Raw genomic sequence first — 54,620 nt, forward strand, 5'->3', positions numbered from 1 at the left:
TCATCCCCCACGGCACGGCGCTCAACAACACGCTGCGCCAGGTGGCCGGCTCCGTCGGGACCGCGGTGCTCGTCACCGTGATGTCCGGCGCCGCCCGCGACCCCGAGGTCTACGGGCCGTCGGGAGCCATCCACGGTGCGAACGTCGCGTTCGCGGTGGCCGGGGCGATCGGCGCACTCGGCGTCGTCGGATCGTTCTTCGTCCGGGACTCACGGCCGGGCGCGAGCGTGGCCCGACTCAGGCACCCGAGCGGTAGCGCGCCCGGGCCCCGCCACGCGACGACGGTCCCGTCGGCCGACGAACGTGTCGTCGGCCGACGGGACCAGACGTCGCCGTCGGTCGGCCGTCAGCGCGGGTCGTCGATGTCGACGGCCCGGCCGTACTCCTTCGGCGCGCTGCCCGTGCGGGCCGACAGCGTCCGCCCCTTCTCGCGGCGCCACCGCCTCGATGGCCGCTCGACGTACGGGTCGCGCATCTCGGGCGCCTCCTCCGCGGCCTCGGGGGTGACGACCACGTCGGTCGTGTCGTGCTCGTCCTCGTCGTGCCGGCGCTCGAGCTCCTCCGGGGGCAGGACCTTCTTCCAGCGCCTCGTCCGGATCGGCGGGAGCTCGCCCGCGTCCTCCCGCAGCGCGCGCATGAGGGCGTACATCTGGAAGTACGCGATGACGAAGAACGGGAGTCCGACGAGGATGATCGTCGACTCGAGCGCCTTGAGCCCGCCCTGCCCGGAGAACACGAGCAGGGTGGCGGTGATGAGGCCGACGGCGATCGCCCAGAAGATGCGCTGACCGAGCGGGTTGAAGTCCTCGTGCCCGTTCGCCATCGTGTCGGTCACGAGCGCGGCGGAGTCCACCGAGGTGACGAAGAAGATCACCACGAGGATGATCGCGATGACCGAGATGACCCCGGCCCCCGGGTAGTGCTCGAGGAACGCGAACAGGGCGCCCGGGACGTCCTCCTGGTCGACGACTCGTTCGACGAGTCCCCCCTCGCCGTTCAGCTCGATGTCGAAGGCAGAGAAGCCGAAGATGCCGAACCAGATCACCGAGAACCCCGCCGGGATCGCGAGCACGCCGGAGACGAACTGGCGGATCGTGCGGCCCTTGGAGATGCGGGCGATGAAGATCCCGACGAACGGCGACCACGTGATCGTCCAGGCCCAGTAGAAGACGGTCCACGTGTTCTGCCACCCGGTGTCCGCGAACGTGTCGTTCCAGAAGGCGAGCTCGGGCAGGTTGACGAGGTAGGACCCGAGGGACTCGATCGTGCCCTTGAGGACGAACAGGGTGGACCCCGCGAACAGGACGAAGAGGAGCAGGGCCACGGCCATGACGATGTTGGCGTTCGAGAGGACCTTGATGCCCTTCTCCAGGCCGAGCGCCACCGAGATGAGGGCGACGCCGCACACCACCGAGATGATGATGAGCTGCCAGGCGGCGTTCTCGGGCACGCCCCACAGCTGGGACAGACCGCCGTTGATCTGCAGCGTGCCGAGGCCGACCGAGACGGCGATGCCGAAGACGGTGCCGACGATGGCGACGATGTCGATGAGCTTGCCGATCGGCCCGTGGATCCGCTCACCCAGCAGCGGCTGGAAGATCGAGCTCACGCGCGGGGGCAGGTTGCGCTTGTGGATGAAGTACGCGAAGCACAGGGCGGGCAGCGTGAAGATCGTCCAGGTGTGAAGCGTGAAGTGGTAGAAGGTGAAGTTCATGGCGTCGGCCGCAGCAGCCGTCGTCGACGGCTCGATGCCGAGGGACGCCCCGCGCGGCGGATCCCCGAAGTGGCTGATCGGCTCGGCCACCCCCCAGAACATGAGGATGCTGCCGATCCCCGCGGCGAACAGCATGGCGAACCAGGCGGGCCCCGAGTGCTCGGGGGGTTCGTCGTCGGGCCCCAGCTTGACCCGGCCGAACCGGCCGACGGCGATGAAGATGAGGAACGCGAGGAAGACCGTCACGCCGAGGATGTAGAACCAGCCGAGGTTCGTCATCAGCCAGCTCGAGGCGGCGCCCACGGCGGAGTCGAGGGGGCCCGTGAAGACGATCGTGATGATGACGAAGCCGATGAGGATCGCCGCCGAGCCGAAGAAGATCGCGGGCGATGTCCGGAGGCGCAGGAGGTCGTGCAGTCGATTGAGCATCGGTGGTCGGCTCCTTCGATCGTGGAGTCGCCGGCCACGATCCGTTTGCGACCGACTCGTGTGGTGCACCTGACAGTCGCGCCTACGTTACTCAGCAGACAGTGACGTGCAAACCGGGAGTCGCTCCGGTCGCACGGGAACGGGCGGGTGACGCCACACGTGCTGCCGCCTCTGAGACGACGAAGCGGTGCGCCATGCTGGCAGGCATGGACGACCTGCGCGTGCCGCCGGGGCCGGGTGCCCCGCGGGGCCTCGTCGTGCCCTCCGGCGAGCTGGTGGAGCAGTTCTCCCACGCGTCCGGTCCAGGTGGACAGGGCGTGAACACGGCGGACTCGCGGGTCCAGCTGAGCCTCGACCTCTCGACGACGACCGCGCTGACAGACGCCCAGCGGCCACGGGTGCTCGAGGCGCTGGCGACGCGCCTCGACGGAGCGGTGCTCACCGTGACGGCGGCAGAGCACCGCTCCCAGTACCGAAATCGCGGCGCCGCCCGCCTGCGCCTCGCGGCGCTCCTGCGGGACGCCGTCATGCCGCCCACCGTGCGTCGACCGACCAGACCGACCCGCGGATCCCAGCGGCGCCGCCTGGCCGCGAAGAAGGTCCGGTCGGAGATCAAACGCAACCGGAGGCGGCCGATCGACTGACGGGGGCCGTCGGACCGCGTATGGTGCCGGGCTCGGCGGACCGCGTACGGTGCCGAGCCCGGCGCCCGGGGCCGCCGGCGGCCGGCGGCACCGGGGCTGCCGACGGTCGCCCGGCACCGCGGCACCGGGCGGCCCCCTCACGCCTCGGCGAGCTGCGCGAGTCGTCCGCGCAGGTGGGCGAGCTCGGCGTCGTTGCGGCACAACGTGATCGCGTCCGCGTAGGCGGCGCGGGCCGCTCCCGTGCGGCCGAGCCTGGCGAGCAGCTCGGCCCGGACAGCGGCGGGCCGGTGGCTGCCGGGCATGTCCACACCGTCGACGGCGCGCAGCCCGTCCTCCGGGCCCGAGGCCTCGGCGACCGCGACGGCGCGGGCGAGCTCGGCAGCCGGCGACGGCGTCACGCGCAGCAGCAGGTCGTAGTACCCGACGATGCGCGTCCACCTCACGTCGACCGGTGTCGGTGCCGTGGCGTGCTCCGCGGCGATCCGTGCCTGGAGGAGGTACCCGGCCGCCGCCGGGGACATGGGGCGCGGCTCCGCGAGGGTCTCGAGCAGGTCGAGCCCCTCGTCGATCTCGGCCCGGCGCCAGAGCGCGCGGTCCTGGTCGGCGAGCAGGACGAGCTCACCGCCGGGCCCCACCCGGGCGTCGCGCCGCGAGTGCTGCAGGAGCACGAGGGCGAGGAGCGCGGTGAGGACGGGCTCGTCGGGGCGCAGCGCCCGGGTCACGCGGACGAGGCGGACCGCCTCGCCCGCGAGGTCCGTGCGCAGCAGGTCAGGACCGCTGCCGGGCGCGTACCCGGCGGTGAAGGCGAGGTAGGCGGTCTGCGCCACCGAGTCGAGGCGCTCGGGCAACAGGCTCGCGTCGGGGACGGCGAACGGGATGCCGGCGGCCACGATCTTCTTCTTCGCCCTGGTGATCCGGGCCGCCATCGTCGGTTCGGGCACGAGGAAGAGCTTCGCGACGTCGTGCGTGGTGATGCCGAGGACGAGTCGCAGGGCGAGTGCGGCAGCGACCTCCGGGGCAAGGGCCGGGTGCGTGCACATGAGGACGAGGCGCAGGACGTCGTCCTCGACGAGGTCGCCCGTGTCCGCCCGCACGCCCGCCCGGTCGGCGCGGTGCTCGGCCTCGGTCACGAGGAGCGGTGCACGGCGCTGCCGCATCGCCTCGGCCCGGAGCTGGTCGAGGACGCGCCGGCCGGCCGCGCGGTGGAGCCACGCGGCCGGGCTGTCCGGCACGCCGCCGTCAGGCCACGTGCGCGCGGCGGCCTCGACGGCGTCGGCGAGGGCGTCCTCGACGAGGTCGAGGCGCCGGTAGCGCGCGAGGAGCAGGGCCACGAGCCGGCCCCACTCCTCGCGCACCACGCGCGCCAGCACGTCCTGGGTCACGCGACGTCGACGACCGGTCGGATCTCGAGGGAGTAGCTCGGCGGCAGGAGGGACACGGCGGCGATCGCCGTGTCGAGGTCCGGCAGCTCGAGCTCGTAGTAGCCGCCGATCATCTCGGCGGTCTCGGCGAACGGGCCGTCGGTGACGACGACCTGCCCGTCGACGTGGCGCACCGTGGTCGCGGTCTCCGCGTCCCCGAGCGCCGCACTCGCGATCTCCCGGCCGTGCTCGGCGACGAACGCGGAGAACGCACCGTGCTGGGCGAAGAACGCGTCCCGCTGCTCCTCGGTGGCCGTGGACCAGTCCCACGGCTCGTAGGCGATGAGCACGAGGTAGCGGCGCACCCTCACATCTCCTGCACCGGGTTGATCTGCATGTCGTACGCCGGCAGCACGGCGAGGAGCTCGACGACGGTCTCCCGGTCAGGTGCCTCGAGGAGGTAGAAGCCGCCGAGCTGCTCGACGGCCTCGGCGAACGGGCCGTCGGTGTGGGTGAGGCGCCCGTCGCGCGTGCGCACCGTGCTGGCGGCGTCGCCGTCGGCGAGGGCCTCCCCGGAGAGGATCTCCACCCCGTCGCGCGCGGCGCAGGCCTCGCCGAAGGCGCCGAACTTCTCCATCAGCGCCCCCTGCTCCTCGGGGGTCTGCGTGTCCCACGCCTTCTCGTCGCCGTCGGCCATCAGTAGAACCACGAACTTGGGCATCGTTCCCACCTCCTGTGCTGGGGCCGGCGCGGTCCGCCGGCCGGGCCGCGGTCGCGACCTCATGAGCATGACGGACGAGGATGTGCGGAATCGACAACCGGATGGGAGAGATTCTCAGACGTCCTCCCTCGGCGCCCCTTCCCACCGGATCTCCCCGTCGACGACGACGTCCGTGCGGGTGAGGCCGAGGCGTTCGGCGATCCGGGCGGAGGCGTGGTGGTCCGGGTGGACGTGGGCGACGAGGGCGGTCACTCCGCGCTCCGCGAGCTCGGCCACGAGGAGCTGCGCCGCGTGCCCCGCGTACCCGCGCCGCTGCCAGGGCGCGCCGATCACCCAGGCGATCTCGGCCGTCGCGCCGTCGTCGGTGATCGTGGCCTGGACGTAGCCGGCGGGCTCCCGCTCCGGGCCGACGAGCACGACGCGGTTGAGCCAGACCTCGCTCCCGTCCGCCGGACCGCCGCGCACCTGCGCCGTGTACCGCCGTCGGAGCTCGTCGGCCGACGGCGGCTCGCCACCGGTGAACTCGTACAGCCCGGGGTCGGCGAGGACGCTCGCCATCGGCGATGCGTCCTCGACGGCGAGCGGGCGAAGCGTGACTGTCATCCGGCACTCCATGGGTCGACCAGGTTGATTCCGGTATGCGCGAAGTCCTTGACGTTCCGGGTCGCACACGTGGCTCCGCGCGACCGACAGATCGACGCGATCTGGGCGTCAGCCGTGCTGATCGGCATCGCCCGCGCCGCTCGCTCATGGAGCACCTCGGCGTACTGCTCGGCAGCCGCGTCGTCGAAGGCGAGGATCGCCGATGTCTCGCGGTACGGCCGCAGGGCCAGGTCGATCCTCAGACCGAGGTCTGTGCGGCGCCTACCGGGAGAAAGCCTCCGCACACCCGCCAACAGCTCGGCGATGGTGATCGCTGTGACGGCAACGTCGCCCGAGAGCGACTCGAGCCAGCCCAGGACACGATCGTCGGGCCGGAGCCGGAACACCTCGGAGATGACGTTGGTGTCCAGCACGATCACGACAGATCCACCGACCGTGCGACGTCGCTCCGCTCGGGCACGGGGAGCTCGTCCACTCCGCCGGCAAGGCGAGCGGCCTCCATCAGGGCGCGGCCGATATGGGGGCGGCGGGCCTCACGAGTGAGAATCTCTCGCACTTCTGCCTCCATCGAGCGGCCGTGCTCCTTGGCCTGAGCTGCCAGCTGATCCTTCACAGACTCGTCGAGCCCGCGGACGACGATGGATGCCACGCGACCACCTCCAGGTGCTATCACAGACGCTAGCACTCGAGGAGCCTCTCGTCGTGCCGACCGCCCCCACCCTGAAAGCGAGTCGTGTGAGTCGAGTTCCTGCGACACAGCTGCCACGACGACGTGCCGTTCACCCGATGAGGTAGGCGAACCCACGACCGTCCCTCACCACACCGTCGACGAACTCGTGCGCGGCGTCGAGGTGCGCACCGACGTAGTCGGCCCACTTCTCGATCTCTCCGCCGGCTGTCACAGCCGGGTCGGAGTGCACGGGCACGTAGGAATCGACCAGCCGGCGCAGGTCCGGCAGGATCATGTCCGCCTCGCTGGGGGTGATCGCGCGAACCCATGCGTCCCAACCGAGCTCGGTCCACCGGACCGCACCCTCAAACATCCGGTAGGCGGGCCGAGCACCCGACGAACTACCGCCGGGACCCGCGGTCATGGCCTGCAGCTCGGACCATGCCTTGTCCAGGCACAGCAGGTCTCGCTTGGGCACGGACCGTTGAAAGTTCGTCGATCCGCCGCCCGCGAACGGCACCAGGCCCCACGCGTCGGCGAGGGGGTCCGCGCCGATGACCGAGTACGGGTCGGCGAGCGCACGCTGAGTGCGTGAGGCGTCGAATGCGTAGGCGTAGTAGCGAATTCCCATGACGTGATCGTTGCGGAGCGACGACTCCCGGTACGGGGCACGGGAGGAGGGCTGTGGACGGCGTCGTCATCCGGGGACGTGTGGAACGGCGTGCGCGCGGCGACGACGGCATCATTGCTGCGCTCAATGCCAGCGCGAGCTCGCCAGACGCCCTGGGACGATGACCGCATGCCACCGACCTACGAGCTCGACGCGACCCCCGAGGGGGACGAGCTCACCGAGCTGTACGACGCCGTCGGGTGGACCGCCTACACGCGGGACCCGGACCGGCTGGCGGCCGCCGTCGCCGGCTCGGCCTCCGTGGCGACGGCACGGGAGGACGGACGCCTCGTCGGGCTCGCGCGAGTGGTCGGCGACGGGCACACGATCGCCTACCTGCAGGACGTCCTCGTCGATCCGGGTCACCGCCGCGGGGGCATCGGCCGCGAGCTGGTCCGGCTCGCGTTCTCCCCGTTCGCGCACGTGCGCCAGCAGGTGCTCATCACCGACGACGAGCCCGGGCAGCACGCCTTCTACACGTCGCTGGGATTCACCGCCGCCCACGAGCTCGAACACCCGGTGCGCGCGTTCGTCCGGTTCTCCTGACGAGGGCACGGGCACGGGCACGGGCACGGGCACGGGCACGGGAGTCACGGTCGGTCGCGCACGACGCGGAACGTGCGAGTGCCCACGGGCCGACACTCACGCTGCCGGAGCACGCACCCGCATGCCCAGCTCCTCGGCCGCCCCTGCGAGGCGGTTGTCGTAGGTGACCAGGGCTTCGACGTCCAGGCGGATCGCGGCGGCCAGGTGCAGGGCGTCGAGGGAGCGCAGCATCGTGCCGGCCAGCAATCCCGCCTCACGGAAAAGGCTCGGTGGCAGGTCATGAAGGTCGACCCGTTCGAGGATCGCCGACACTGCGGCCTGCGGCAGAACATGGCGATTCGCGAACCGACGCATCTCGGTCTCGAGAAGGTGCGTGGCTACCAGGATGACGTCGGCATCGTCGGCCCAGGCGGCAAGCGGCGCGCTCTCGTGCTCTTCGACCAGCAACTTGGCCGCTGCCGACGTATCGAGGTAATACTTCGTCAACGCTCGCCCCGCAGGTCGTCGATCGTCTCGGCGCTCGTCGTCCCGACCGAGTACCGGAGCAGGTCGGAGAACCCTCCGCGCGTCGATGCGGGCCGGTGCAGCGGCAGGTCATCAGCAGTCCCGGTGATCGGGACCAGCCGAGCGACGGGTTTCCCCCGGCTCGTCACCGTGTACGACTCACCGGCAGCGACGGCATGCAGGACCTCGCCGCTGCGGTTGCGGAACTCCCGGTGCGAGACGTCGGTGGCCACGTGTCAACCGTAGCACCCGTCGCACCTGGGGTCGTCCTATCGACCACGCAAGCCGACGCAACGGCGGAGACGGCCCGCGTCGGCCGCAGCGGCGAGCAGGGGCGACGCCAAGAGATGACGCGGCAGGAGGGTCCCGATCACTCGCGCTCGACGGGAAGCCACAGCTCGCAGGTAGCTGTGCTGAAGTCGTCGGCGCGCTCGAGGACCGCGACGATCGACGGGCCGGGTCGCAGGCGCCACGGGTTGGAAGGGAACCACTCGGTGGCCGTCGCGGCCCATGCCGCCTGTAGCGCAGCCGGGTGTTCGCCTGAGGTCCGGAAGACGGCCCACGCGCCGGCGGGCATGTCCAGCGCGTCGAGGTCGTCGGGGACCTCCGTCCCGGCGTCGATGGCCACACCGTGCAGGTAGGTGAGCTCGGTGCCCTCCGTGTAGTCGGGATCGACGTCCGCACTGACCTGGAGCAACCCCGCCGGTTCACCGGTGCCGAGGGCCTTGAGCCGGGCGTGCTCGGCTGACGGGATGGCCTCGACGTGCTCGACGATGTGCGGGTTGACGCCCTCGTGGATGAGGGGCACGCGAGCGGCGTGGCCGACGAGTCGGAAGGCGGGTCGTTCGGTGATGCGGGCGTCCATGGGGGTGCTCCCTTCGACGGTCAGGCGGAACCTGAGCTGTGGCTGGCTGCGGAGGGGGCCGCCGTGCCGACGCACCTCGCCGTGGCTCACGCCGTGCACGGCACGGAAGGCGCGGCCGAAGGCCTCGGTCGATCCGTACCCGTGGCGCACGGCGATCGTCAGGAGATCGTCGTCCCCGATCAGGTCCGACGCGGCGAGCGTCATCCGCCGTCGACGCACGTACTCGCTCACCGGCATGCCGGCGAGCGAGGAGAACATGCGCCTCAGGTGGTACCCGGTCGTGCCGTGGCGACGGGCGAGCCCGTCGACGTCGGGATCAGTACCGAGGTCCGACTCGATCGCGTCGACGAGGCGGTTGAGATGGTCGATCACGGGTGCTCCCTCCGACCACCAGCATCGTCGGCCGGACCGAGTAGCGCCCGACCGTGCCGATCCGATCCGATCGGATCGTCCCTACCGACGCTCGGCGACCAGGCCGTCGAGCTGCTGCGCGGAGCCGAGCTCAAGGTCGACCGGCGGGCGGCCGGCGGCCGCCTCCCGGCCCTACCCCTGCAGCACGTATCGCAGGGTCTCCACGACCTGGTCGGTGGTCGTGCACCAGGCCTTCGCCTCTGCGTCGACCTCCTTGAGCGCGTGGATGATGTCCTCGTCGTGGAGGGTGACGTAGGGCTTGCCGAGCGCGGCGCAGTAGCCGGCGTCGAAGGCCGCGTTCCACTGCTTGTACTTGTCCCCGAAACGCACGACGACCAGGTCGCTCTGCTCGATGAGGGTGCGCGTGCGGATGGCGTTGACCTTCGCGGACTGGTGGTCGCGCCAGAACTGGCTCGGGGTCTCGCCGAGGTGGTCGCCAGCCGCGTCGCTCGCGGGGTGGTCGGTCACCGGCGCGCTGAACGTGACGTCTAGGCCGGCGGCCTCCGCGCCACGCCGGATTTCGTCGCGCCAGTCGGTGTGGATCTCGCCGGACAGGTAGACGGAAAAGCTCATCGCCGAAGACTCCTCGAGGCCGTGTGGACTGCTCTGGTCTGCTCTCGTCCTCACCATGCCACCGGTTCGGCGAGTAGGGCCAGCGCGGCGCCTATGCCCTCCGCGGACCGTACGGGAGTGCCGGGCAGGCGATCTCGAGAACCGACCTGGCGGAAATCTCACGCGCGGGTCGGTCCGGCGCGGTCAGCTCCGCGGCGAGGCTCTGCCGACTCGAGTCCCACATCGCCGTCCCGACGTCGGCCCACCGACCCTCGACCCGAGCCCTCACGCGCCAGTTCGACCGCGGAGCGATCCGGAGGAACGGCTCGACCACGAGGCTGAGAACGTCCGAGAGCATCGCGTCCGCGGGGACCTCGACCCGGCGGTCCAGGTCCAGCTGGTCACCGGGGTGCGCGTCGACCCGGCGGATGTCGACCACGAGGGCGCCCCGGACGGAGGGATCATCGTCGGACGTGGAGGTCGTGGGCACGCGCCATTGTGGCGCGGGATCGCCCCGGACGAGCCGACGACGACGCCCGTCCGGCTCTGTCGCACCAGCCCTCCGGGGCAGACTGGGTCGATGACGGGGAGCGACGCGGGGCCGCCCACCGACGGCGACAGCCTCGGGGCTCGCCGCGCGAAGGCGGCAGCGAATCTGGTGGAGGTCGAGGACACGCTCGACGCGCTCCGGAACGCGCGCCGGGGCGGGTCCGACGACGACGAGCACGACCCCGAGGGCGAGCCGTTGTCCGTCCAGTGGTCGCGGCTCGAGGGACTGCGGCGGATGCGGCTCGAGGCGCTCGAGGAGATCGACGGGGCTATCGCCCGGCGCGACCGGGGCGAGGGCGGACTCTGCGCGGTGTGCGGCCGCCCGATCCCGTCGGCACGGCTCGCGGTCCGGCCGGAGGCGACCACCTGCGTCGGGTGCGCGGGACGCCCCGGGCCGGCGTGAAGATCAGGGAGGGCTGAGCGGGGGCGCCCGGAGTCAGTCCAGACCGAGGAAGTCGGCCAGGTACCGCAGGATCATCCTGAGACACGCGACATCGACCAGGCCGATGACTTCGCCGCACCGGTCACGACTCACGGTCCGCGGCTGCTCCGTCATCGCGAAGCCTGTCAGCCCGCCCAGACTGCCGACCAGCTCGACGTGATTGGGCCACCCGCGTCCGACACGCGTCACCGGCACGACGACGAGCAGCCCGGTCACCAGGGAGTTGTAGTCCTCCGAGGACACGACGACGAGCGGGCGACGCCCGGACTGCTCCTTCCCGACCGTGGGGTCGAGGTACCCCCACAGCACAGTCCCCTGAACGACGGGGCTCACGCGCCAAGATCAGCGTCGAGCCACTCGCGACTCTCCCGCCAGTAGCTCTCCATCATCTCGGGCGAGGTCGAGTCGTGCGCCGCGCGGATCTCGGCAAAGCGAGCGTCCCGATCCGCCTTGTCCGCAAGGTGCGCCACGTACTCGCCGAGAGTGCGACCGGACGCGGCGGCCTGCCCCTTCAACCGGTCACGAGTCTCCGCGGTGACCTTGATCGTCGTCACTGTCATACCAAGAGTATACGCGCCCAGTCGCGGACGGCGTCGCCGACCAGCTCCGGCTGCTCGAGATGGACGTTGTGCCCCGCCGCGTCGACCGCGAGGTAGGTCGCGCGCAGATACAGAGCAGCGAGCTCGGCCTGGTCGAGATGGCCGACGACGTGGTCCTGCCGCCCGGCCACGATGAGGGTCGGCCAGTCGCGGGTGTTCGTCGTCGTCCCCGGCGTCTCGGGCGTCGCCGTGAGGACGTAGCGCCGTGAGAGTCGCTCCATCGCGCGCGGATCGGCCGCGCGGATCCCCGGCAGCGCATGCTCCGCGTACGACTCCCACACGGCGGGAACCTGGCGGACCGTCACGCCGGCGAACTCCTCCCGGTCGTCCGCGGTCAGCGTCGCCAGGAGGTCGTCGTCGCGCTCGAGCACGATGTGTTCAGGCGTGGTCCGGTGTGACGGTTCCGGGTCCACGACGGGCGCGAGGAGAGCGAGCCCGAGCACCTGGTCGGGCAGCTGGGCGGCGACGTGCCGGGCGAGGAGCCCGCCGAGCGAGTTGCCGAGCAGCGCGAAACGATCGGAGCCGACGAGCTCGCGCACCGTCGCGACCAGCCAGTCGGCGAGCTCCGGGAGCCCGCCGTCGCCGTCGAGCGCCGGTGTCCCGCCGAAGCCCGGCAGGTCGAGGTAGATGCGCTCGACGGACCCCGCGGCCGCCAGGTCGTCGTCGAGCGCGAGCAGCAGGCGGTGATCGACGCCGTTGCCGTGGACGGCGACGATCGGGACGCCCTCGCCCCGGCGGACCACGTGCGGTGTCACGGTCATGTCGTCCCGTCTCCAGATCGGTCGGGGCAGCCGGAGGTCCGGCACGCCCCGGGCGACGCTACATTGACGCGACAACGGCGTTTCGGGCCGGGCACGGACAACGGGGAGCAGCATGCAGATCGCCTTCAAGGAGATCGTCGCGGGGGACGTCGACGCCGTCCGGGCGCGACTGGCAAAGAACCCGGACATGGTCACGCTCGCCGCCTCCGCGCCACCGAAGAAGTACCAGGGGCAGTCACCCCTTCAGGTCGCGTACCGCACCGGTGAGTTCGAGATCGGCGCCCTGCTCCTCGACCACGGCGCCGACCCGAACTACATCGAGCACGGCGAACGAGAGCCGTGGGCGATGCCGGTCCTCCACGACGCGATCATGGCGGCCGTCATGCGGTCGCGCTGGCTGCGTCCCACCTGGCGCGAGGAGAACCCCTGGCAGCTGCGCAACTCGGCCGAGACGTCCGATGCCGCGTTCGCCGCGCTCGAGCTGCTGCTCGACTCCGGCGCCGACGTACAGGCCCTCGACTCCTACGGCAACTCCTCACTGGCACGCGCCGTGCTCGACGCGCGGCAGATTCTCCCGTCCTACCGCCACAGCGACCCGGACTGGGTGGACCCCAAGCCGCTCAACCCCGAGCTCGTCGACGACCTCACCCGGATCTTTCGTGCCCTCATCAGCCGCGGCGCCGACCCGAGCCGCCCCGACCCCCACCTCGGCAAGCCGCTCGCCGAGCACTACCAGGCCGAGCCCGTCGCCCAGTTCCTGGTCGCCTGACGCCGGAACCGCCGGAGCTGGCGGCACCGGCGCCCTAGGGTCGAGCCATGGCTAGCTCGCCGACGACGGCGCAGGACCTCGTCGCCTCGCTGCAGGACGCGGCCGACCCCGGAGAGGTCGCTCGGACACGGACACGGGTCTCGCCGGACGAGCCCGTCCTCGGCGTCCGGATGGGGACGCTGTTCGACATCGCCAAGCGCGCGACCGGACTTCCGCAGGACGAGCTCGAACGACTGCTCGCGCACCCGGCGTACGAGCCACGGCTCGCCGCCTTCTGCATCCTCGACTTCCGCGCCCGGCGCCGGCTCACCGACGACGAGCGCGCGAACCTTGCCGCCGTCTACCTCGATCACCACGACGCGATCACGACGTGGGACATGGTCGATCGCGCGGCGCCCCGCGTGCTGGGGTGGCCGATCCTCGTCGGCGCATGCGCGTTCTCGATCCTCGAGGACCTCGCCCGCTCGGAGGACCCCCTCCGCCGGCGATCCGCCGTCACCGCCCCGCTCTGGTTCATCAAGAAGGGGTCGGATGCCGACGTGGCACGTGGCCTCGGTATCGCCGACCTGCTCGACGACGACACGCACCCGCGAGTGGCCTCCGCCGTGACGATCTACCGCAAGCACGCAGCGCGGCGCGGGGTGCTCTGACCTCACGCCCCGAGCCTCGCTCGTCCTCGGCGCAGGAGAATCAGTTGTCGGACCGGAACTCCACCGCATTCCGTCGTCGAACAACGTCCCCCTTCCTTAAGTGAGCTGCCCTTCGGACTGCAGCCTGAAACACGTCGGGGAATCACACGAACACCCGTCAATGCGTGGACAGTCGCCGGCCGTGCGGATCACGCCTCCCTCCCCGAACCCGCTCATGGATTCCGGCGAACGGACGAGGCTAGAATTCCCACAGCTGAGAGGATGGCGGAGACATGGCCACTATCACCGACCACGATGCATACATCGCCGCAGCACCTGAGGCGTTCCGCCCCGTTCTCGCTCACCTGCGGGATCTGCTGCGCGGGGCCCTGCCGGAAGCAGAGGAGATGACGGCGTACAACATGCCGGGGTTCAGGATCCAAGGCACGGTCGTCGCGAGCTACGCGGCGTTCAGCAAGCAGGTCGGGCTGTACTTCCTTGCCCCCGCGATCTCAGATCACGCCGAAGAGATAGCAGAAGCAGGCCTCAAGGCGAGCAAGACCGGAATCACCTTCGCACCGCGCAAGCCGGTCCCGGATGATCTCGTGGCACGGATAGCACGCGCATCGAGAACCTACGTCGACGATTGATGCCCTCGGCTCCTGGTACCGCGCCCCAGCCGCACGGGTCGTGACGCGCTCCTCCGCGGCGTCATCAACGCCAGACGTTCAACCGGAACTCCACCACGTCCCGACACGTAGGGCTATTTCTTCAGGAGCGACGGCGCTGCCGCCTCGACCGGGAGATCAGCGCTGCGCGCCAGCAATGACGGAGAGCGACTGGAGCTTCTCGTGGCTCTCACTGCCGGGCTTCGCGGTGTAGACCAGGAGAAGGTGCGACTGCTCGGGGTCCGCGAGAGTCTGACAAGCCAGATCCAGGAGCCCAACCTCAGGGTGGATGAAGCGCTTCCCGGGCGCGGGGCGGAGCCCCACCTCATGGAGATCCCAGAGAGCGCGGAACTCCTCAGACTCACCGGCGAGGGCCCCGGCAAGGTATGCGGCGTAGGAATCAGGGCCGCGTCTTGCGGTGGCTTCGCGCAAGCCGGCGACGAACACGCGAGAGAGTCGACCATGGTCTTCACTCGCATAGCGCGACCGGGCGGTGGGGTCGGTGAACCACCGATAACCGATGCTGCGTGAGGGGCCGGTGTAGGCAGTGAGGTCGCCGGTGAGCGCGACGCCCATCCGCGTCTGCCGGAGGGTCTCGCCGAGTTCGGTGACGATCTCGGCAGGGCTGTCGTCGAGTCGGTCGAGGATCCGAAGGAGGCCCGGCGCGATGTGTTGCTCATTCGCTGTGCCACTCGGCGGAGGCGTATGGCCGGCGAGACGGAAGAGATGATCACGCTCGTGATGAGTCAGGTGAAGGCCCTGCGCCATCGATGCGATCATCTGCTCTGAAGGGTGCGGACCACGTGCTCGCTCGAGTCTTGCGTAGTAGTCGGGCGACATGTGGCACAACGCCGCTACCTCCTCGCGGCGCAAACCGCCGGTACGGCGACGCACCCCGCGGGGCATTCCCACGTCTTCGGGCTGTAGAACTCCTCGGCGGTGGCGTAAGAACTCTGCCAGCGCGACCCGATCTATCTCCATGCGCGTCCTTTCCTCCTCTCCAGTCTCCCGCCCACGGTGGGCCCGTAGCCAGGGTCCGCCGGTCCACCCCTGCGCGAATGAACGACCGACGCGGCTCAGCCACTGATCGGGAGGTCCTGGATCTGGACGTGTTACCTGCTCAGGCTTGAGACACCTCGACACGCGGGCAGACCAGCCCCACAGGCAAGAGAAGGTGACCCTCATGGCCCGTACCCCCATTGATCTCTCCGTCCCCGAGCTCACCGGCAAACGGGTCGTCCTCACCGGCGGCAGCGACGGTATGGGCGTGGTCATTGCGACTCGACTCGCCGCAGCCGGAGCAGACCTCGTCCTCCCGGTGCGCAATCCACGCAAGGGGGAAGCCGCGCTCGCGACGATCCGTGAACGGACCCCCACGGCCAGAGTGTCGCTGCGAGACCTGGACCTGTCTTCGCTGGACTCCACGGCAGCGCTTGGCGAAACCCTCAGGAACGAGGGCCACCCGATCCACATGTTCATCGGAAACGCCGGCATCATGCACCCGCCCGAACGACAGGTCACCCAGGACGGATTCGAGATTCAATTCGGCACGAACCACCTCGGCCACGCGGCCCTCATCAGCCATCTACTGCCGCTCCTGCGCGAGGGTGAAGCGCGAGTCACGCTGCAGATCAGCATCGCTGCGAATCAGGGAGCTGTGAACTGGGATGACCCGAACTGGGAGCGCTCCTACGACAGCATGGGCGCGTACTCCCACTCCAAGATCGCCTACGGCCTCTTCGGGCTCGAGCTCGACCGGCGCAGCAAGGCGAACGGCTGGGGCATCACCGCAAACCTCTCCCACCCCGGTGTCGCCCCCACCAGTCTGCTCGACGTGCGCCCCGAGATCGGACGCACCCAGGCGGTGCGCGCACGCGGGCTGATCACCTTCCTGTCCAGGGTCGGCATCATGGGAACGGTTGCCACCGCAGGTCTGCCCGCGCTCATGGCCGCCACCACCCCCGGGGAACAAGGAGGGAAGCTCTTCGGACCCAACGGCATACGCGGCCTCGGTGGGCGACCCGCCGAGCAGAAGCTCTACTCGCGCCTGCGCAGCACCGACGACGCCAGGCGAATGTGGGAGTTGACCCAGAACCTCACAAAGGTCCCGTTCCCAACCGACTGAACGAATGCGCAGACCGACTCACTGAGTTCTCCCCGCGCATGTCGACGTACACGCGGCCGGGCCCGGTGGACCAAGCCGAAGCGACCGCGCCACGGGCGAATCATGGCCGCCGCATCATCGAGACTCTGGGAGCTGACGTCGACCTCCATGACCGTCCCGTTGGACGGACGCGTGATCACACGTTGAAGCGGAACTCCACGACGTCCCCGTCCTGCATGACGTAGTCCTTGCCCTCCATACGGGCCCGGCCGCGGGAGCGCGCCTCGGTCACGGAGCCGGCCTCGACGAGGTCGTCGAAGCTGATGATCTCCGCCTTGATGAAGCCCTTCTCGAAGTCGGTGTGGATGACACCGGCGGCCTGCGGGGCCTTCCAGCCCTTGCCGATCGTCCACGCGCGGGCCTCCTTCGGCCCGGCCGTGAGGTACGTCTGCAGCCCGAGGGTGTCGAAGCCGACGCGGGCGAGCTGGTCGAGGCCCGCCTCGTCCTGTCCGGACTCCGCGAGCATCTCCGCGGCCTCGTCGGGCTCGAGCTCGACGAGCTCGGACTCGAACTTCGCGTCGAGGAAGATCGCCTCCGCGGGGGCCACGAGCTCGCGCAGCCGGGCCTGCATGTCGGCGTCGGCCAGCCCGTCGTCGTCGGTGTTGAAGACGTAGATGAACGGCTTGGTCGTCATCAGCTGGAAGGTCGCGAGGATCTCCTGGTCGAGCCCCTTCGAGGCGCCGGCGGCGGACAGCGTCTCGCCGCGCTCGAGGATCTCGACGGCGGCCTTGGCCGTCGCGAGCACCTCGGGCTCCCCCTTCTTCACCCGGGCCTCCTTCTCGAGGCGCGGGATCGCCTTCTCGAGGGTCTGCAGGTCGGCGAGGACGAGCTCGGTGGTGATGGTCTCGATGTCGGCGGCCGGGTCGACCTGGCCGTCGACGTGCACGACGTCGGGGTCGCTGAACGCGCGCGTGACCTGGCAGATCGCCTCGGCCTCACGGATGTTGGCGAGGAACTGGTTGCCCAGCCCCTCCCCCTCGCTCGCGCCCTTGACGATGCCCGCGATGTCGACGAACGAGACCGTCGCCGGGAGGGTCCGCTCGCTGCCGAAGATGTCGGAGAGCACCTGCAGGCGCGGGTCGGGCAGCGGGACCACGCCGACGTTCGGCTCGATCGTCGCGAACGGGTAGTTCGCGGCGAGCACGCTCGCGCGGGTCAGGGCGTTGAAGAGGGTCGACTTGCCGACGTTGGGCAGGCCGGCGATTCCGATGGTGAGTGCCACCCGGGGAGTCTAGGCGTCCTCGTCGGTCGGAAACCGGTACGCGTCGGCCACGGACGGGAGCCGTTCGCCACGGTCCGGGGCGGACAGGGCGACCCCGAGGTGCAGGTCCCGGGCAGCGTTGACGAGGATCGCGACCTCGCGTGCGGACATGCCGACGACGCCGGGCAGGTCGATCGCCGGGGGCTGCCCGGTCCACGAGGGCCGCACCCGCGCCCGGAGCCGGAACCAGTCACGCCCCGTGAGCTCACCCTCGACGAGCTGGATCCCGAGACCGGTGAGCGGGACGCTCCCCCGCCTGCCGCGCGCCTCGCCGTCGGCCCCGCGCCAGGTCGAGATCCGCGCCGGCCCGAGCGCGTGCCAGGGCAACGGGCCCACGCCCCGCATGGCGAGCCCGCGGTCGTCGAGCACCACGGGCTCCGCCTCGCTCGCCCGCAGGCGAGCGCTCCGGGTACCGACGACGGCGAGCGCGACGATGCCGGCCACGCACAGCACGATCACGCCGCCGAGCATCTGGACCACGGAGAGGAAGCCGAACTCCATGAATGCCGCCACGAGTGCGAGGGCGTGCAGCAGCACGCCCCCGATGAGCACGACGAGCACGATCGCGACGGTCTCGACCACCGGCGCCCTCGTCGCCGATCCCCGCAGCACGAGGGTGCCGGTGGCCCGGAGCCGAGCGACCCCCTCCGCCAGGTACGAGTGCATGCCGCGAAACTATCGACGACCGTGCGAGCCGTCCCCCGGTGATCCGGGGTACCCCGCCCCTGGTACAACTACGGGACAGGACCACCGGCGCGGACCGGCCGGGCGGAGGAGCGATGCACCACGACGTGCTGATGATCGACGACGAGGAACCCCTCGCCGCCTCGACCACCGAGTACCTCGCGAGCTTCGACGTCCGCTCCACCTACGTCACCACCGCCGAGGCCGCCCTCGACCTCCTCGCGACCGACACCGCGACCGTCCTGCTGCTCGACATCAACCTCCCCGGCATGTCCGGGTTCGAGCTGTGCCGCCGGGTCCGCGCCACGTCCGACGCGTCGATCGTCTTCCTCTCCGCCCGCGGCTCCGACGACGACCAGGTCCACGCCCTGACGATCGGCGGCGACGACTACGTCCGCAAGCCGTTCTCCCTCGCGGTCCTCCTCGCCAAGGTCCGCCGCATCCTCGACCGCAGGACCGGCCCGACGCCGCAGGGCACCTCGGGCGCGGACGCGGGCTACGCGGACGATCACCTGAGGGTCGACGCGGCCACGGGCCGCGTCCACGTGGCCGGCGCCGAGGTCTCCCTCACCGCGATGGAGGACCGACTGCTGCGCCACCTGGTGGCCAACCGCGGGCGCGTGGTGCCCAAGGCCGAGCTGCTCGAGCAGGTGTGGGGCTCGACGTTCACCGGCGAGTCCACCCTGTCCGTCCACGTGCGCCGCCTGCGGACGAAGATCGAGCCCGACGCCGACGCCCCCACCTACGTCCGCACCGTGTGGGGCCGCGGCTACCTGTTCGAGGGCCGCACGCCGTGACGAGGCGGCGGTTCGTCGTCGTCGCCGTGCTCCTCCTCCTCGCGGCTGGCGCGTGGCTCCTCCTCGCACCGGCGCCGACCACGCCCGACGGCGACCCGGTCGCCGCCAACGACGTCCGCGCCCGCACCGAGGCCTCCTGGGGCGACCTCGATCTCGCCGACTACCCGCCGGGGCCGGACTTCACGGTGCTCGACGACGACGGCACCGTCCTCCTGGCCCGCGGCGAGCCCGTGGCCGACGAGCTCGACGCGGTCCGCGCACGCGCCTCCTCGCTCGGGGTCGTCGTCGACGGCCGGCGCGTGGGGACGGTCCTCGTGCGCGACGCGGAGGCGGACGCCCTGGCCGACGCCGCTCGCGCGGACCGGGTGCGGGCCGGCGTCCTCGTCCTCGCGGCCGCCGCCCTCGTCATGCTGGTGTGGGTGTCGGTCGAGCGGGGCGTCCTGCGGCCGTTCGCGCGGCTGCGCCGGCACGCCACCGCCGTGGCCGCGGGCGACCTCGACGTGCCGCTGGCGATGGACCGCGGACGCCCGTTCGGGGAGTTCACCGAATCGTTCGACCTGCTGCGCACCGAGCTCGCCCGGGCGCGCGCCGCGGAGGCCGAGGCCGTCGCCGCGCGCCACGAGCTGGTCGCCGAGCTGAGCCACGACCTTCGCACGCCGATCGCGTCGATCGTTGCCACGACCGAGCTGCTCGCCCTGCGCACCGACGACCCTGCGGTACGCGAGCGGCTCGACGTGGTCCTCGCCAAGGCCGCGCAGATCGGCGAGCTCGCCGACGACCTCACCGCCGCCGGCGCCGACGCCGCCACCGACCTCGCGGTCGAGCCCCGCACGCTCACGCCCGACGACCTCACCGCCCTCGTGCGCGGGGCGGACACGGCGGGCCTCGTCACCGAGGCGTCGGTACCGGAGGTCCTCGTGCGCGCCGACCCGCGCCGCCTCGCGCAGGTGCTCGACAACGTCCTGCTCAACGCCGCCAAGTACGCGCGCGGCCCGGTGACCGTGACCGGCCGGGTGGACGCCGACGGGATCACGGCCGCCGGCGGGGACGCGGCCGGGGACGTCGACGGGGAGGCGACCGCGGACACGGTCACGCTTACCGTCACCGACTCAGGTCCGGGCCTGCCCGCCGAGGAGCTGACCGCCGTGCTCGGCAGAGGCGTGCGCGGGACGGGGTCCGCCGGCATCCCCGGCCAGGGCCTCGGGCTCTACACCGCCGCCCGGCTCATGGAGCGGATGGGCGGGCACCTCGAGCTGCGGGGAACCACCGCCGGGCTCGCCGTCGACCTCACCCTGCCGCTCGACCGCTGAGCGGGGGGCCGCCGGGGGTTCGTCGTCGGGCGGGGTTCTACCGGAGGTGAGGAGAAGAGTTCAGGAACTCGTCGGAACTCGGCAAGGACCCTCGCGCCTCCCCGCTCCTACGTTGAGGTCATGAGCCACGACACCGCCACCCGGGCCCCCGCCGGGACGCACCGCACCGACGCCACGCCGCCAGGGAGCGAGGACGTCATCGTGGCCCGGCGCCTCTCGACCACGTTCTCGCGCGACGGCGTCCAGCAGCACGTGCTGAAGAACCTCGACCTGACGATCCGGCGCGGGGACCTCACGGTGATCATGGGCCCGTCCGGGGCGGGCAAGTCGACACTGCTCTACGCGCTGTCCGGGATGGACCGCCCCTCGCTCGGCACGGTGACGATGGCCGGCACCGAGATCTCGTCGCTCGGCCAGGACCGGCTCGCCCGGTTCCGGCGCCGCCACTGCGGGTTCGTGTTCCAGCAGGTCCACCTCCTCGACGGCCTGTCGGTGCTCGACAACGTCCTCGCCGTCGGGCTGCTCGTCGACCGCGACCGGCGCCGGGTGACCGCGCGCGCCCGCGAGCTGCTCGAGCAGGTCGGCCTCGCGCCGGCGGACCACGACAAGCTCCCGTCGATGCTCTCCGGCGGGGAGGCGCAGCGCGCCGCCGTCGTCCGTGCGCTCGTCAACTCGCCCGACGTCGTCTTCGCGGACGAACCCACCGGCGCGCTCAACACCGCGCTCGGCGGCCGCGTGCTCGATCAGCTCACCGAGGTCAACGCGGGCGGCCAGACGATCGTCATGGTCACGCACGACACCCGGTCCGCCCTGCGCGGCAACCGGATCCTCTACCTGCGCGACGGCACGATCGACGGCGAGCTCGAGCTCGGCCGGTGGACCGGCGACGACGACGCCCGCCGCGAGCGCCTCACCGCCTTCCTCACCGATCTGGGGTGGTGAGGATGTCCCCGGTCCGGCTGCTGCTGCGCCGCCAGCTGAGGCGCCACCGCCGCCAGACGGTCGCCCTCGCCCTGCTCGCCGTGCTCGCCGGCCTGCTCGGCACGGTCGCCGCGGTGATGACCCTCGACTACCCCGGCCTCGTCGAGAGCCGCACCGAGGCCCTGGACGGCGCCGACGTCGTCTCCGTCGTCCCGGCCGGCGAGGCGACCGACGTGGCCGTGGCGGCGGCCACGGGCAGCGCCGGGGTCGAGGCGCACAGCGTCGAGCCCGTGCTCACCGCGCCGGCCGAGTACGCGTACGGGGACACGACGCAGACGGGCGACCTGCTCGTCGTCGACCTCGACGCCGACCGGCCGTTCGACGAGATCCGCGCGATCGACAACGACCACCCGCCGGTCGACAACCCCGTCCACCTGCCGCTCATCTTCTCCACCGGCGGCGGCTACGAGCCGGGCGACCCGTTCGTCGTCACTGTCGGCGCGCGGGAGGTGACGTTCCACGTCCAGGGTTTCGTCGAGACGGTCACGCTCGGCGTCCCGACGATGGGCTTCCCGCTCGTGGCACTCGACTCCGAGACGTTCGCGGCGACTGCCGAGGACCTCGGGGACGCGTTCGTGCCGGCGAGCCTGCTGCGGGCGCAGACCACCGACGCCGACGCTGCGAACGATGTCGCCCGCGCCGTCACGGACTCCCTCACCTCGGCGGGGCTCGTCTCGGCGACGGACAACACGTGGTCGTACACGATGACGCTCGAGACGATCGCGTCGACCATCGTCATCGGCAGCTCGATCTACGCCGCCATGCTCGGGGCGTTCGCGGTGGTCGTCACGGTCGTCGCCGCGGTCGTCGTCCGCTTCCTCGTGGCCAACCTCGTGCGCGAGGACGTCCGCGCGATCGGCGCGATGCGCGCGGTCGGTTTCTCCGCCGGGCAGGTCACCGCGTCGATCGTGCTCCTCGTCGCGATCCCGGTCGTGCTCGCGGCGTGCGTCGGGGTCGTGCTCTCCCCGCTCGTCCTCCCGCTCCTCGAGTCGTCGATGGCCGCACAGACCGGGCTGCCGTGGGAGGCGGGCATCTCGTGGCCGGGCGCGTTCGTCGTCGTCGGCGTGCTCGGGGCGGTGGCGGCGGGGACGGCCGCGCTCGCTGCGCGGCGGCTGCGGCGCATCCCCCCGGTGGTGGCGCTGCGCGGCGGGCAGCCGGCCCATGTGCCCGGGCGGGACCGGCTGCCGCTCGCCAGCACCCGCGGGCCGCTCAACCTCGTGCTCGGCCTCAAGCGGCTCGTGTCCGCGCCGGGGCAGGCGGTCGCGCTCGGGGTGGTGCTGGCGATCGTCGCGTTCACGGGCTCGACCTGGGCGGCGATCGCCGGGACGCTCGGCCGCTCCGAGCAGGACTTCGTCCAGCTCCTGGTCGGGGACCTCGAGGACGTGCTCGTGGTGGTCGGTGCGGACACGGACCGGACCGAGGCCCTCGAGACGGTCCGTGCGGTCGACGGGGTCGAGGACGCGTTCTACCGGCAGCTCGTGGGTCTGACCGTCGACGGCCTGCCGCTGCGGATCCAGGTCGCCGCCGACCAGGGGCACCCCGAGCGGAGCTCCCTGGCGGCCGGGCGCCACCCGGTCCACCCGAACGAGATCATGCTCGGCGTCACCGCGGCCGACCGGCTCGAGGCGGAGGTGGGCGACCAGGTCCCGGTGACGGTGCAGGGGGCCGAGGCCGACTACCTCGTGGTGGGGATCGTGCAGACCACGCAGCAGGCCGGGATGACGGGCGGGATGACCGAGGCCGCGTGGCACCGGCTCGAGCCGGACGGCGAGCTGACGTCGATGGCCGTGTACGCCTCCGCGGGGGACTCGCCGGCGGACGTCGCGGCGGGCGTGCGACCCGCGCTCGGCGACGACCTCGTGAGCAGCTACGACCTGCGCACGACCATCGGCGGGCAGGTGAGCGTCTACTCGACGATGATCAGCGGCCTCACGGTCGCCCTCGCCGCCCTCGGCGTCGTGATCGTCACCCTCGTGGTCGGTCTGCTCGTCACGACGATGGTGGTGCGCGAGCACCGGTCGTTCGGGATCCGCAAGGCGCTGGGCTTCACCTCACGGGACCTCGTCCGCCAGGTGCTCGCGACGATCCTCCCGGTGGTCGCGCTCGCCGCGGCGATCGGGGCCGGGGCCGCCGGCTTCGCGGCCGAGCCGGTGGCCGGATCGATGCTGGCGGGCGTCGGCCACAGCAGCATCGAGCTCGACGCTCCCCCGTGGCTGCCGCTCGCGATCGTGGCCGGGCTCGTCGCCCTGGCGTGGGTCTGCACGGCGCTCGCGGCGAGCCGCCTGCGGCGCATCTCGCCGTACGGGCTGCTGACGGAGTAGGTCGTCGGGTGCGCCGTCAGGTCCGGCGGGCCTCGATGAGCTCCCGCAGCTCGGCGACGGCCCGCTCGAGGTCGGCGCGGCTCGCGGACTGCTCCTCCGGTCGGATGTCGACCCCGACCTGACCGCCCTGCGTGATCGTCGCCTTCTCCACCTCCGCCGCCGAGTCGGCACCCTGCACGCGCAGGGCGATCGCCAGCTCCTCGCGCGTCATGCCGAGCCGGTGCAACGCCGCGTCGTCGATCCTGCCGTCCTCGATGAGGACGGTCGACCGCCCCTCGAGGAGGGTGCGTGCCCAACCCCAGCGTGCCGCCAGACGCTCGAGCCCCGCGTTCGTGGCGACGAGCACGACCACGCCGAGCACCGCTCCGGACACGGAGAAGTCGTCGCCGATGATCGCGTTCTGGATCGCCTCGCTCAGCAGGAGGACCACCACGAGGTCGAGGCTGTTCATCTGCGCGAGCATCCGCTTGCCCGCCACGCGCACGACGAGGACGACCGCGAGGTAGACGCCGATGGTCCGCAGGACCTTGTCCACCGGCGGGATCTCCATGACGAGGAGCTCCTGGACGAGCGACTGGCTGACGATCTCGAGCGTCATGGCGATCTCCTTCGCAGGACCACGCGGGCTCGCGACCACCGTCGGCCGCGCAGGGGCGCCATCGTCCCACCACGGACGACGCCGTGCCGAGGCCTCCTGTCCTGCTGCGGCGTGACCGGGACGGCGCTCGGAGGCCGGCACCGAGAGCCCGACGACCGCGTCCGGTGCCCGGGCGCCCATCCGGGCCGCCCCTCCGGTGTCGGCGGCTCCTGTGACGATGGCGGCATGACCGTCCCTGCCCCGGTGCTCGTGCTCGTCGTCCTCCTCGCCCTGATCGTCGGGGCGGCCGTCGGTGCCGGCGCTCACGCACTCGTGGTCGGGCGCCGCGAGGCTGCGCGGGCGAGCTCGGGTCGTGACCGTGCGGCGACCGACGCCGCCGAGCTCGGCGCCGCACGCGCCCGGGCCGAGGAGCTGTCCGCCCAGGTCGCGGAGATGCGCGAGCGGGCCACCTCCGACGCCGACGTCCTCCAGGCGCTCGCCCCCCTGCGCTCCGGGCTCGCCGACGTCGGCCGGCAGGTCCAGCTGCTCGAGCGCGAGCGTGCCGCGCGCGCCGCCGCGCTGGACGAGCAGCTCGCGGCCGCCCGCCGCGCGGACGCCGAGCTCGTGGCCGCGACCGGCGAGCTCGGCCGGGCGCTGCGCGCGGGCGGGTCACGCGGCCAGTGGGGCGAGGTGACGCTGCGCCGGGTCGTCGAGTCCGCCGGGATGCTCGCGCACGTCGACTTCGACACCCAGCGCACCGCAGGCTCGATCGCCGGCTCGCGCTCGGCCGCCCGCCCGGACCTCGTCGTCCACCTGCCCGGGGGGCGCACGCTCGCGGTGGACGCGAAGGTCCCGATGGACGCCTACCTCGAGGCGAGCGCGATCGACCCCGGAGCACGGGGGGCCGACGCCGAGCGCCGCGAACGGCTGCTCGCTACCCACGCGAAGGCGCTGCGCGGGCACGTCGACGCCCTCGCGTCGCGCGGCTACCACGCGGAGCTCCCGGGGAGCCCCGAGCTCGTCGTGCTTTTCCTGCCCTCGGAGCCGCTGCTCGGGGCGGCGCTCGAGGCCGACCCGGGGCTCCTCGAGCACGCGCTCGCGCGCGGGGTGGCACCGACGTCGCCGTCGTCGCTCCTCGCCCTCCTGCGCGCGGTGGCCTCGGTGTGGAGCGGGGAGAAGGCGGCCGACGAGGCGGGCGAGCTGCTCGAGCTCGGCCGCACCCTCGCCGATCGCCTGGCGACCGTGGCCGGGCACCTCGGCCGGGTCGGGTCCTCCCTGCGTTCAGCCGTGGGGCACTACAACAGCGCCGTCGGTTCGATCGAGGGGCGCCTGCTCGTCACCGCGCGCTCACTCGAGTCGCTCGGCGCCAAGGACCTCGAGCTCGCGCCGATCGACGCCGATGACGCGCAGGTCCGGGCGTTCACGGCGCCGGAGCTCGCCGCGTCGGACGTCGAGGACGGGGCGGCGCAGGTGCGGGCCGTGCGCGGGGAGCGCGCCGGCTGAGGGGCGGCCGCCCGGGGCAGCCGCGGGTCCCCGACGGTGACCCGTGGCCGCTGGGCGGGGTGTGCCGCCGCGGCCCGCGTGGCGGAGCACGGCAGGGCGCAGGGACGCGGCTCGAGTCAGTCGTCCTCCACGCCGGCCGCGAGGGCCGCCCAGACGCCGCCGAGGCACGTGGTCACGGCGCCGATGACGACGACGATCTGTCCGTAGCCGACATCCATGCGGTTCCAGGCGTCCTCCGCCTCGATCCGTCCGCGCAGGGTGACGAGGTCGTGGACGGTGGTCGCCGCGACGGACAGCGCCGCGAGGGCACCGAGGACTCCCGGCCACGCCGGCGCGTGGACGACGAGGAACGTCACCCCGGCCGCCACGGCGACGAGCGCGAGAACGATCATCACCACCGCGGACGAGCTCTCGTCCGTCCCGTGGTGGATGAGGTCCGGCTGCAGCCCGCGCTCCATCGTGACCCACGGGAAGAAGAAGCCGACCACCGAGAGGACACCACCGCCCAGCAGCATCCACCCGTGGATCGGCAGCTCGTCGAGCCGGCGCCGGCGGACGCGGCGGCGCGGCGGGACCTCGACCGGCGGCGCCGAGAACTGGATCTGCGGCGCGCGCGGGACGTCCGCGGGACCGGTCCCATAGGTGCCGTGCAACCCGTAGCGCGGCGGGCGGCCGGCCTTCGAGCGACGCCTGGTGCCGCTGTGGCCCCAGTCCTTCCGCCCGCTCATCGGTCGCGCCGCGCGCCGCTCCGGGTCAGGCGTTCGTCTTCTTGACGAGCGCGATGATGCCGCCGACGAGCCCGACGACGCCGCCCGCGACGACCGCGTACAGCCCGAACCCGATGTCGATGAACTCCTGGGCGCCCTGCGCCTCGATCTCGTCGTTGACGTCGACGAGGTCGTAGAGGCCGATCCCGGCGACAGCCAGGGCGAGGACGAGCCCGACGATCGCCATCCATGCGGCGCCCTTCCGGATCCCGATGAGGACACCGCCGACCGCGGCGAGGACCGCCATCGGGAGGATGAGGAGACCGTCGTTGCCGTCCTCCATGCCGTTGATGCTGTCCGACTGCCCGAACACCGAGACCTCGAGCCAGGGCAGGAAGCAACCGATGGCGGCGATCACGGAGCCGATGACGAGGATCCAGCCGCCGACCGGCAGCGGGACGCGCCTGCCGACGGGCGCCCCGAAGCCCTGCGGGGAGCCGTAGGCCTGGGCGCCCTGGAAGCCCTGCTGGCCGGGCGCGCCGTACGGGGACTGACCGCCGTAGCCCGGCTGCGCCCCGTACCCCGGCTGCGAGCCGTAGCCGCCCTGCGCGCCGTACGGGTCCTGACCTCCGTAGGGGGACGGCGCGCCGTAACCCTGCTGCTCGCCCCATCCGCTCTGGCCGTAGGCGGGTGCCCCGCCCTGTTGGGGCTGGTTCCAGCCCTGACCCCCGTACTGCTGATCACTCATCGCGAGACCTCCGCTCCGTCGGTACGTGGCGCTCCGACGCATCGGCGTCGGGAGCGGGCCGCGTCCGGCGCAGCCACTCGGGCGAGCGTATCCGTCGCTCGTTCCGACGGCGCCCGCCCGGGTGGGGACCTCAGACGGTCGAGCGGGTCCGCCACCTGCGTACCGCTCGGACGACGCTCTCGATGACGCCGGCGCCGCGCCGGTCGTGCGGCTGCTCGTTGAACGGGGTGACCGGCTGGTTGTGCGCGCCGCGGGTGCGGTTGGCGAACGCCTTCCCGCGGGGGGCGAACGTGTGGTCGGACTGCGGGGTGTTCCAGCTCTCGCCGGACCAGTGCCCACCTGACCTCTGCGTCTCGGACATCTCCTCACCTCCGGACCGCCGCGCGCGGCCGACCACCACCGTGTGGTCCACGCGTCGCACGCGTGCGATTCGCCCGATCCTACCGCGCGGCGGCGCGGAACCGAAGGCCTCGCGCGGCATGTCGGGGCGAGCGTCACGCACCCCGGGGCGCGCCGTTCGCGGTCGAGCCGGAGGCCGAGGTCGTCAGGCCGAGGCTGGAAGGGGCAGCGCCGTCAGGCCTGGGCGCGCGGGGCGCGAGCCCGGCGCGGCTGGTCCACCTGGACGCCGGACGCCTTGAGGTCGGCGCGGAGGTTCTTCGGGAGGGAGAAGAGCACGTCCTCCGTGGCGGTCCGCACCTCCTCGACGGCGAGGAACCCGAGCTCCTGCAGCCGCAGCACCACGTTCCGCACGAGGATCTCCGGCACGGACGCCCCGGACGTCACGCCCACCGAGGTCGCGCCGTCGAACCAGGCCGGGTCGATCTCGTCGGCGGTGTCCACGCGGTAGGAGGAGCCGGCCCCGGCGTCGAGGGCGACCTCGACGAGGCGGACCGAGTTCGAGGAGTTCGCCGACCCGACGACGATGACCACGTCGGACTCCGGCGCCAGCTTCTTCACCGCGACCTGGCGGTTCTGCGTGGCGTAGCAGATGTCGTCGCTCGGCGGGTCCTGCAGCGCGGGGAACCGCTCGCGGAGCTTGTTCACGGTCTCCATCGTCTCGTCGACGCTCAGCGTGGTCTGGGAGAGCCAGATGACGCGCTCGGGGTCGCGGACCTCGACCTGGTCGACCTCGTGGGGGCCGTTGACGACCTGGATGTGCTCGGGCGCCTCGCCCTGGGTGCCCTCGACCTCCTCGTGGCCGTCGTGGCCGATGAGGAGGATGTCGAAGTCGTCGTTCGCGAACCGGACGGCCTCCTTGTGCACCTTGGTCACGAGCGGGCAGGTGGCATCGATCGTCGCGAGGTTGCGGGCCGCGGCCTGGGCGTGCACGGCCGGGGAGACGCCGTGCGCGGAGAACACGACGCGGGCGCCCTCGGGGACCTCGTCGGTCTCGGCGACGAAGATCGCGCCGCGGCGGGACAGGGTCTCGACGACGAACTTGTTGTGGACGATCTCCTTGCGCACGTACACCGGGGCGCCGTAGAGCTCGAGGGCCTTCTCGACGGCGTCGACGGCCCGGTCGACACCGGCGCAGTAGCCGCGGGGCGTGGCCAGGAGGATGCGCTTCCCCTCGGGCGAGTCGAAGGACTCGACCTGCTGCGGGAACGCCGACGCGCCGGCCAGGGACTGGATCGTGTCGGTGGAGGTCACGCCTCCAGGATAGGCGGCCGGTGCAAGCCCCGGCCGGGAGGAGGCTGGCCTCACACGGGGCCGGGTGGGGCCGTCAGCGGCCGAGGACCGCTCCCCGGGCGCGGCCGATCCCCCACACGAGGTACCCGCAGGCGAGCCACCCGCCGAGCAGGAACGCGACCGTCGAGACGAAGTCGGACGCCCCGGGATCGACGAACGGGTAGATCGCGTATCCCCAGCGGTCCGACTGCCACATGTAGAGCGCGAGGTAGGCGAACATCGGCAGCACCCACAGGACGGGCCAGTAGCCGGGGACCCGGTCCTGGTTGCGGCCCACCACGAGCCAGTCGAGGACCATCGCCACCGGCAGCACGAGGTGCACGACGAGCGAGAGCCGCTCGTCGAGGGCGCCCTCGAGGAGCGTGATGAACACGACCGAGGTCATCACCGAGTACGTCGTCACCATGCCCCGGAACCAGCCGTGCCGCCCCTCGAGCCGGTTCCGCGCGGGTCCGGGCCCCAGCACCCGCAGCACGGACAGCACCATGACGAGGGCGACGAGGATCGTGTTGACGGTGGTGAAGAACGTCAGCTGCGCGCCCACGCCTTCCCAGCCACCGGCCTCGTAGACGGGCACGAGCGTCTCGTACAGCGCCCAGATCGCGAGCGCCGCGACGGCGAGTCGCCAGAGCACCGAGAGCGTGACGACCGCCCCGTTCGCCGGCGGCAGACCGTTCCGGGTGCCCGCCGGCCGCGGGCCCGGGTAGGGAGCGGCCCCCGACGGCGGACGGCCCGGCGCGTAGGGAGCCCCGGGACCGTAGGGCGCGCCCTGGGCGCCAGGACCGGGACCACCCGGCCCGTACCCCGGGCCACCGGGTCCCGAGGGGCCGAACCCCGGCCCACCCGGGGGCGGGCCGGCCTGCCATCCCGGGCCGCCCTGTCCGCCGGGGCCCCAGCCCGTCGGGGCCGGCTCGGACAGGGCCGGGATCTCGGCGGTGGACACCTGCGCCCCGGGGTCCTGCGGGGTCGCGGCGGAGTCGAACGCACCACGTCCTGGAGTCGGGGCGGATCCGTCCGTGGGCACCCGGTAGGCCCCCTCCCCCTGGGCCTGCGTGGGCGGCAGGTCGCCGGTCGCCTGCGCGTCGACCGGCGCCAGCGGGGCGGTCGCGTCGGCCCCTGGCGCTCCGCCCGCACCGGACCGGCCTGCCGTGACGCCACCGGGACCACCCGGCGCGCCGTTCGTCGTCGTCGGACCGGCCGGTCCCGCCCCCGCCCCCGCCTGCCGCTCGGCCAGCGGTCGCCTCGACGCGCGCACCTGGGCGGCCATCGAGCCGGGGACGGCGACGGTCGGGTCGATCTCGTCGTCGTGGGGGTGAGTCATCGCGGGTCCTCGTCCGTCGTCGTGCAGGTGGTCCGACGTCGAGCGTAGGCAGGTCCGACCGAACCGGCAGCGCGCGGGGCGGACAGAGCGCCCCTGTCGGGCCGCGGTGCGACGATGGGCACATGGCAGACAACCTCCTCGCGCCCGACCCCGTCCGACTCCCCGAGGACGGCCCCGACGCCCCGGCCCGAGCCGCGCTCGACGCCGGCACCGACGCCCGCGAGGTCGCCGCCGCGCACCCCGCCTCGTCCCTCGCCTGGGCGACCCTGTCCCGCGCCGCGCTCGCGGACGACCCGGTCGCCGCCTACGCGTTCGCCCGGACCGGCTACCACCGCGGGCTCGACGCGCTGCGCAAGGGCGGGTGGCGCGGCCAGGGCCCGGTGCCCGCGTCGCACGTGCCGAACCACGGAGTCGTCCTCGCGGTCCTCGCCCTGCGCGAGGCGGCCCGCGCGATCGGCGAGACCCCCGAGGTCGAGCGGCTCTCCGCGCTCGCGGACGACTTCGACCCGGACGCCGAGGCGATCCTCGCCCGCGCGTGAGCGCCGAGAACGCCGGTGAGCGGGCGCCGCTGCCCGCCACCGCCGCCGCCACCACGCCCGAGGCGCCGTGGCCGGTCCGGCTGCTCTCGCAGAAGATCGCCGAGTACGTCGACCGCATGTCGGCGCTCTGGGTCGAGGGGCAGCTCGTCGAGGTCAACCGCCGGCCCGGCGCACGCACGGCGTTCCTCACGATGCGGGACACCGACGCCGAGATGTCGCTGCGGATCTCCATCGCGGCCCGCGCGCTGCCGGACGAGGTCGCGCCCGGCGCCCACGTGGTCGCGCACGCGAAGCCGAGCTTCTGGACGAAGAACGGCAGCTTCAACCTGTGGGCCGACGACCTGCGGGCGGTCGGCGTGGGCGGGCTGCTCGCCCGCATCGAGGCGCTGCGCAAGGTCCTCGCCGCCGAGGGCGTGTTCGACGACTCGCGCAAGCGTCCGCTGCCGTTCCTCCCCCGCGTCGTCGGGCTCGTCTGCGGACGCAACGCCAAGGCGAAGGACGACGTCCTGACGAACGCGCGGCTGCGGTGGCCGGCGGTCCGGTTCGAGGTCCGCGAGGTCGCCGTCCAGGGCGTCGACACGGTCCCTCAGGTCAGCGCCGCGCTCGCCGAGCTCGATGCCATGGACGAGGTCGACGTCCTCGTGGTGGCCCGGGGCGGCGGGTCCGTCGAGGACCTCTTCCCCTTCTCCAACGAGGCGCTCGTCCGCGCGGTCGCCGCGTGCCGCACGCCGGTCGTCTCCGCCATCGGCCACGAGGGCGACTCGCCGCTGCTCGACCTCGTGGCGGACGTGCGGGCCTCGACACCGACGGACGCCGCCCGGCGCGTGGTGCCCGACTTCGCCCGCGAGAGCGCCGGGGTGAACGACGCCCGCACGCGGGTGCGACGCGCCGTCCTCGCCCGCCTCGACCGCGCGGTCGCCGAGGTCGCGGCGCTGCGTGCCCGGCCGGTGCTCGCCCGCCCGGAGTCGATGCTCGAGGGGCCCACCGCCGAGGTCGCCGCGCTGCGGCACCGCGCCCGCGCCTCCCTCGACGGGCGGCTCTCCGCGGCGTCCGCCGAGCTCGCCCGGGCCCACGGGGGCCTGCTCGCACTCTCACCGGCGGCCACGCTCGCGCGCGGGTACGCCGTGCTGCGGCGGCGCGACGGCCAGGTGGTGCGGGACCAGGCCGAGGTGGCCACCGGCGACCGGCTCGAGGCGATCCTCCACGCGGGCCGCCTCGGGGTCGAGGTCGTCGCCACCCGCGAGGTGTAGTTGACTGACGGCGTGAACGTGAGGATGCAGCACCCCGACTCCCTCGACCCGCAGCGCCGGGCCCGGACCGCCTCCGACCCCGGCTCCCCCGCCGAAGAGACCCGCGGTGACGCCGCGGATGCGGGAGCGGGGGCGTCCGACGCGTCGGCATCCGGCGACGCGCCCGACCCCGCCGAGGGGGTCGCCGACCTGTCCTACGAGCAGGCACGCGACGAGCTCGTCGGTGTGGTCCGTCGCCTCGAGTCCGGTGAGCTCCCGCTGGAGGAGGCCCTCGCGCTGTGGCAGCGCGGCGAGGCCCTCGCGGACCGCTGCCAGTCCTGGCTCGACGGCGCCCGCCGGGCACTGGACGAGGCGCGCAGCGAGGCCGAGCCCTCGGGCGAGGAGGACGGCGCCGCCGGGTCGGGGGCGACCGCGTGAGCGCCGGACCCACGCCCGCCGAGGCGTGGGCGCGCCTGCGCGAGGGCAACCACCGGTTCGTCGCCGACACGATGGAGCACCCCGACCAGTCCGCCGCCCGGCGGACGCAGGTCTCGGTCGACCAGAAGCCGTTCGCCGTCGTGCTCGGGTGCTCGGACTCCCGGGTCGCCGCCGAGCTGGTGTTCGACCAGGGGCTCGGCGACCTGTTCGTCGTGCGCACGGCGGGCCACGTCCTCGACACGACCGTCATCGGGTCGATCGAGTACGGGATCGACATCCTCGGGATCCCCCTCGTGGTGGTCCTCGGGCACGACTCGTGCGGCGCCGTCGGGGCCGCCGTGCAGGCGCTGTCGACCGGCCGGATGCCCACGGGCTTCGTCCGCACGATCGTCGACCGCGTCATCCCCTCGCTCGTCACGCGTGCCGTCCTGCCCGGTGAGGACGACACCGACGCCGGTCGGGAAGCGACGCCGGCCGAGGACGTGGCTCTCACGCTCCCGCCGACCGACCAGCTGCGTCGCCAGCACGTCCGCGCGACCGTCGAGATGCTCGTCGACTACTCGGCCCACGTGCGCCGGGCCGTCGAGGCCGGCGAGACCGCCGTCGTCGGCGTGGAGTACACGCTGGCCGAGGGGACGGCGCTGCTCGTCGACGCCGTCGGGGACGTCGGGGAGACGCCGCTGACGGCGCCCGCCCCCACCCCCTGACCGTCGAGACTGCGGTTCGTCGTCGTCGGACGCAGGTCGCCCCGGCCCCTGAGCGGGACCGGGGCGACGTGCGCGGTTCCGGCTCTCAGACCTCGTAGGTCTCCAGCAGGTCGGTGACCAGGGCGGACACGGCCGACCGCTCGGAGCGCGTGAGCGTGACGTGGGCGAAGAGCTCGCGGCCCTTGAGCGCCTCGACCACCGAGGCGACGCCGTCGTGACGGCCGACCCGGAGGTTGTCGCGCTGCGCGACGTCGTGGGTGAGGACGACCCGCGAGTTCTGACCGATCCGGGACAGGACCGTCAGCAGCACGTTCCGCTCGAGGGACTGGGCCTCGTCGACGATGACGAACGCGTCGTGCAGCGAGCGCCCGCGGATGTGGGTGAGCGGCAGGACCTCGAGGAGGTTGCGGCCCATCACCTCCTCGACCACCTGCGAGTCGACGACGGCGCCGAGCGTGTCGAAGACCGCGTCCGCCCACGGGTTCATCTTCTCGGCCTCGGTGCCGGGCAGGTAGCCGAGCTCCTGGCCGCCCACGGCGTACAGCGGGCGGAACACGAGGATCCGCTTGTGCTCGCGCCGCTCGAGGACCGCCTCGAGGCCCGCGCACAGGGCGAGCGCCGACTTGCCGGTGCCCGCCCGGCCGCCGAGGGAGACGATCCCGACGTCGGGGTTGACGAGGTGGTCGATCGCCACGCGCTGCTCGGCGGAGCGCCCCCGCATCCCGAAGATCTCGCGGTCGCCGCGCACGAGCGTCAGGCGCCCGCCCGCGGAGGTCCGTGCGAGGGCCGAGCCGCGCGGCGAGTGAAGGACGATCCCGGTGTTGACGGGCTGGTCGGGCAGGTCCCCGGGGGTGGCGAGGTCCCCGACCTCGAGCGACTCGTCGCTCCACAGCTGGGCCATCTCGGACTCGGTGACGTCCGCCGTCGCCATGCCCGTGTAACCCGTGTCGACGACCTGGCCGGCGCGGTACTCCTCGGCGTCGAGCCCGACCGCCGAGGCCTTGACGCGCATCGGCAGGTCCTTGGTCACGACCGTCACCGCATTGCCCTCGGCCGCGAGGTTCGCCGCGACGGCGAGGATCCGGGTGTCGTTGTCCCCGAGGCGCAGCCCCGAGGGGAGGACCTGGTCGCTGGAGTGGTTGAGCTCGACCCGCAGCGTGCCGCCGTCCGTGCCGACGGGCACCGGCCGGTCGAGGTGACCGTGCTTGACGCGCAGGCTGTCGAGCAGGCGCAGCGCGGCGCGGGCGAAGTAGCCCAGCTCGCTGTGGTGCCGCTTGGCCTCGAGCTCGGTGACCACGACGACCGGCAGGACGACGTCGTGCTCCGCGAACTTCGTCATCGCCCGCGGGTCGGAGAGCAGCACCGAGGTGTCGAGGACGTAGGTGCGCAGCGCGGTGCCCTGCGGCTCCGGGACGCCGAGCTCGGCGGCGACCTCGCTCCCCGTGGTGGTGACGGGCTCGGACGCGGTGTGCTGGGCGGCAGTGGTGCTCACGTCGTGCTCCCTCCGGCGCTGGTGCGCGGGTCAGGACCCTCGGCCCGGCACTCGACGCGCCGGCCTCGGACTCGGGGCGGGCGGACGGCCCACGGGGGCCGGCCGGCCCCCGTCACGCGCAACGTGTGCGCCATGGGCGACCTCCCGGAGGACGGCGAGCGTGCCGTCCGTCGGTATCGAAACTACGCCGCGCCCGACAGCGTGGGCGTGAGGCTCGCGGGCGCGGCGAGCAGGTTCGTCAACTGTTCACGTGACCGACACGCGGGTGTCACGGAGATCACCGTCCGACGACGACGAACGGCGCGCGGTCAGCGGCCGAGGCGGCGTTCCCGGTGGGAGAAGTCGCGCAGCGCCCGCAGGAGGTCGACGCGGCGGAAGTCGGGCCAGTAGGCCTCGCAGAAGTACAGCTCGGAGTGCACGGACTGCCACAGGAGGAACCCGCCGAGCCGCTGCTCGCCCGAGGTGCGGATGAGCAGGTCCGGGTCGGGCTGGCCGGAGGTGTAGAGGTGGCCGTCGATGTCCGCGACCGTCAGCGAGTCGGCGACCTCCTCGAGCGACCGCCCCTCGGCTGCGCGCTCGCGCAGGAGCGCCCGCACGGCGTCCGCGATCTCCTCGCGCCCCCCGTAGCCGACGGCGATGTTGACGACCAGGGCGTCACCGGTCGGCGAGGCGGCGGCGCGCAGCCGGTCGGCGATGTCGGGCGGCAGCAGGTCGAGCGAGCCCACGAGCCGGACGTTCCACCGGGCGGTCGCGGCGATCGATGCGACCGAGCCCACGATGATCTCGAGCAGGTCGGCGATCTCGTCCGGGTCGCGGCGCAGGTTGTCCGTGGACAGCATCCACAGCGTGACGACCTCGACGCCGACCTCCTCGCACCACGCGAGCAGCTCGTGGACCTTGTCGGCCCCGCGTCGGTGACCGTCCGCGGTCTGCGCACCGACCGAGCGCGCCCACCGCCGGTTGCCGTCGAGCATGACCCCGACGTGCTTCGGCATCCGCGTCCGGTCGATCTCGGCCAGCAGGCGCCGCTCGTACAGCGAGTACAGCACGTCGCTCGAGCGCACCGTCCACCTCCGTCCGATCGTCGCCGGGTGCGACCATCCCCGCAGCGTAGCGACCATGGCCGGGGCGTCCGCGCACCGCCCGGCCTGGATCGTCGTCGAGCATCGGGGGCGGCGTACCGCGCGAACCTACACAGGTGTAGGTTGTTGGTCATGAACGCCGCTCCCGGGACGCCCGCGCCCGTCGCCCCGGACGACCACGTCGAGCCGGGTGCCCCGGCCGACGCCGCGCACACCGGGACCCCGGCCGACGCCGCGGGTACCGCGCTCCCCGGGGCGCACTCCGTCGCCCCCGGGGCCCACGAGGCCAAGCCGCTCGCCCGCGGCTGGATCCACCTCGTCACGGCGCCGATCGCGCTCGTCGTCGGCCTGGCCCTGGTGGTCACCGCACCGACGCTCACCGCCCGCGTGACGTGCGCGGTCTTCGCGCTCACCGCGGTCCAGCTGTTCGCCACCTCGGCGATCTACCACCGCGGGACGTGGCGGCCACGCCTGGCCACCCTGCTGCGGCGCCTCGACCACACGAACATCTTCCTGCTCATCGCGGGCACGTACACGCCGCTCGCCGCCATCCTCCTCCCGCCACGGACGGCCACGATCCTGCTCTCCGTGGTCTGGAGCGGCGCGCTGCTCGGCACGCTCAGCCGCATGTTCTGGCTCTCGGCCCCGCGGTGGGTCTACACGCCGGTCTACGTGGCGCTCGGCTGGGTGGCCGTGTGGTTCATGCCCGACTTCTGGCACACGGGCGGCCCCGCGGTCGTCTGGCTCCTCGCCGCCGGCGGGCTGGCGTACACGCTCGGCGCCGTGGCCTACGCGCTCAAGCGTCCGAACCCCGCACCGCGGGTCTTCGGCTTCCACGAGATCTTCCACGTCGGCACGGTGCTGGGGTGGGGCTGCCACGCCGGCGCCGTCGCGGTCGCCTGCCTCGCGGCGGCCTGACAGCCCCGGTCCCCCGGCTCCTCGGCGGGCCGGCCCCGTCTGGGCCCCGGCCCGATCGGTCGCGTCCGGACCCCGCCCGACGGCGCACCCCACCTGGGCGTCCGCGTCGCAGTCCTACTAGGGTCGAGGCCCCACCGCGACAAGGAGCTGACCGTGGCCGACGACCTCACCTGGACCGCCTCGCCCGCCGACCTGCTGAGGCCGGGGCCCGACTTCGACCTCGCCACGTTCGACCGCGGGGGCACCCCGGGGTTCGACGGCGACAAGGACGACGGCAAGGCCCTGACCGCCGAGCGCGGCCTGCTGCTCTCCGAGCTGCAGGAGCGGCTGTTCGCCGAGGGACGGTCGGGCGGCGAGCGCTCCGTCCTGCTGGTGCTCCAGGGGCTCGACACCGCGGGCAAGGGCGGGATCGTCCGGCACGTCATGGGCATGGTCGACCCCCAGGGCATCGACCTGCACTCGTTCGGCGTCCCCACCGAGGAGGAGAAGAGGCACAACTACCTGTGGCGCATCCGCCGGGCCCTCCCGCGGCCGGGACGCATCGGGGTCTTCGACCGGTCGCACTACGAGGACGTGCTCGTGGCCCGGGTCGACGAGCTCGTCGAGGAGGAGGTCTGGCGCAAGCGCTACGCCGAGATCAACCGGTTCGAGCGCACGGTCGCCTCGCGGGGCACGACGATCGTCAAGGTCGCACTCATGGTCTCCAAGCAGGAGCAGGGGCTGCGACTGCTCGAGCGCCTCGACCGGCCGGACAAGCACTGGAAGTTCAACCCGAACGACGTCACCACCCGAAAGAAGTGGGACGACTACCAGGAGGCCTACGCGGACGTCTTCGCGCGGACGAACACCGACGTCGCACCGTGGCACGTCATCCCCGCGGACAAGAAGTGGTACGCGCGGCTCGCGGTGACGGAGCTCGTCACCCAGGCGCTCATCGACATGAACCCGCGCTGGCCCCGGCCCCGCTGGCGGGTGGCGACGCAGACGGCCGCCCTCCTGCGGACGATGGATCCCGACAACGTCCCCACCGACGAGGAGCGCGAGGAGACGGTCGAGGAGACCCTCGCCGACGAGCGCGAGTTCGCCGAGGCCCTCGCCGAGGTCGCCGCCTCGTCGGCCGACCCGCAGGACGCCGCCGACGAGCAGGACGCGAAGGACACGAAGAAGGACGACAAGAAGGACAAGGACAAGGACAAGAAGAGCAAGAAGGACAAGAAGAAGGACGACGACGACAAGCCGTCCGAGAAGAAGAAGGACAAGAAGAAGGACGGCAAGAAAAAGAAGAAGAAGGACGACTGAGGCGCCTCCGCCGCGCTCTCGGCAGAAACCGCGCCGGTTGCCGTTCCCTCACCCGCACTCTCGACCACGAGCACGCCCCCTGCCGTTCCCTCACCCGCACTCTCGACCACGAGGACGGGGACGGGGACGACGACGCCGGGCGATTTGTGACGGACCCCACCGGATTCCGCGTCCCGATCGTGTGACCTCCGCCTGTCTCTGCCGCGACGAGCCGGTTTGACCTACCCACCACCTCCCGGACGGGGGACCATGGGTCCAGGTGCTCGACCGACGCACCGCCGCCCCCCTTGGAGGACACCGTGTTCGCTGCCGACATCCCGCCCGCCGACCTCGTGGTCGACCAGTCCGAGATCGTGATCGTCGAGCACTCCGGTGCCGCCCGCTCCGCCGGTGACGACGGCGTGACCGTCCTCGTCGAGCCGGAGACCGACCCCGCCGCCCTCCCGCTCGAGGGCGCGGACAGCGACGCGACGGCGAGCCCCGACTCGGGCAAGGGCAAGCCCGGCAAGATCATCTGGCGCCCCTACCCCTGATCGGCCCGGCAGCCGGCGGGGGCGACGACGCCCCCGCCGGAACGCCACCCGCGCGCCCGGCGACGACCCGTTACTCGGCCTCCGTCGACCGCGGAGCGTCCTGCTCGGCCTCAGTCACCCCCGCGCCGCCGTCCGCCTCGGACCGCTCCTTGGCCTCCTGAGCCGCACGCACCCGCGCGTTCTGGTCGACCCGGCGCATCTGCCTCACGACGAGGAACCCGAGCGCCACGACCACGGCCGCGAGCGCGAAGAACGCGAAGAACCCCTCGATCCCCGGCGAGACGTCCCACGGCTGCAGCTCGCCGGTCGGTGTCTCGGCCCCCGCCGACCACGGGCCCGCGAGCCCGCCGGCCACGACCGCCCCGGGCGTCACCGCGCGGTCCGGTCGGACCCGTGCCCGGTGCCCATGGCGTCGGAGTCGGTTCCCGCCCCCGCGAGGTCGGCCCCGAGGACCGTGACCGGCGACCCGTCGGCGAGCCCCTCGGGCACCACGCCGGCGAACAGGTCGTCCTCCACCGCGTCGGAGACCGGGACGCGGGAGAGCACGAGCTCGAACTCCTCGACCGGCCACACCTGCGCCTCGAGGTCGCGCGGGACCGAGAAGAAGAACCCGTCGGGGTCGATCTGGGTGGCGTGCGCGCGCAGCGCGGCATCGCGTGCCGCGAAGTGCTCGGCCACGTGCACGGCGGCCGTCGCGGGACGACGCTCCACCCCGGCGTCCTCGTCCCGCCTCTCCCGGCGCTCGATCCACTCGGCGAACGGGGACTCCGCGCCACGCTCGAGCAGAGCCTCGTGGACGGCGCGGATGCGGCCCCCGGAGAAGGAGACGTCGTAGTAGACCTTCTGCACCGCCCACGCGGGGCCGGCCTCGGGGAACTGCTCGGGGTCCGCGGCGGCGTCGAACGCGAGCATCGAGATCTCGTGCACGCGCACGTGGTCGGGGTGCGGGTACCCGCCGTTCTCGTCGTAGGTGGTCATCACGTGCGGACGGAACTCGCGGATCTGCGCCACGAGTGCGCCGACGACCACCTCGTCGGGCTCGAGCGCGAAGCACCCCTCGGGGAGCGGCGGCAGCGGGTCGCCCTCGGGGAGCCCGGAGTCGACGAACCCGAGCCACGCGTGCTCGATGCCGAGGGCCTCCGCGGACGCCGCCATCTCCTTCCTGCGCAGCTCGACCATGTTGGCCTCGACCTCGGGGTCGCCCTGCAGTCGAGGGTTGAGCACCGAGCCCCGCTCGCCGCCGGTCGCGGTGACGACCCGCACCCGGTGCCCGTCCGCCGCATACCGCGCCATCGTCGCCGCGCCCTTGCTGGCCTCGTCGTCGGGGTGGGCGTGCACTGCCATCAGCCGGAGCGTGCGGGTCGTCACGGTGGTACTCCTCGTCAGGTTCGGACCGCGGCGCGCGGCTCGGACGGCGGGGGCGCCGTCGGGGACAATGGTCCAACACCCGGGCCTCGGCACGCGAACGGCCCCCGGGTGGTGGACCCACGGAGGAAGCGTAGGCATGACGAGCGGCACGACGGCGAACGGGACCGACGAGGGCCCGGGCGCGGGCCCCGGGCCCGCCTCCGCGGACCCGCAGCCAGGAGCTGCGGCAGGCCCGGGCATCGACCCCGACCTCGTGCGCCGGCGCTACGGCCGCGGCCGCCCGACCGGCAACCGCCGCGCGCAGTGGCTGGTCCCCCTGCTCGGTGCGTTCGTGCTCGTCGCCGGCGCCACAGTCCTCGCCTGGCAGATGTCGAGGGAGCCGTCGGTCTCGGTCGAGCACGTGGGGTACACGGTCGAGGGGCCGGACGAGGTCGAGGTGCGGTTCGTCGTCGTCGCCGACCCGGGCACGGAGGTCGTGTGCACGCTGCGCGCGGTCAACCGCGACTTCACCGAGGTCGGGGTCCGCGAGGTACGCCTCGGCCCCGTGACCGAGCGGCGGACGGCGGCCGTCGAACCGGTCCTCACCTCCGAGCGCGCGGCGTCCGGGCACGCCGAGTCCTGCCGGGTCGCCTGACGTCCGAGAGCGGCCCGAACCCTTCCGAATCGGCGTCATGGTGCTAGGATGGCCGTTTCATGCACCGCCCGGACCCGCCTGGGGCCCGGGCGGTTTCCGTCCGCCGCCGGGCGGCGGACACCATCACTCGACGTAAGGAGCCGTGATGTCCCAGCAGACCGGGACCACCTGGCTGACCCAGGATGCCTACGACCGTCTCACCGCCGAGCTCGAGGAGCTGTCGGGGCCCGGTCGTCAGGAGATCGCCGAGCGGATCGAGCAGGCCCGCTCGGAAGGTGACCTCAAGGAGAACGGCGGCTACCACGCGGCGCGCGAGGAGCAGGGCAAGCAGGAGGCCCGCATCCAGCAGCTGACCGCGCTCCTGCGCGTCGCCCAGGTCGGCGAGCCCCCCGCGGACGACGGCGTCGTCGAGCCCGGGATGGTCATCACCGCCTCGATCGCCGGCAAGAAGCGCACGTTCCTGCTCGGTTCGCGCGAGGCCGCCGAGGGCCTCGACATCGAGGTCTTCTCGGAGTCCTCCCCGCTCGGCCAGGCCGTCCTCGGCCGCAGCGCCGGCGAGTCGACCTCCTACGAGGCACCCAACGGCGCGACCATCACGGTCGAGCTCGAGACGGTCAAGCCCTTCACGGTCTGACGCTGACGGGCCTCAGGTCCGCGACGCCCGAGGGCCCCGCTCGCCGATGCGCGAGCGGGGCCCTCGCGCGTCGGAGGCCCGGGCGTCACGGAGAGTCGTCGAGGACCCGGATCCCGTCCGCCGTGAGCGCCGCGCGGACCTCGTCGCCGTGCTCGGGCCCCTTGGTCTCGATCTCGACCGCGATCTCGACCTCGTCGACCGCGAGGCCGCCGGCGGTGCGCGAGTGCTCGACCGAGGCGACGTTGGCACCGAGCTCGCCGAGCCGGGCGAGCACGCCGGCCAGGGAGCCGGGGGCGTCGCTCACCCGCACGCGCAAGGACAGGAACCGGCCGGCCGAGGCGAGGCCGTGCCGGACCACGCGCAGCAGCAGCAGCGGGTCGACGTTGCCGCCGGAGAGCACCACCACCGTCGGACCGTCGGCGAAGTCGCCCGGGGAGGCGGAGACCGCCGCGAGCCCCGCCGCACCGGAGGGCTCGACCACGAGCTTGGCGCGCTCGACGAGGTGGAGGAGCGCCTGCGAGAGCTGCTCCTCCCCCACCGTCCGCACGTCGTCGACGAGCGCGCGCACGATCTCGAAGGGCACGGTGCCGGGCGTCCCGACGGCGATGCCGTCCGCCATCGTGCGCACCTCGTCCAGCGGCACGGGCCGCCCCTGCGCGAGGGAGGCTGGCCACGCCGCCGCGGACGCCGCCTGCACCCCGACCACCCGCACCCCGGGCCGGACCGCGTGGGCCGCTGCGGCGATCCCGGCGAGCAGCCCGCCGCCGCCCGTGGGGACGACGATCGTCGCGACGTCGGGGACCTGCTCGAGGATCTCGAGTCCCACGCTCGCGGCGCCCGCCACGATGTCGGCGTGGTCGTAGGGGTGGATGAGCGTGCGTCCCGAGGCCGCGCAGTCCGCCTCCGCCTCGGCGAGGCAGTCCATGAGGTGACGCCCGGTGAGGACAACCTCGGCCCCGTACCCGCGGGTGGCCGCGACCTTGGGCAGCGCCGCGTCGTCCGGCATGTAGATCCGGGCCGGGACGCCGAGCTCGCGCGCGGCGAGCGCCACGCCCTGGGCGTGGTTGCCGGCCGAGGCGGCGATGACGCCGTGCGCGCGCTCCTCGTCCGAGAGCCGGCCGAGTCGGACCGCGGCCCCCCGGATCTTGAACGAGCCCGTGCGCTGGAGGTGCTCGGCCTTGAGCCACAGCGGCGCCCCGGTGCGCTCGGCCATCGAGCGGAAGGACAGCACGGGCGTCTCGTGCGCGACCGGTCGGACGATCTCGCGCGCCGCGTCGAGCTCGGCGCGGGTGGGCAGGTGGTCTCCGGTCGGCGTGGTCACGTCAGCGTGCTCCCCCGGGTCGGTCGGACGGGTCACGCCCCACGGTAGGGGCGTCGGGGCGGGCCACGTGCTCCTCGGCGAAGACGTCCGCGAAGGGCTCCTCGTCGGGCTCGTCCGCCGTCGGGGCGTACTCGAGGACCGTCGGCGGCGGACCCCCGGTGCGGTGCAGGTCCTTGGCGAGGTGCGGCTGCGGGTCGCGTCCCGCGAGGTAGAGGCCGACCGAGTTGACGACCGCGACGACCGGGACCGCGAACAGCGCCCCGACCAGGCCGGCCACGGCGGTGCCGCCGGCCACCGCGAGCAGCACGGCGATCGGGTGCAGCTGGACGGCGCGCGACTGGATCATCGGCTGCAGCACGTGGCTCTCGATGAACTGGACGAACAGCACGGCCCCGAGCATGGCGAGCGCGATGTAGATGCCCGAGTCGACGACCGCGACGAGCACGGCGACCGTGCCGGAGATCAGCGCACCGATGATGGGGATGAAGGCGCCGAGGAACACGAGGATGGCGATCGGCAGGGCGAGCGGGACGCCGAGGAGCGCCGCGGCCAGGCCGATCCCGACGGCGTCGACGAAGGCCACGACGATCTGCCCGCGCGTGTAGCCGCTGACCGTGTACCAGGCCCGGATCCCGGCCTCGTGGATCGTGGGTCGGGCACGCGCCGGCGTCAGCCGCACGACCCAGCCCCACAGGGAGCGGCCGTCGGACAGGAAGAAGAACGTGCAGAAGATGGCGATGAAGAAGCCGGCAAAGATCTCGGCGACCGAGGACGTCACGGTGAGGACGCCGGTGGCCAGGGTCTCCGAGTTCTGCGAGATCGCCTGGGTGCCCTGCTCCATCGCCGTGTCGATGTCCGCCTGGTCGAGCCCGAGCGGACCGGTGCCGAGCCACGAGACGAGCTGGTCGATCCCCAGCAGCGCCTGGTCGGCGAGCCGCTGGAAGCCGGACGCGATCGACTGCCCCGCGAGGACGAGGAGCCCGGCGACGACCGCGACGAGCACGACGAGCGAGGCGAGCGCCGCGATCGCCCGGGGGAAGCGCGCGCGCCGGCGGAGGAAGCTCGCGAGCGGGGCGAGCAGGACGGACAGCAGCATCGCGACCATGAGCGAGACGACGATGGTGCGCAGCTGGACGAGCAGCCAGCCGATGATCGCGGCGGCCAGCGTGATGACGACGATCCGCCACGACCACGAGGCGATCGCCCGCATCGTCCACGGCACCGTGCGGTCGGGGGCGGCGCGCAGCTCGTCGTCCGCGCCGGCCGCCCCGGCGTCGACGTCGCCCGGCACGAGGCCCGCCCCCGTCCGGCTGAGCAGCCGCCCCTCCTCCGCCCGGAGCGACTCCCCCGGTCGGGCCGTCTCCCCCGGCCCGTCGTCGGGCTCCCTGCGCGCCGGACGCGCCGCGGCGGCGACCGCCGCGGTGGCCCGGCGCGTGGTCGATCCCAGCGCGGAACGGATGGAGCGTCGGAGGCGGGCCATGGCGTCCTTCGGGGTCGACGGGCGGTCTCCCAGCGTAGTTCGGGAACAGGCGGACGGCCGAGTACGTTGACGGGAGCAGACGCGAGGCGCGGGCCGTGCGTGATCGCGCCCGGGATGCCGCCGGCGCCGCGCGCAGTGCCACCGCGCACCGTCCCACCGCGCCCCCGGGCGCCCGACGAAGGGAGCAGCCCATGAGCCTGTTCGCCCGCCCCGTCCGCCCCACCTCGGCCGAGACCGCGCTGCCGGGCCGGTCCACGCCCGCGTACGCCCCGCCGGAGCGCAACATCGTCCTCGACGCCCCGCTGCTCGGCCCGTGGCCCGAGGGCACCCAGGAGCTCTACGTCGGCATGGGCTGCTTCTGGGGTGTCGAGCGGATCTTCTGGCGCATCCCCGGTGTGGTCGGCACTGCCGCCGGCTACACGGGCGGCTACACGCCCCACCCCACGTACGAGGAGGTGTGCACCGCCATGACCGGGCACGCCGAGGCAGTCCTCGTGGCCTACGACCCCGCGGTCGTCACCCCGGACGAGCTCTTCAAGGCGTTCTGGGAGAACCACGACCCGACGACGAAGGACCGTCAGGGCAACGACGTCGGCTCGCAGTACCGCTCGGCGATCTGGTGGACCACCGAGGAGCAGCGCGACGCCGCCGAGCGCACGCGCGCCACGTTCCAGGCCGCGATCGACGAGGTCGGCGGCGGCGCCATCACCACCGAGATCGACGCGTTCGGCGACCAGCCGTTCTACGCCGCCGAGGACTACCACCAGCAGTACCTGGAGAAGAACCCGCGCGGCTACTGCAACCACGGCCCCAACGGGCTGACCTGCCACGTGGCCTGACGAAGGCCCGGCGACGACCGCGGCCGCCCACCTGCCGGCGGGCGGCCGCTGCGCGTCGGGGAGGGCTCCGGCCCGTCAGATCCCGTCGACGATCGCGTTGAGGGTCGCGGACGGGCGCATGACCGCGGAGGCCTTGGCGTCGTCGGGCCGGTAGTAGCCGCCGATGTCGGCGGGGCTGCCCTGGACGGCGATGAGCTCGGCGTCGATGGCCTCGATCTGCTCGCCCAGCTGCGCGGCCACGGGGCGGAAGCGCTCGGCGAGCGCGGCGTCCTCGGTCTGCGCGGCGAGCTCGGCCGCCCAGTAGGTGGCGAGCCACGCGTGGGAGCCGCGGTTGTCGATCTGGCCAAGGCGACGGGCCGGCGAGCGGCCCTCGGTCAGCAGCTTCTCCGTGGCGCGGTCGAGCGCGTCGCCGAGCACCCGGGCGCCGGCGTTGCCGTCGACGTCCGCGAGGTGCCGCAGCGACTCGGCGAGCGCGAGGAACTCACCCAGGGAGTCCCAGCGCAGGTAGTTCTCGCCGACGAGCTGCTGGACGTGCTTCGGGGCGGAGCCGCCGGCGCCGGTCTCGAACAGGCCGCCGCCGTTCATCAGGGGCACGACCGACAGCATCTTCGCGCTCGTGCCGAGCTCGAGGATCGGGAAGAGGTCGGTGTTGTAGTCGCGCAGGACGTTGCCGGTCACGGAGATCGTGTCCTCGCCGCGGCGGATGCGCTCGACCGAGTACCGGGTGGCCGAGACCGGGTCCATGATCTCGATCGTCAGGCCCTCGGTGTCGTGGTCCTTCAGGTAGGTGCGGACCAGCTCGATGAGATTGCGGTCGTGGGCGCGGGCCTCGTCGAGCCAGAACACGGCGGGGACGCCGGTCGCGCGGGCGCGGGTGACGGCCAGCCTGACCCAGTCCCGGATCGGGGCGTCCTTGGTCTGGCAGGCGCGCCAGATGTCGCCGGCCTCGACGTCGTGGGACATGTGGACGGTGCCGCTGGAGTCGACGACCTCGACCGTCCCGGGCGCGGAGATCTCGAAGGTCTTGTCGTGGCTGCCGTACTCCTCGGCCTTCTGGGCCATGAGGCCGACGTTGGGGACGGTGCCCATCGTGGCCGGGTCGAACGCGCCGTTGGCGCGGCAGTCCTCGATGACGGCCTGGTAGACGCCGGCGTAGGAGGAGTCGGGGATGACCGCGAGGGTGTCGTGCTCCTCGCCGTCCGGGCCCCACATGTGGCCGGACGTGCGGATCATCGCGGGCATCGAGGCGTCGACGATGACGTCGGACGGCACGTGGAGGTTGGTGATCCCCTTGTCGGAGTCGACCATGGCGAGCTCGGGGCCGGCGGCGATCGCAGCGTCGAGCGCGGAGCGGATCTCGGCCCCGTTCGGGAGGGCGTCGACGCCGGCGAGGATCGCGCCGAGGCCGTCGTTGGCACTGAGTCCGGCGGCCGCGAGGTCGTCGCCGAAGCGGTCGAACACGTCGGCGAAGAAGGCGCGGACCACGTGGCCGAACACGATCGGGTCGGAGACCTTCATCATCGTGGCCTTGAGGTGGACCGAGAAGAGGACGCCGTCGGCCGTGGCGCGCGCGACCTGCTCGGCGAGGAACAGGTCGAGCGCCGCGGCGGACATGAACGAGGAGTCGACGACCTCGCCGGCCTGGACCGGGACGCGCTCCTTGAGGACGGTCGCAGTTCCGTCGGCGGCCACGTGCCGGATCTGCCACACGTCCTCGGCGGGCGCGACGACGGACTGCTCGTTGTGCCGGAAGTCGCCGGCGCCCATCGTGGCGACGTTCGTGCGCGAGTCGGCGGACCACTCGCCCATGCGGTGCGGGTGCGCCTTCGCGTAGTTCTTCACGGCGACGGGCGCGCGGCGGTCGGAGTTGCCCTCGCGGAGCACCGGGTTGACGGCCGAGCCCTTGACGGCGTCGTAGCGGGCGCGGACGTCGGCGGCCTCGGGCGTGTCCGCGTTCTCCGGGTAGTCGGGGAGGTCGACGCCCTGCTCGCGCAGCTCGGCGATCGCGGCGCGCAGCTGCGGCAGGGAGGCCGAGATGTTGGGCAGCTTGATGATGTTGGCCTCGGGCCGGCGCGCCAGCTCGCCGAGCTCGGCGAGGGAGTCGGAGACGACCTGGTCGGCAGGGAGCCGGTCGCTGAAGGCGGCGAGGATGCGGCCGGCGAGCGAGATGTCCCGGGACTCGACCTCGATGCCCGCGGCGCCCGCGTAGGCCTCGACGATCGGCTTGAAGGAGTAGGTCGCCAGCCGGGGCGCCTCGTCGGTGAGCGTGAAGATGATCGTGGACATCGTCGTGCAGCCTCTTCCTCGGGGGCCGGGGATGGTTCGACGTCGAGATTATCCGATCGAGGAGCCCGACGACGCCGTGGCGGGGCCACGGACCGCCTCGCTCAGCGGGTGCCCAGGTGGCGGGCGAGGTACCGGCCGGTGAGCCCGGCGGGGTCGGCGGCGACCTCGTCCGGGGTGCCGGTGGCGACGATCCGCCCGCCGTCCTCTCCCCCGCCGGGCCCCAGGTCGACGACGTGGTCGGCGTTGGCGATCACGTCGAGGTCGTGCTCGATGACGACGACGGTCGCCCCGCGGTCGAGGAGCCGCTGGAGGACGTCGAGAAGCACGCGGACGTCGAGCGGGTGGAGGCCGACGCTCGGCTCGTCGAGGACGAACAGGGTGCCCTCCTGGCGGCGGGTGAGCTCGGCGGAGAGCTTGAGCCGTTGTGCCTCCCCGCCGGACAGCGCCGGGGTGTCCTCGCCGAGGGTGAGGTAGCCGAGCCCGAGGTCGACGAGGGTGCGCAGCCGGCGCGCGACCGGGCGGACGTCACCGACGACGTCGAGGGCCTGGGCGGCCGTCAGCCCCAGCAGCTCGGGCAGGGAGATCGTGCCGCCGCCGGGCACGGGGCGGCGGACCTCGTCGGCGTCGGGGGCGAACCGGGTGCCGCGGCAGTCCGGGCAGGGGACGTCGACGTCGGGCAGGAACTGGACGTCGAGCGTGACCTGGCCGGTGCCGTCGCACCGCGGGCAGCGCAGGGACCCGGTGTTGTGGGAGAGGTCGGCGGCGGTGAGCCCCCGGTCCGCGGCGTCGGGCTCCTGCGCGAACGTGCGGCGCAGCTCGTCCATCACGCCGGAGTAGGTGGCGACGGTCGAGCGGACGTTGATCCCGATCGGGGTGGCGTCGACGAGCTGGACGCGCTCGATGCCCGCCGGGTCGAGGTCGCGCACGTGCGACGGGAGCCGCTCGCCGGCGGCGGCCGCGGCGAGCGCGGGGACGAGGCCCTCGAGGACGAGGGTCGTCTTGCCCGAGCCGGACGGCCCGGTGACGGCGGTGAGCCGGCCGCGCGGGACGTCGACGGTCAGCGGGTGGACGGTGTGGATCGCGTCGGTGGCGAGGTGGACGGCGCCGTGGGCGAACACGTCCCCCGCGGCTGCGCGCTCGCGCACGACGACGGGTTCGCTGCCGTCGAGGAAGCCGCCGAGGCGGGACGCCGGGTGCGCGACGACGTCGGCGACGCTTCCTGAGACGACGACGCGGCCGCCGTCGGGGCCGGAGCCCGGGCCGATCTCGACGAGGTGGTCCGTCTCCCGGAGCACCGCCACGTCGTGGTCGACGACGACGACCGAGTTCCCGTCCGCGAGAAGGTCGCGGACGACACCGAGCAGCCCGTCGACGTTCGCCGGGTGCAGCCCGATCGACGGCTCGTCGAGGACGTAGAGCACGCCGGTCGTCCGGTTGCGCACCGCGCGGGCGAGCTGGGCGCGCTGCCGCTCGCCGGTCGAGAGCGTCGAGCCGGCGCGGTCGAGGGAGAGGTAGCCGAGGCCGAGGTCGATGAGCCGGGAACCCATCCGGTCCAGCGTCTCGGCGAGGCCGTCCGCCATCGGGCGCATCTCCGCCGGGAGGTCGGCGCCGACGGTCCGCGCCCACGCGAGGACGTCGTCGAGCGTGCGCGCGGTGACGTCGGCGAGGCTGCTCCCGCCGATGCGGGGCGCGTGGGCCGCGTCCGAGAGGCGGGTCCCGCCGCACGCGCGGAACTCCCCCTCGGAGAGGAACTTCGACACCCGGGCCAGGCGCTTCTCGTCGCCGGCCCGGTCGAGCTCCTTGGTCACCGTGAGGCGCGCGTTGCGGAAGGTGAAGTCGAGCTCGTGCAGGCCGTTGCGGGTGGAGACCGTGATGTGGCGCTTCTCCTCGGGGCCGGACAGGACGATCGCCCGTTCGTCGTCGGTGAGGTCGCGGTAGGGGACGTCGGTGCGCACGCCCATCTCGCGCACGATGTCCGGCTGGACGTTGAAGTTGAAGGTCCGCCACGGCACGACGGCGCCCTCGTCGATCGTCAGCGACGGGTCGGGCACGAGGGTGTCGTCGTCGACGTCCCGGACGACGCCGGTGCCGGAGCAGGTGGGGCACGCGCCGGCCGCGTTGAAGGCGAGGTCCTCGGCGCCCGGCGGGTCGAACACCTCGCCGCACTCCGGGCACGTGAGGGGGACCTCGGCGGCGACGTCGAGGGTCGGCGGGTGGGTGTGGCCGTTCGGGCAGCGGTGCGCGGCGAGGCGGGAGAACATCAGGCGCAGCACGCTGAGCAGCTCGGTCGTCGTCCCGAACGTCGACCGGATGCCCGGGACGCCGGGGCGCTGACGCAGGGCGAGGGCCGCGGGCACGTGCTCGACGGAGTCGACCGCCGCCCGCGGCGCCTGGGCGAGCCGGCGGCGGGTGAAGGTGGACAGCGCTTCGAGGTACCGGCGCGACCCCTCGGCGTAGAGCACGCCCATCGCGAGCGAGGACTTGCCCGAGCCGGAGACGCCGGCGATGCCGACGAGGCGGCGCAGCGGCAGGTCGACGTCGATGCCGCGCAGGTTGTGGACGGCGGCGCCGAGGACGCGGATCGTCGTCGGCTGGTCGTCGGGATCCGTCACCCCCCGATCGTGCCAGCCACGCCCGGAGTCCGTGGACCGCGACGGCGGTCGCCCGCCCGCGAGGCGCGGACGACGGCGCCCGGCCGGTCCGCTCCGGCCGGCCGGGCGCCGTCGTCGGGCATGCCGCGGGTCAGCCGGCGACGACGGGGTGGTGGACCTCCGTCACCTGCTCGTCCTCGGGGGTGCTCGAGGGGTCGGAGTAGTAGGTGTTGAAGACCTTGCCCACGAGTCCGTCCGCCGCGGGCTCGGCGAAGGTGAGGCCGTCGGTGGTCACGCGGTCGCCGATGAGGGCGTGCGCGTCGCTGATCTGGTCGTACGGGCCCACGACGCGCGCGACCACGACCTCCTGGGCGGGCACGTCGACGACCTCCAGCGGGGCCTCGGCGGTGGTGCCCGGTGCCACGGGGAGGTAGACCGACTCGTCCGGGTCCCGCTCGACGTACGTCGGGTCGTGCTCGAACACGCCGCCCGGCCCGGTCGGCCGGATCCCCTGGCGTTCGAGCTCGGGCATCATCCGCCCCCACAGCTGCCCCTCGTCCGAGTACGTGGGGATGGTGCCGCGCAGAGCCACCACCGTCATGGGTACCGTGGTCCGTCGGTCGATCTCGATGCTCATGTCCTGTCCTCTCACCTGGTCGATCATGCGGTCGATGGCCCTCACCCGAGCGGCGGCGTCGCGGCGCTCCTGCTCGACGACGACGCGCTGCGCGCGCAGGGCGTCGGCGAGGGCGGGGGTGCCGCGGGCGGCGAGCAGGGCCGGCATGGCCGCGACGGAGAACCCGACGTCGCGCAGGCGCCGCACGTCGGCGGCGTCGGCGAGCTGCTCGGGCGCGTACCAGCGGCGGCCGCCGTCGTCGATGTGGTCCGGCACGAGCACGCCGTGCTGGTGATAGTGCCGGAGCATGCGGACGCTGAGGCGGCAGCGCTGGGAGAACTGCCCGATGGCGAGGGGTCGGTCGTCGGCCATGCGCACGAGTCTGGCCCCTGCCACGGTGTGAGGAGCAAGCCCCTGCACCGACGGCGCGAGGTCCGCACGTCGCGGCGTCGACGCGCCTCTCACAGGGTGGAGAGCGCTCCCCCGCTCCGACGGGTCCGCGGGGTCGGCGTCCTCCTACCGTGTCGGCATGGAGTCCTTCCTCGAGACCCTTGCCCCCCGTCTCCGGGCCGTTCTGGCCCAGGTCTTCCGCGAGCTGTTCGCCGGCCGCGACCCGGGGACCGTGCCGGCGGCGGCGGTCGTGCACTCCGCGGGTCGCTCGTGGGTCCCCGCGCTGGCCCCGGCGGACGCGGGCGGTGCGGTCGGCCCGGCTGCGGACACCTCGACGACCGGGTCCGACGACGGGGCACGGGCCCGGTGGTGGGCCCCGGGTTGGCCCACGACCGAGGTCGCGGCGTCGGCCGGGCTCCGCGCGCTCGAGATCGAGATCGGGCACTGGGCGGGCACGCACGTCTCCGAGGCCGAGCGCGAGGAGTGGGAGTTCCAGCTGTTCGCCGCCCTCGGTTCCGCCCTGGGCTCTCCCGAGGTGCGCGCCGAGCTGGGCCCCGAGCCCGTCCTCCTCGTGGCCGACCGCGGCGCGAACCCGCACCTGAGCGTCGTCAGCCTCCAGCTCCTCAACGAGAACCACCCGCACCCCGAGCGCGTGGCCGAGGCGAAGGCGTTCTGGGCCAGCGACCCGGAGCCGCTGCCGGAGGAGGCCACGCAGGCGCCGAGCGACGCGGAGCCGGACCCGGCAGCCACCACGGGGGACAGCGCCGCGGCAGGCGTCGCTGCAGGCGCAGCGGGTACCGGCGCCACCGCTGCGGACGGCAGCGAGCTGGGGCGGACCGGCGAGGACGCGGGAGCCCAGGCGAGCACGCCCTCGCTGGTCGACCAGGACGTCGTCGTCATGCACCAGGTGACGTCGTTCCTGTCCAACGACTTCGACATCCTCGACGAGCACGACCGGGCGGTCGGCCGCGTCCTCACCACCGGCTCGGGCTTCTGGGGAGGCAGCCGCACGTTCGAGGTGGCCGACGCCGACGGCACCGTCCTCATGCACGTGGAGGACACGCGCGACTGGGGCCGGGACCGGTACGTCCTCACGGACGGCGCCGGTTCCGCGCTGGCACACGTCGTCCAGCGCAGCGCATTCTTCGCGACCAAGGTCGAGATCGAGGTGACCGACGGCGGGCTGCTCGAGCTGCACGGCAGCTTCTGGGACTTCGACTTCGAGGTCGTCGACGGCGGCACGCGCGTCGCCCGCGTGTCCCGGTCGTCGGCCGGCTTCCTCTCGGGCAAGGATCGCTACGTGGTCGAGCTCGAGGACCGGGCCGGCCCGCGGGAGCGCCTGGCGGTCATCGGGGCGACGATCGCGCTCGACCTCATCCGGGGCAAGAGGAACTGACGACCGGCAGGCGGCACGGGTCCGTCCGCGAGCGCCGCGGGTCTGCCGCACGCATCACAGCCGCGCCCTCACCCGGCGGGGCTAGCGTGGATGGGTGCTCGACATCCTGGCGGGGACGCCGCTGCTGACGGTCTTCCTCGTCGTCGCACTCGGCACCGCCCTCGGCGCGATCCCCTTCGGCCCGCTCCGGTTCGGGGCGGCCGGGGCGCTGTTCGTCGGGCTGGCGCTCGGCGCGCTCGACCCACGGCTCGGCGAGGGGCTCGCGCTCGCGCAGTCCATCGGGCTCACCCTGTTCGTCTACACGATCGGCGTCGCCGCCGGCCCGTCGTTCTTCCGCGACCTCCGGCGCCAGGCGCCACTCATGGGTGGCGCCACCGTCCTCGTCGTCGTGTTCGGGCTGCTCGCCGTGGTGGCCGGGACCGCGCTCGACCTCGGGCCCGGCATCACCGGCGGGCTCTTCTCGGGCTCCCTGACGGCCACGCCGGCGATGGCCGCCGCGAGCGACGCGCTCGGCGGATCGACGGACCCGGCCGTCGGCTACGCGATCAGCTACCCGATCGCGGTCGTCGTCACGCTCCTCGTCCTCTCCCGCGTGGCCCGCACCGACCTCCCGGCGCGCCGCGACCCGGCTCCCCTGTCCGCGGCCGGCCTGCTCACGCTGACCGTCGACGTCACCCGTCCCCGGCCGATCGCCGACATCCCCGGCATCGCCTTCCTCCCCGGCGAACCGGCGGGCGTGCGCGTCTCCTACCTCCTGCGGGACGGCGCGGTCACGGTCGCCGACCCCGACGACGCCCTGCGCACCGGGGACCGCGTCCTCCTCGTCGGCGTGCCCGACGCCGTCCGCACCGCCGCGGACGCGCTCGGGACCGCCGCACCCATCGATCTCGCGGACGACCACTCCGTGGTGACCTACCGGCGGTTCGTCCTGTCCGACCATGCGGTCGCCGGGGCCACGGTGGCCGACCTGAGGATCCCCGCGCGGTTCGGTGGCGTCATCACCCGCGTGCGCCGCGGGGACCGCGACCTCCTCGCCCAGCACGACATGACGCTCCAGCTCGGCGACCGCATCCGCGTCGTGTTCCCCCGCGAGCGGCTCGGTGACCTGCGCCGCATGTTCGGCGACTCCGAGCGCCGCGTCACCGAGGTCGACTTCCTCCCGTTCGGCCTGGGCATCGCGATCGGTGTCGCCGTCGGCCTCGTCGCGATCCCGCTCGGCGGCGGCGCGAGCCTCGCGCTCGGCAGCGCGGCGGGGCCCCTCGTCGTCGGGCTCGTGCTCGGCAGGCTCGGGCGCACCGGGCCGCTCGTGTGGACGATGCCGCTGGCCGCCAACCTGACGATCCGGCAGTTCGGGCTCATGTTCTTCCTCGCCACCGTCGGCCTCGCGAGCGGGCAGGCGTTCGGCTCGACCGCGTTCACCGCCACCGGGCTCGCCGTGGCGCTCTCATCGGTCGTCCTCCTGCTCGTCGTCCTCGCGCTGTTCGCGCTGCTCGGCCGTCTCGCCGGCCTGTCCACGGCGCGTACGGCCGGCGCCATGGCCGGCTTCATCGGTCAGCCGGTGCTGCTCGGGCACGTGACGTCCATCGTCGACGACGACCGGGCCGAGTCCGGCTACTCCGCCCTGTTCGCCCTCGCCGTGGTCGTCAAGATCGTCGTGGTGCAGGGCGTCGTCGCGCTGTGATCCCTGGCGGGCTCGGCGCTGCGGACCGGGGCGACGCCCGGCTCACCGGAGGACCGTGAGCGGTCCCTCCTCCGGCGTCGGGACCTCGAGATGGTCGTAGTACCGCTCGGCGAGGGCCGGGTCGAGGGCGAAGTCGTCCGCATGCGCCGCCGCCCGGGCACGGAGGCGGGCGAGGCAGACGTCCTTCGGCGTGCCCAGGTAGATCGTCTCGGGCACGATCCCGGTCGCGCTCAGGAGCGCCCGGTAGTCGTCCCGCATCGCGCGTGACCAGAAGGAGAGGTCGACGACCACGTCGCGACCCGCGCGGACGAGATCGAGCAGCCGGGCCCTGAGCTCGTCCTCGATCTCGTCCCGCACACGCGGGTCGAGCGGCATCGTCCGCTCGCCTCGCGCCCATGCCTCGACGTCGATCGAGAGCCGCACCATCCCGCCCGCCTCCAGCTCGCGGGCAACGGTCGACTTGCCGGAACCGGCGGGGCCGCACATGAGGACGACGCGAGGCATGGCGCGCAGGCTACGGACCTCCGGGCCCTCGCGGCACGGGGATTCCGGTGGCGCAGCGCCCGGGCCGCGCGGGAGGCTGGCCGCGTGCCCGACCCGATCTTCGACGACGCCCGCCTTGCCCCGATCTACGACCCGTTCGACCCCGACCGCTCCGACCTCGACGCCTACGTCGACCTCGTCGCCGAGGCGGGCGCGGCCCGGGTGCTCGACCTGGGCTGCGGGACGGGGACGCTCGCGATCCGCCTCGCCGCGGCCGGGACCGAGGTCGTCGGCATCGACCCCGCCGCCGCCTCCGTGGACGTGGCCCGCGGAAAGCCCGGGGCCGACGCCGTGCGCTGGGTGGTCGGCACCGCCGCGGACGCACCGGCCGGGTGGGCGGACCTCGCGGTGATGACGGCGAACGTCGCCCAGGTCTTCCTCACCGACGAGGACTGGTCGGCGACGCTGCGGCACCTGCGGCGCTCGCTCGCGCC

Annotated in this window: 58 protein-coding genes and 3 pseudogenes (2 of these 61 only partly in view); 26 read left to right on the top strand and 35 right to left on the bottom strand. The window is 73.2% G+C overall.

Going from position 1 to position 54,620, the window contains the following annotated elements; genetic code table 11:
* Positions 1-218: pseudogene (locus tag AC24FB_RS04750) on the top strand (DHA2 family efflux MFS transporter permease subunit); its annotated part reaches 1,129 nt to the left of the window's first position; the annotation flags it as partial.
* 128 nt (positions 219-346) lie between these two features.
* Here AC24FB_RS04750 and AC24FB_RS04755 read toward each other — a convergent pair.
* Positions 347-2,143 carry a BCCT family transporter gene (locus AC24FB_RS04755; RefSeq protein ID WP_425714841.1) on the bottom strand — a complete coding sequence of 599 codons (1,797 nt, stop codon included), beginning with the start codon at positions 2,141-2,143 and terminating at the stop codon, positions 347-349.
* A gap of 206 nt (positions 2,144-2,349) precedes the next feature.
* Between AC24FB_RS04755 and arfB the strand changes: the two genes are divergently transcribed.
* Positions 2,350-2,787 (top strand): alternative ribosome rescue aminoacyl-tRNA hydrolase ArfB, encoded by a 438-nt coding sequence (gene arfB, locus AC24FB_RS04760; protein ID WP_425714840.1) that lies wholly within the window; start codon positions 2,350-2,352, stop codon positions 2,785-2,787.
* Between the two features lie 137 nt (positions 2,788-2,924).
* Here arfB and AC24FB_RS04765 read toward each other — a convergent pair whose 3' ends face one another.
* From AC24FB_RS04765 to AC24FB_RS04795, 7 genes are all read right to left on the bottom strand, one after another.
* Positions 2,925-4,169, bottom strand: a complete 1,245-nt coding sequence (locus tag AC24FB_RS04765; RefSeq protein ID WP_425714839.1) for an RNA polymerase sigma factor — start codon at positions 4,167-4,169, stop codon at positions 2,925-2,927.
* On the bottom strand, positions 4,166-4,513 hold the full coding sequence (locus AC24FB_RS04770; protein ID WP_425714838.1) for a YciI family protein: 348 nt from the start codon (positions 4,511-4,513) through the stop codon (positions 4,166-4,168). Before AC24FB_RS04770 ends, AC24FB_RS04765 begins: the two co-directional genes overlap by 4 nt.
* A 2-nt stretch (positions 4,514-4,515) precedes the next feature.
* Positions 4,516-4,869 carry a YciI family protein gene (locus AC24FB_RS04775; protein WP_425714837.1) on the bottom strand — a complete coding sequence of 118 codons (354 nt, stop codon included), beginning with the start codon at positions 4,867-4,869 and terminating at the stop codon, positions 4,516-4,518.
* Between the two features lie 114 nt (positions 4,870-4,983).
* Positions 4,984-5,472: a GNAT family N-acetyltransferase gene (locus AC24FB_RS04780; protein WP_425714836.1), complete on the bottom strand. Its 489-nt coding sequence runs from the start codon at positions 5,470-5,472 to the stop codon at positions 4,984-4,986.
* Positions 5,469-5,891: a type II toxin-antitoxin system VapC family toxin gene (locus AC24FB_RS04785; protein WP_425714835.1), complete on the bottom strand. Its 423-nt coding sequence runs from the start codon at positions 5,889-5,891 to the stop codon at positions 5,469-5,471. Before AC24FB_RS04785 ends, AC24FB_RS04780 begins: the two co-directional genes overlap by 4 nt.
* A complete protein-coding gene (locus AC24FB_RS04790; RefSeq protein ID WP_425714834.1) occupies positions 5,888-6,121 on the bottom strand; it encodes a FitA-like ribbon-helix-helix domain-containing protein in 234 nt (77 codons plus the stop codon). Before AC24FB_RS04790 ends, AC24FB_RS04785 begins: the two co-directional genes overlap by 4 nt.
* Before the next feature lie 130 nt (positions 6,122-6,251).
* Complete coding sequence (locus tag AC24FB_RS04795) at positions 6,252-6,773, bottom strand: hypothetical protein (RefSeq protein WP_425714833.1); 522 nt, start codon at positions 6,771-6,773, stop codon at positions 6,252-6,254.
* Positions 6,774-6,941: 168 nt separating this feature from the next.
* Here AC24FB_RS04795 and AC24FB_RS04800 point away from each other — a divergent pair, with 168 nt between their 5' ends.
* On the top strand, positions 6,942-7,358 hold the full coding sequence (locus AC24FB_RS04800) for a GNAT family N-acetyltransferase (protein ID WP_425714832.1): 417 nt from the start codon (positions 6,942-6,944) through the stop codon (positions 7,356-7,358).
* A gap of 96 nt (positions 7,359-7,454) precedes the next feature.
* On the opposite strand, the gene AC24FB_RS04805 is transcribed toward AC24FB_RS04800, so the two are convergent.
* The 5 genes from AC24FB_RS04805 to AC24FB_RS04825 form a co-directional block, all read right to left on the bottom strand.
* Positions 7,455-7,844 (bottom strand): type II toxin-antitoxin system VapC family toxin, encoded by a 390-nt coding sequence (locus AC24FB_RS04805; RefSeq protein ID WP_425714831.1) that lies wholly within the window; start codon positions 7,842-7,844, stop codon positions 7,455-7,457.
* Positions 7,841-8,095 (bottom strand): type II toxin-antitoxin system Phd/YefM family antitoxin, encoded by a 255-nt coding sequence (locus tag AC24FB_RS04810; protein WP_425714830.1) that lies wholly within the window; start codon positions 8,093-8,095, stop codon positions 7,841-7,843. Before AC24FB_RS04810 ends, AC24FB_RS04805 begins: the two co-directional genes overlap by 4 nt.
* A 137-nt stretch (positions 8,096-8,232) precedes the next feature.
* Positions 8,233-9,099 (bottom strand): AraC family transcriptional regulator, encoded by an 867-nt coding sequence (locus AC24FB_RS04815; protein WP_425714829.1) that lies wholly within the window; start codon positions 9,097-9,099, stop codon positions 8,233-8,235.
* A 171-nt stretch (positions 9,100-9,270) separates the two neighbouring features.
* Positions 9,271-9,711, bottom strand: coding sequence for a YtoQ family protein (locus AC24FB_RS04820; RefSeq protein ID WP_425714828.1), 441 nt, complete (start codon positions 9,709-9,711; stop codon positions 9,271-9,273).
* A gap of 91 nt (positions 9,712-9,802) precedes the next feature.
* Positions 9,803-10,180, bottom strand: coding sequence for a hypothetical protein (locus tag AC24FB_RS04825; RefSeq protein ID WP_425714827.1), 378 nt, complete (start codon positions 10,178-10,180; stop codon positions 9,803-9,805).
* A 90-nt stretch (positions 10,181-10,270) separates the two neighbouring features.
* On the opposite strand from AC24FB_RS04825, the gene AC24FB_RS04830 reads away from it, so the two are divergent.
* Entirely contained in the window at positions 10,271-10,642 is a 372-nt protein-coding gene (locus tag AC24FB_RS04830) for a TraR/DksA family transcriptional regulator (protein WP_425714826.1), read from the top strand.
* Positions 10,643-10,675: 33 nt separating this feature from the next.
* On the opposite strand, the gene AC24FB_RS04835 is transcribed toward AC24FB_RS04830, so the two are convergent.
* Genes AC24FB_RS04835 through AC24FB_RS04845 form a run of 3 tightly spaced genes read right to left on the bottom strand, consistent with a single transcriptional unit; the run spans position 10,676 to position 12,041 of the window.
* Positions 10,676-11,014 (bottom strand): type II toxin-antitoxin system PemK/MazF family toxin, encoded by a 339-nt coding sequence (locus tag AC24FB_RS04835; RefSeq protein WP_463652872.1) that lies wholly within the window; start codon positions 11,012-11,014, stop codon positions 10,676-10,678.
* The gene (locus AC24FB_RS04840) at positions 11,011-11,241 is read right to left on the bottom strand and encodes a hypothetical protein (RefSeq protein ID WP_425714825.1); all 231 of its coding nucleotides are present in this window, start codon (positions 11,239-11,241) and stop codon (positions 11,011-11,013) included. The genes AC24FB_RS04835 and AC24FB_RS04840 overlap by 4 nt, the downstream gene beginning before the upstream one ends.
* Positions 11,238-12,041, bottom strand: coding sequence for an alpha/beta fold hydrolase (locus AC24FB_RS04845; RefSeq protein ID WP_425714824.1), 804 nt, complete (start codon positions 12,039-12,041; stop codon positions 11,238-11,240). The genes AC24FB_RS04840 and AC24FB_RS04845 overlap by 4 nt, the downstream gene beginning before the upstream one ends.
* Positions 12,042-12,153: 112 nt before the next feature.
* Here AC24FB_RS04845 and AC24FB_RS04850 point away from each other — a divergent pair, with 112 nt between their 5' ends.
* From AC24FB_RS04850 to AC24FB_RS04860, 3 genes are all read left to right on the top strand, one after another.
* A complete protein-coding gene (locus tag AC24FB_RS04850; RefSeq protein WP_425714823.1) occupies positions 12,154-12,810 on the top strand; it encodes an ankyrin repeat domain-containing protein in 657 nt (218 codons plus the stop codon).
* A gap of 47 nt (positions 12,811-12,857) precedes the next feature.
* Positions 12,858-13,460, top strand: coding sequence for a DNA alkylation repair protein (locus AC24FB_RS04855; protein WP_425714822.1), 603 nt, complete (start codon positions 12,858-12,860; stop codon positions 13,458-13,460).
* Positions 13,461-13,732: 272 nt separating this feature from the next.
* Positions 13,733-14,089: an iron chaperone gene (locus tag AC24FB_RS04860; RefSeq protein WP_425714821.1), complete on the top strand. Its 357-nt coding sequence runs from the start codon at positions 13,733-13,735 to the stop codon at positions 14,087-14,089.
* A 156-nt stretch (positions 14,090-14,245) separates the two neighbouring features.
* Here the strand turns inward: AC24FB_RS04860 and AC24FB_RS04865 are convergent, their stop codons facing one another.
* The gene (locus AC24FB_RS04865; protein WP_425714820.1) at positions 14,246-15,088 is read right to left on the bottom strand and encodes a helix-turn-helix transcriptional regulator; all 843 of its coding nucleotides are present in this window, start codon (positions 15,086-15,088) and stop codon (positions 14,246-14,248) included.
* 202 nt (positions 15,089-15,290) lie between these two features.
* On the opposite strand from AC24FB_RS04865, the gene AC24FB_RS04870 reads away from it, so the two are divergent.
* The gene (locus AC24FB_RS04870) at positions 15,291-16,232 is read left to right on the top strand and encodes an SDR family oxidoreductase (protein WP_425714819.1); all 942 of its coding nucleotides are present in this window, start codon (positions 15,291-15,293) and stop codon (positions 16,230-16,232) included.
* A gap of 175 nt (positions 16,233-16,407) precedes the next feature.
* On the opposite strand, the gene ychF is transcribed toward AC24FB_RS04870, so the two are convergent.
* Together ychF and AC24FB_RS04880 are read right to left on the bottom strand one after the other, a co-directional pair.
* Positions 16,408-17,493 (bottom strand): redox-regulated ATPase YchF, encoded by a 1,086-nt coding sequence (gene ychF / locus AC24FB_RS04875; protein WP_425714818.1) that lies wholly within the window; start codon positions 17,491-17,493, stop codon positions 16,408-16,410.
* A 9-nt stretch (positions 17,494-17,502) separates the two neighbouring features.
* Positions 17,503-18,198, bottom strand: coding sequence for a hypothetical protein (locus AC24FB_RS04880; protein WP_425714817.1), 696 nt, complete (start codon positions 18,196-18,198; stop codon positions 17,503-17,505).
* 113 nt (positions 18,199-18,311) lie between these two features.
* Between AC24FB_RS04880 and AC24FB_RS04885 the strand changes: the two genes are divergently transcribed.
* The 4 genes from AC24FB_RS04885 (at position 18,312) to AC24FB_RS04900 (ending at position 23,625) form a co-directional block, all read left to right on the top strand.
* Positions 18,312-19,013, top strand: a complete 702-nt coding sequence (locus AC24FB_RS04885) for a response regulator transcription factor (RefSeq protein ID WP_425714816.1) — start codon at positions 18,312-18,314, stop codon at positions 19,011-19,013.
* Positions 19,010-20,323, top strand: a complete 1,314-nt coding sequence (locus AC24FB_RS04890; RefSeq protein WP_425714815.1) for a HAMP domain-containing sensor histidine kinase — start codon at positions 19,010-19,012, stop codon at positions 20,321-20,323. The genes AC24FB_RS04885 and AC24FB_RS04890 overlap by 4 nt, the downstream gene beginning before the upstream one ends.
* A 120-nt stretch (positions 20,324-20,443) precedes the next feature.
* Entirely contained in the window at positions 20,444-21,265 is an 822-nt protein-coding gene (locus AC24FB_RS04895) for an ABC transporter ATP-binding protein (RefSeq protein ID WP_425714814.1), read from the top strand.
* Between the two features lie 2 nt (positions 21,266-21,267).
* Positions 21,268-23,625, top strand: a complete 2,358-nt coding sequence (locus AC24FB_RS04900; RefSeq protein WP_425714813.1) for an ABC transporter permease — start codon at positions 21,268-21,270, stop codon at positions 23,623-23,625.
* A 16-nt stretch (positions 23,626-23,641) separates the two neighbouring features.
* On the opposite strand, the gene AC24FB_RS04905 is transcribed toward AC24FB_RS04900, so the two are convergent.
* A complete protein-coding gene (locus AC24FB_RS04905; protein WP_425714812.1) occupies positions 23,642-24,223 on the bottom strand; it encodes a YetF domain-containing protein in 582 nt (193 codons plus the stop codon).
* Positions 24,224-24,448: 225 nt separating this feature from the next.
* On the opposite strand from AC24FB_RS04905, the gene AC24FB_RS04910 reads away from it, so the two are divergent.
* On the top strand, positions 24,449-25,705 hold the full coding sequence (locus tag AC24FB_RS04910; RefSeq protein ID WP_425714811.1) for a DNA recombination protein RmuC: 1,257 nt from the start codon (positions 24,449-24,451) through the stop codon (positions 25,703-25,705).
* A gap of 116 nt (positions 25,706-25,821) precedes the next feature.
* On the opposite strand, the gene AC24FB_RS04915 is transcribed toward AC24FB_RS04910, so the two are convergent.
* The 5 genes from AC24FB_RS04915 to AC24FB_RS04935 form a co-directional block, all read right to left on the bottom strand.
* Positions 25,822-26,433 (bottom strand): hypothetical protein, encoded by a 612-nt coding sequence (locus AC24FB_RS04915; RefSeq protein ID WP_425714810.1) that lies wholly within the window; start codon positions 26,431-26,433, stop codon positions 25,822-25,824.
* 25 nt (positions 26,434-26,458) lie between these two features.
* Complete coding sequence (locus tag AC24FB_RS04920; protein ID WP_425714809.1) at positions 26,459-27,160, bottom strand: hypothetical protein; 702 nt, start codon at positions 27,158-27,160, stop codon at positions 26,459-26,461.
* Positions 27,161-27,290: 130 nt separating this feature from the next.
* Complete coding sequence (locus AC24FB_RS04925) at positions 27,291-27,521, bottom strand: hypothetical protein (RefSeq protein ID WP_425714808.1); 231 nt, start codon at positions 27,519-27,521, stop codon at positions 27,291-27,293.
* A gap of 212 nt (positions 27,522-27,733) precedes the next feature.
* Complete coding sequence (locus AC24FB_RS04930; protein ID WP_425714853.1) at positions 27,734-28,783, bottom strand: 4-hydroxy-3-methylbut-2-enyl diphosphate reductase; 1,050 nt, start codon at positions 28,781-28,783, stop codon at positions 27,734-27,736.
* 100 nt (positions 28,784-28,883) lie between these two features.
* Positions 28,884-30,170 carry a hypothetical protein gene (locus AC24FB_RS04935; protein WP_425714807.1) on the bottom strand — a complete coding sequence of 429 codons (1,287 nt, stop codon included), beginning with the start codon at positions 30,168-30,170 and terminating at the stop codon, positions 28,884-28,886.
* 122 nt (positions 30,171-30,292) lie between these two features.
* Between AC24FB_RS04935 and AC24FB_RS04940 the strand changes: the two genes are divergently transcribed.
* From AC24FB_RS04940 to AC24FB_RS04955, 4 genes are read left to right on the top strand one after another with little or no spacing between them, the layout of a single operon-like run.
* Positions 30,293-30,709: a DUF3151 domain-containing protein gene (locus AC24FB_RS04940; RefSeq protein WP_425714806.1), complete on the top strand. Its 417-nt coding sequence runs from the start codon at positions 30,293-30,295 to the stop codon at positions 30,707-30,709.
* Positions 30,706-31,959 carry an exodeoxyribonuclease VII large subunit gene (gene xseA / locus AC24FB_RS04945; protein WP_425714805.1) on the top strand — a complete coding sequence of 418 codons (1,254 nt, stop codon included), beginning with the start codon at positions 30,706-30,708 and terminating at the stop codon, positions 31,957-31,959. The genes AC24FB_RS04940 and xseA overlap by 4 nt, the downstream gene beginning before the upstream one ends.
* A 24-nt stretch (positions 31,960-31,983) precedes the next feature.
* Positions 31,984-32,376, top strand: coding sequence for an exodeoxyribonuclease VII small subunit (locus AC24FB_RS04950; protein ID WP_487561405.1), 393 nt, complete (start codon positions 31,984-31,986; stop codon positions 32,374-32,376).
* The gene (locus AC24FB_RS04955; RefSeq protein WP_425714804.1) at positions 32,373-33,083 is read left to right on the top strand and encodes a carbonic anhydrase; all 711 of its coding nucleotides are present in this window, start codon (positions 32,373-32,375) and stop codon (positions 33,081-33,083) included. Before AC24FB_RS04950 ends, AC24FB_RS04955 begins: the two co-directional genes overlap by 4 nt.
* Positions 33,084-33,168: 85 nt before the next feature.
* Here the strand turns inward: AC24FB_RS04955 and phoH2 are convergent, their stop codons facing one another.
* Positions 33,169-34,422, bottom strand: coding sequence for an RNA 5'-3' helicase PhoH2 (gene phoH2 / locus AC24FB_RS04960; protein ID WP_425714851.1), 1,254 nt, complete (start codon positions 34,420-34,422; stop codon positions 33,169-33,171).
* Between the two features lie 461 nt (positions 34,423-34,883).
* Positions 34,884-35,639 (bottom strand): isoprenyl transferase, encoded by a 756-nt coding sequence (locus tag AC24FB_RS04965; RefSeq protein WP_425714803.1) that lies wholly within the window; start codon positions 35,637-35,639, stop codon positions 34,884-34,886.
* Between the two features lie 150 nt (positions 35,640-35,789).
* On the opposite strand from AC24FB_RS04965, the gene trhA reads away from it, so the two are divergent.
* From trhA to AC24FB_RS04980, 3 genes and pseudogenes are all read left to right on the top strand, one after another.
* A complete protein-coding gene (gene trhA, locus AC24FB_RS04970; protein ID WP_425714802.1) occupies positions 35,790-36,575 on the top strand; it encodes a PAQR family membrane homeostasis protein TrhA in 786 nt (261 codons plus the stop codon).
* Between the two features lie 192 nt (positions 36,576-36,767).
* Positions 36,768-37,571, top strand: a pseudogene (locus AC24FB_RS04975) (PPK2 family polyphosphate kinase); the annotation flags it as partial.
* Between the two features lie 602 nt (positions 37,572-38,173).
* Complete coding sequence (locus AC24FB_RS04980; protein WP_425714800.1) at positions 38,174-38,407, top strand: hypothetical protein; 234 nt, start codon at positions 38,174-38,176, stop codon at positions 38,405-38,407.
* Between the two features lie 70 nt (positions 38,408-38,477).
* On the opposite strand, the gene AC24FB_RS04985 is transcribed toward AC24FB_RS04980, so the two are convergent.
* Both AC24FB_RS04985 and mca read right to left on the bottom strand, forming a co-directional pair.
* Positions 38,478-38,780, bottom strand: coding sequence for a hypothetical protein (locus tag AC24FB_RS04985; RefSeq protein WP_425714799.1), 303 nt, complete (start codon positions 38,778-38,780; stop codon positions 38,478-38,480).
* The gene (mca, locus tag AC24FB_RS04990) at positions 38,777-39,751 is read right to left on the bottom strand and encodes a mycothiol conjugate amidase Mca (RefSeq protein ID WP_425714798.1); all 975 of its coding nucleotides are present in this window, start codon (positions 39,749-39,751) and stop codon (positions 38,777-38,779) included. The genes AC24FB_RS04985 and mca overlap by 4 nt, the downstream gene beginning before the upstream one ends.
* Positions 39,752-39,911: 160 nt before the next feature.
* Between mca and AC24FB_RS04995 the strand changes: the two genes are divergently transcribed.
* Positions 39,912-40,409, top strand: a complete 498-nt coding sequence (locus AC24FB_RS04995) for a DUF4307 domain-containing protein (protein ID WP_425714797.1) — start codon at positions 39,912-39,914, stop codon at positions 40,407-40,409.
* A 145-nt stretch (positions 40,410-40,554) separates the two neighbouring features.
* Complete coding sequence (gene greA, locus AC24FB_RS05000; protein ID WP_425714796.1) at positions 40,555-41,043, top strand: transcription elongation factor GreA; 489 nt, start codon at positions 40,555-40,557, stop codon at positions 41,041-41,043.
* Positions 41,044-41,128: 85 nt separating this feature from the next.
* On the opposite strand, the gene ilvA is transcribed toward greA, so the two are convergent.
* Both ilvA and AC24FB_RS05010 read right to left on the bottom strand, forming a co-directional pair.
* On the bottom strand, positions 41,129-42,364 hold the full coding sequence (ilvA, locus tag AC24FB_RS05005) for a threonine ammonia-lyase (protein WP_425714795.1): 1,236 nt from the start codon (positions 42,362-42,364) through the stop codon (positions 41,129-41,131).
* 1 nt (position 42,365) lies between these two features.
* Positions 42,366-43,844, bottom strand: a complete 1,479-nt coding sequence (locus AC24FB_RS05010; RefSeq protein ID WP_425714794.1) for an AI-2E family transporter — start codon at positions 43,842-43,844, stop codon at positions 42,366-42,368.
* Positions 43,845-44,035: 191 nt separating this feature from the next.
* Here AC24FB_RS05010 and msrA point away from each other — a divergent pair, with 191 nt between their 5' ends.
* Positions 44,036-44,683: a peptide-methionine (S)-S-oxide reductase MsrA gene (msrA, locus tag AC24FB_RS05015; RefSeq protein WP_425714793.1), complete on the top strand. Its 648-nt coding sequence runs from the start codon at positions 44,036-44,038 to the stop codon at positions 44,681-44,683.
* A gap of 75 nt (positions 44,684-44,758) precedes the next feature.
* On the opposite strand, the gene AC24FB_RS05020 is transcribed toward msrA, so the two are convergent.
* The 3 genes from AC24FB_RS05020 to AC24FB_RS05030 all read right to left on the bottom strand — a co-directional run bounded on the left by AC24FB_RS05020 (position 44,759) and on the right by AC24FB_RS05030 (position 50,548).
* Positions 44,759-46,969 carry an NADP-dependent isocitrate dehydrogenase gene (locus AC24FB_RS05020; RefSeq protein ID WP_425714792.1) on the bottom strand — a complete coding sequence of 737 codons (2,211 nt, stop codon included), beginning with the start codon at positions 46,967-46,969 and terminating at the stop codon, positions 44,759-44,761.
* A 101-nt stretch (positions 46,970-47,070) separates the two neighbouring features.
* Entirely contained in the window at positions 47,071-49,581 is a 2,511-nt protein-coding gene (locus AC24FB_RS05025) for an excinuclease ABC subunit UvrA (RefSeq protein WP_425714791.1), read from the bottom strand.
* Between the two features lie 130 nt (positions 49,582-49,711).
* Positions 49,712-50,548, bottom strand: coding sequence for a MerR family transcriptional regulator (locus AC24FB_RS05030; protein ID WP_425714790.1), 837 nt, complete (start codon positions 50,546-50,548; stop codon positions 49,712-49,714).
* Between the two features lie 157 nt (positions 50,549-50,705).
* Between AC24FB_RS05030 and AC24FB_RS05035 the strand changes: the two genes are divergently transcribed.
* Together AC24FB_RS05035 and AC24FB_RS05040 are read left to right on the top strand one after the other, a co-directional pair.
* Complete coding sequence (locus AC24FB_RS05035) at positions 50,706-51,962, top strand: LURP-one-related/scramblase family protein (RefSeq protein WP_425714789.1); 1,257 nt, start codon at positions 50,706-50,708, stop codon at positions 51,960-51,962.
* A gap of 94 nt (positions 51,963-52,056) precedes the next feature.
* A complete protein-coding gene (locus AC24FB_RS05040; protein ID WP_425714788.1) occupies positions 52,057-53,643 on the top strand; it encodes an aspartate:alanine exchanger family transporter in 1,587 nt (528 codons plus the stop codon).
* A 42-nt stretch (positions 53,644-53,685) separates the two neighbouring features.
* On the opposite strand, the gene AC24FB_RS05045 is transcribed toward AC24FB_RS05040, so the two are convergent.
* A complete protein-coding gene (locus tag AC24FB_RS05045) occupies positions 53,686-54,147 on the bottom strand; it encodes a P-loop nucleotide/nucleoside kinase family protein (protein ID WP_425714787.1) in 462 nt (153 codons plus the stop codon).
* A gap of 84 nt (positions 54,148-54,231) precedes the next feature.
* On the opposite strand from AC24FB_RS05045, the pseudogene AC24FB_RS05050 reads away from it, so the two are divergent.
* A pseudogene (locus tag AC24FB_RS05050) lies at positions 54,232-54,620 on the top strand (class I SAM-dependent methyltransferase); its annotated part runs 331 nt beyond the window's last position; the annotation flags it as partial.

It is taken from the genome of Georgenia sp. Z1344, assembly GCF_057652375.1.

Bases quoted from the DNA above. Each gene is read 5' to 3' on its own strand.
- phoH2 (WP_425714851.1), bottom strand. From the start codon at position 34,422: ATGACGAAGTTCGCGGAGCACGACGTCGTCCTGCCGGTCGTCGTGGTC.
- AC24FB_RS04885 (WP_425714816.1), top strand. From the start codon at position 18,312: ATGCACCACGACGTGCTGATGATCGACGACGAGGAACCCCTCGCCGCC.
- AC24FB_RS04935 (WP_425714807.1), bottom strand. From the start codon at position 30,170: ATGACTCACCCCCACGACGACGAGATCGACCCGACCGTCGCCGTCCCC.
- AC24FB_RS04830 (WP_425714826.1), top strand. From the start codon at position 10,271: ATGACGGGGAGCGACGCGGGGCCGCCCACCGACGGCGACAGCCTCGGG.
- AC24FB_RS04880 (WP_425714817.1), bottom strand. From the start codon at position 18,198: ATGCACTCGTACCTGGCGGAGGGGGTCGCTCGGCTCCGGGCCACCGGC.
- greA (WP_425714796.1), top strand. From the start codon at position 40,555: ATGTCCCAGCAGACCGGGACCACCTGGCTGACCCAGGATGCCTACGAC.
- AC24FB_RS04900 (WP_425714813.1), top strand. From the start codon at position 21,268: ATGTCCCCGGTCCGGCTGCTGCTGCGCCGCCAGCTGAGGCGCCACCGC.
- msrA (WP_425714793.1), top strand. From the start codon at position 44,036: ATGAGCCTGTTCGCCCGCCCCGTCCGCCCCACCTCGGCCGAGACCGCG.
- AC24FB_RS05010 (WP_425714794.1), bottom strand. From the start codon at position 43,844: ATGGCCCGCCTCCGACGCTCCATCCGTTCCGCGCTGGGATCGACCACG.
- AC24FB_RS04755 (WP_425714841.1), bottom strand. From the start codon at position 2,143: ATGCTCAATCGACTGCACGACCTCCTGCGCCTCCGGACATCGCCCGCG.
- AC24FB_RS04845 (WP_425714824.1), bottom strand. From the start codon at position 12,041: ATGACCGTGACACCGCACGTGGTCCGCCGGGGCGAGGGCGTCCCGATC.
- AC24FB_RS04940 (WP_425714806.1), top strand. From the start codon at position 30,293: ATGGCAGACAACCTCCTCGCGCCCGACCCCGTCCGACTCCCCGAGGAC.
- arfB (WP_425714840.1), top strand. From the start codon at position 2,350: ATGGACGACCTGCGCGTGCCGCCGGGGCCGGGTGCCCCGCGGGGCCTC.
- AC24FB_RS04775 (WP_425714837.1), bottom strand. From the start codon at position 4,869: ATGCCCAAGTTCGTGGTTCTACTGATGGCCGACGGCGACGAGAAGGCG.
- AC24FB_RS05020 (WP_425714792.1), bottom strand. From the start codon at position 46,969: ATGTCCACGATCATCTTCACGCTCACCGACGAGGCGCCCCGGCTGGCG.
- AC24FB_RS04865 (WP_425714820.1), bottom strand. From the start codon at position 15,088: ATGGAGATAGATCGGGTCGCGCTGGCAGAGTTCTTACGCCACCGCCGA.
- AC24FB_RS04920 (WP_425714809.1), bottom strand. From the start codon at position 27,160: ATGAGTGATCAGCAGTACGGGGGTCAGGGCTGGAACCAGCCCCAACAG.
- AC24FB_RS04925 (WP_425714808.1), bottom strand. From the start codon at position 27,521: ATGTCCGAGACGCAGAGGTCAGGTGGGCACTGGTCCGGCGAGAGCTGG.
- trhA (WP_425714802.1), top strand. From the start codon at position 35,790: ATGAACGCCGCTCCCGGGACGCCCGCGCCCGTCGCCCCGGACGACCAC.
- AC24FB_RS04820 (WP_425714828.1), bottom strand. From the start codon at position 9,711: ATGAGCTTTTCCGTCTACCTGTCCGGCGAGATCCACACCGACTGGCGC.
- AC24FB_RS04915 (WP_425714810.1), bottom strand. From the start codon at position 26,433: ATGAGCGGGCGGAAGGACTGGGGCCACAGCGGCACCAGGCGTCGCTCG.
- AC24FB_RS04850 (WP_425714823.1), top strand. From the start codon at position 12,154: ATGCAGATCGCCTTCAAGGAGATCGTCGCGGGGGACGTCGACGCCGTC.
- AC24FB_RS04780 (WP_425714836.1), bottom strand. From the start codon at position 5,472: ATGACAGTCACGCTTCGCCCGCTCGCCGTCGAGGACGCATCGCCGATG.
- AC24FB_RS04800 (WP_425714832.1), top strand. From the start codon at position 6,942: ATGCCACCGACCTACGAGCTCGACGCGACCCCCGAGGGGGACGAGCTC.
- AC24FB_RS04950 (WP_487561405.1), top strand. From the start codon at position 31,984: ATGCAGCACCCCGACTCCCTCGACCCGCAGCGCCGGGCCCGGACCGCC.
- AC24FB_RS04905 (WP_425714812.1), bottom strand. From the start codon at position 24,223: ATGACGCTCGAGATCGTCAGCCAGTCGCTCGTCCAGGAGCTCCTCGTC.
- AC24FB_RS04860 (WP_425714821.1), top strand. From the start codon at position 13,733: ATGGCCACTATCACCGACCACGATGCATACATCGCCGCAGCACCTGAG.
- AC24FB_RS04795 (WP_425714833.1), bottom strand. From the start codon at position 6,773: ATGGGAATTCGCTACTACGCCTACGCATTCGACGCCTCACGCACTCAG.
- AC24FB_RS05035 (WP_425714789.1), top strand. From the start codon at position 50,706: ATGGAGTCCTTCCTCGAGACCCTTGCCCCCCGTCTCCGGGCCGTTCTG.
- AC24FB_RS04895 (WP_425714814.1), top strand. From the start codon at position 20,444: ATGAGCCACGACACCGCCACCCGGGCCCCCGCCGGGACGCACCGCACC.
- AC24FB_RS04855 (WP_425714822.1), top strand. From the start codon at position 12,858: ATGGCTAGCTCGCCGACGACGGCGCAGGACCTCGTCGCCTCGCTGCAG.
- AC24FB_RS04910 (WP_425714811.1), top strand. From the start codon at position 24,449: ATGACCGTCCCTGCCCCGGTGCTCGTGCTCGTCGTCCTCCTCGCCCTG.
- AC24FB_RS05045 (WP_425714787.1), bottom strand. From the start codon at position 54,147: ATGCCTCGCGTCGTCCTCATGTGCGGCCCCGCCGGTTCCGGCAAGTCG.
- AC24FB_RS04995 (WP_425714797.1), top strand. From the start codon at position 39,912: ATGACGAGCGGCACGACGGCGAACGGGACCGACGAGGGCCCGGGCGCG.
- AC24FB_RS04840 (WP_425714825.1), bottom strand. From the start codon at position 11,241: ATGACAGTGACGACGATCAAGGTCACCGCGGAGACTCGTGACCGGTTG.
- AC24FB_RS04870 (WP_425714819.1), top strand. From the start codon at position 15,291: ATGGCCCGTACCCCCATTGATCTCTCCGTCCCCGAGCTCACCGGCAAA.
- AC24FB_RS05030 (WP_425714790.1), bottom strand. From the start codon at position 50,548: ATGGCCGACGACCGACCCCTCGCCATCGGGCAGTTCTCCCAGCGCTGC.
- mca (WP_425714798.1), bottom strand. From the start codon at position 39,751: ATGGCAGTGCACGCCCACCCCGACGACGAGGCCAGCAAGGGCGCGGCG.